Annotated in this window: 50 protein-coding genes (2 of these 50 running past the window's edge); 24 read left to right on the top strand and 26 right to left on the bottom strand. The window is 63.0% G+C overall.

Features of this window, described 5'->3' with window-relative positions:
• The 3 genes from AACH87_RS02275 to creC all read left to right on the top strand — a co-directional run.
• Positions 1-21, top strand: partial view of a MarC family protein gene (locus tag AACH87_RS02275; protein ID WP_338797110.1) — the 3' portion only. The gene continues 615 nt to the left of window position 1, outside the view; only the last 21 of its 636 coding nucleotides appear in the window; its start codon lies beyond the left edge, outside the window; its stop codon occupies positions 19-21.
• 149 nt (positions 22-170) lie between these two features.
• Positions 171-878, top strand: a complete 708-nt coding sequence (locus AACH87_RS02270; protein WP_338797109.1) for a winged helix-turn-helix domain-containing protein — start codon at positions 171-173, stop codon at positions 876-878.
• Between the two features lie 73 nt (positions 879-951).
• Positions 952-2412: a two-component system sensor histidine kinase CreC gene (creC, locus tag AACH87_RS02265; RefSeq protein WP_338797108.1), complete on the top strand. Its 1461-nt coding sequence runs from the start codon at positions 952-954 to the stop codon at positions 2410-2412.
• A gap of 68 nt (positions 2413-2480) precedes the next feature.
• Here the strand turns inward: creC and AACH87_RS02260 are convergent, their stop codons facing one another.
• Positions 2481-2624, bottom strand: coding sequence for a hypothetical protein (locus AACH87_RS02260; RefSeq protein ID WP_338797107.1), 144 nt, complete (start codon positions 2622-2624; stop codon positions 2481-2483).
• A 231-nt stretch (positions 2625-2855) separates the two neighbouring features.
• Here AACH87_RS02260 and creD point away from each other — a divergent pair, with 231 nt between their 5' ends.
• On the top strand, positions 2856-4316 hold the full coding sequence (creD, locus tag AACH87_RS02255) for a cell envelope integrity protein CreD (protein ID WP_338797106.1): 1461 nt from the start codon (positions 2856-2858) through the stop codon (positions 4314-4316).
• The gene (locus tag AACH87_RS02250) at positions 4313-4657 is read left to right on the top strand and encodes a hypothetical protein (RefSeq protein ID WP_338797105.1); all 345 of its coding nucleotides are present in this window, start codon (positions 4313-4315) and stop codon (positions 4655-4657) included. Before creD ends, AACH87_RS02250 begins: the two co-directional genes overlap by 4 nt.
• 33 nt (positions 4658-4690) lie before the next feature.
• Here AACH87_RS02250 and AACH87_RS02245 read toward each other — a convergent pair whose 3' ends face one another.
• The 3 genes from AACH87_RS02245 to AACH87_RS02235 all read right to left on the bottom strand — a co-directional run bounded on the left by AACH87_RS02245 (position 4691) and on the right by AACH87_RS02235 (position 6327).
• On the bottom strand, positions 4691-5215 hold the full coding sequence (locus AACH87_RS02245) for a hemerythrin domain-containing protein (RefSeq protein ID WP_338797104.1): 525 nt from the start codon (positions 5213-5215) through the stop codon (positions 4691-4693).
• A 157-nt stretch (positions 5216-5372) separates the two neighbouring features.
• The gene (locus AACH87_RS02240; protein WP_338797103.1) at positions 5373-5966 is read right to left on the bottom strand and encodes a hypothetical protein; all 594 of its coding nucleotides are present in this window, start codon (positions 5964-5966) and stop codon (positions 5373-5375) included.
• A gap of 142 nt (positions 5967-6108) precedes the next feature.
• Positions 6109-6327, bottom strand: a complete 219-nt coding sequence (locus tag AACH87_RS02235; RefSeq protein WP_338797102.1) for a CsbD family protein — start codon at positions 6325-6327, stop codon at positions 6109-6111.
• Between the two features lie 375 nt (positions 6328-6702).
• Here AACH87_RS02235 and AACH87_RS02230 point away from each other — a divergent pair, with 375 nt between their 5' ends.
• Together AACH87_RS02230 and AACH87_RS02225 are read left to right on the top strand one after the other, a co-directional pair.
• Entirely contained in the window at positions 6703-8778 is a 2076-nt protein-coding gene (locus AACH87_RS02230; protein WP_338797101.1) for a DUF1800 domain-containing protein, read from the top strand.
• A gap of 23 nt (positions 8779-8801) precedes the next feature.
• Positions 8802-10247 carry a DUF1501 domain-containing protein gene (locus AACH87_RS02225; protein WP_338797100.1) on the top strand — a complete coding sequence of 482 codons (1446 nt, stop codon included), beginning with the start codon at positions 8802-8804 and terminating at the stop codon, positions 10245-10247.
• A gap of 119 nt (positions 10248-10366) precedes the next feature.
• Here AACH87_RS02225 and AACH87_RS02220 read toward each other — a convergent pair whose 3' ends face one another.
• Both AACH87_RS02220 and AACH87_RS02215 read right to left on the bottom strand, forming a co-directional pair.
• Positions 10367-11137: a hypothetical protein gene (locus AACH87_RS02220; protein ID WP_338797099.1), complete on the bottom strand. Its 771-nt coding sequence runs from the start codon at positions 11135-11137 to the stop codon at positions 10367-10369.
• Between the two features lie 101 nt (positions 11138-11238).
• Positions 11239-12249, bottom strand: coding sequence for a zinc-binding alcohol dehydrogenase family protein (locus tag AACH87_RS02215; RefSeq protein ID WP_338797098.1), 1011 nt, complete (start codon positions 12247-12249; stop codon positions 11239-11241).
• Between the two features lie 307 nt (positions 12250-12556).
• Here AACH87_RS02215 and AACH87_RS02210 point away from each other — a divergent pair, with 307 nt between their 5' ends.
• A complete protein-coding gene (locus AACH87_RS02210; RefSeq protein WP_338797097.1) occupies positions 12557-13462 on the top strand; it encodes a LysR family transcriptional regulator in 906 nt (301 codons plus the stop codon).
• A gap of 587 nt (positions 13463-14049) precedes the next feature.
• On the opposite strand, the gene AACH87_RS02205 is transcribed toward AACH87_RS02210, so the two are convergent.
• The 6 genes from AACH87_RS02205 to AACH87_RS02180 all read right to left on the bottom strand — a co-directional run bounded on the left by AACH87_RS02205 (position 14050) and on the right by AACH87_RS02180 (position 23552).
• Positions 14050-14466, bottom strand: coding sequence for a hypothetical protein (locus AACH87_RS02205; RefSeq protein ID WP_338797096.1), 417 nt, complete (start codon positions 14464-14466; stop codon positions 14050-14052).
• Positions 14457-17672 (bottom strand): RHS repeat-associated core domain-containing protein, encoded by a 3216-nt coding sequence (locus AACH87_RS02200; protein ID WP_338797095.1) that lies wholly within the window; start codon positions 17670-17672, stop codon positions 14457-14459. Before AACH87_RS02200 ends, AACH87_RS02205 begins: the two co-directional genes overlap by 10 nt.
• A gap of 2054 nt (positions 17673-19726) precedes the next feature.
• The gene (locus tag AACH87_RS02195; RefSeq protein WP_338797094.1) at positions 19727-20431 is read right to left on the bottom strand and encodes an ABC-type transport auxiliary lipoprotein family protein; all 705 of its coding nucleotides are present in this window, start codon (positions 20429-20431) and stop codon (positions 19727-19729) included.
• Between the two features lie 98 nt (positions 20432-20529).
• Entirely contained in the window at positions 20530-21507 is a 978-nt protein-coding gene (locus tag AACH87_RS02190) for an MlaD family protein (RefSeq protein ID WP_338797093.1), read from the bottom strand.
• Complete coding sequence (locus tag AACH87_RS02185; protein WP_338798826.1) at positions 21507-22379, bottom strand: ATP-binding cassette domain-containing protein; 873 nt, start codon at positions 22377-22379, stop codon at positions 21507-21509. The genes AACH87_RS02190 and AACH87_RS02185 overlap by 1 nt, the downstream gene beginning before the upstream one ends.
• A gap of 39 nt (positions 22380-22418) precedes the next feature.
• On the bottom strand, positions 22419-23552 hold the full coding sequence (locus AACH87_RS02180; RefSeq protein WP_338797092.1) for an ABC transporter permease: 1134 nt from the start codon (positions 23550-23552) through the stop codon (positions 22419-22421).
• A 277-nt stretch (positions 23553-23829) separates the two neighbouring features.
• Between AACH87_RS02180 and AACH87_RS02175 the strand changes: the two genes are divergently transcribed.
• Positions 23830-25524, top strand: a complete 1695-nt coding sequence (locus AACH87_RS02175) for a GMC family oxidoreductase N-terminal domain-containing protein (RefSeq protein WP_338797091.1) — start codon at positions 23830-23832, stop codon at positions 25522-25524.
• A gap of 113 nt (positions 25525-25637) precedes the next feature.
• On the opposite strand, the gene AACH87_RS02170 is transcribed toward AACH87_RS02175, so the two are convergent.
• Entirely contained in the window at positions 25638-26000 is a 363-nt protein-coding gene (locus tag AACH87_RS02170) for a hypothetical protein (RefSeq protein WP_338797090.1), read from the bottom strand.
• Between the two features lie 505 nt (positions 26001-26505).
• Between AACH87_RS02170 and AACH87_RS02165 the strand changes: the two genes are divergently transcribed.
• The 5 genes from AACH87_RS02165 to AACH87_RS02145 all read left to right on the top strand — a co-directional run bounded on the left by AACH87_RS02165 (position 26506) and on the right by AACH87_RS02145 (position 30998).
• On the top strand, positions 26506-27264 hold the full coding sequence (locus AACH87_RS02165; RefSeq protein ID WP_338797089.1) for a TSUP family transporter: 759 nt from the start codon (positions 26506-26508) through the stop codon (positions 27262-27264).
• A 259-nt stretch (positions 27265-27523) separates the two neighbouring features.
• Positions 27524-28285: an ABC transporter substrate-binding protein gene (locus AACH87_RS02160; protein ID WP_338797088.1), complete on the top strand. Its 762-nt coding sequence runs from the start codon at positions 27524-27526 to the stop codon at positions 28283-28285.
• Positions 28286-28472: 187 nt separating this feature from the next.
• Complete coding sequence (locus AACH87_RS02155) at positions 28473-29255, top strand: amino acid ABC transporter permease (RefSeq protein ID WP_338797087.1); 783 nt, start codon at positions 28473-28475, stop codon at positions 29253-29255.
• Positions 29252-30004, top strand: a complete 753-nt coding sequence (locus AACH87_RS02150; RefSeq protein WP_338797086.1) for an amino acid ABC transporter ATP-binding protein — start codon at positions 29252-29254, stop codon at positions 30002-30004. Before AACH87_RS02155 ends, AACH87_RS02150 begins: the two co-directional genes overlap by 4 nt.
• A gap of 100 nt (positions 30005-30104) precedes the next feature.
• Positions 30105-30998 carry a DMT family transporter gene (locus AACH87_RS02145; protein WP_338797085.1) on the top strand — a complete coding sequence of 298 codons (894 nt, stop codon included), beginning with the start codon at positions 30105-30107 and terminating at the stop codon, positions 30996-30998.
• A gap of 77 nt (positions 30999-31075) precedes the next feature.
• Here the strand turns inward: AACH87_RS02145 and AACH87_RS02140 are convergent, their stop codons facing one another.
• From AACH87_RS02140 to AACH87_RS02120, 5 genes are all read right to left on the bottom strand, one after another.
• On the bottom strand, positions 31076-32179 hold the full coding sequence (locus tag AACH87_RS02140; RefSeq protein ID WP_338797084.1) for a hypothetical protein: 1104 nt from the start codon (positions 32177-32179) through the stop codon (positions 31076-31078).
• Positions 32180-32504: 325 nt separating this feature from the next.
• Positions 32505-34445: a penicillin-binding protein 2 gene (mrdA, locus tag AACH87_RS02135; RefSeq protein WP_338797083.1), complete on the bottom strand. Its 1941-nt coding sequence runs from the start codon at positions 34443-34445 to the stop codon at positions 32505-32507.
• 82 nt (positions 34446-34527) lie between these two features.
• Complete coding sequence (mreD, locus tag AACH87_RS02130; protein WP_338797082.1) at positions 34528-35046, bottom strand: rod shape-determining protein MreD; 519 nt, start codon at positions 35044-35046, stop codon at positions 34528-34530.
• Positions 35043-35960 carry a rod shape-determining protein MreC gene (mreC, locus tag AACH87_RS02125; protein WP_338797081.1) on the bottom strand — a complete coding sequence of 306 codons (918 nt, stop codon included), beginning with the start codon at positions 35958-35960 and terminating at the stop codon, positions 35043-35045. Before mreC ends, mreD begins: the two co-directional genes overlap by 4 nt.
• Positions 35961-36082: 122 nt before the next feature.
• Entirely contained in the window at positions 36083-37126 is a 1044-nt protein-coding gene (locus AACH87_RS02120; protein WP_099657536.1) for a rod shape-determining protein, read from the bottom strand.
• Positions 37127-37344: 218 nt separating this feature from the next.
• Here AACH87_RS02120 and gatC point away from each other — a divergent pair, with 218 nt between their 5' ends.
• The 3 genes from gatC to gatB all read left to right on the top strand — a co-directional run bounded on the left by gatC (position 37345) and on the right by gatB (position 40699).
• Positions 37345-37644 (top strand): Asp-tRNA(Asn)/Glu-tRNA(Gln) amidotransferase subunit GatC, encoded by a 300-nt coding sequence (gene gatC / locus AACH87_RS02115; protein WP_338797080.1) that lies wholly within the window; start codon positions 37345-37347, stop codon positions 37642-37644.
• A gap of 4 nt (positions 37645-37648) precedes the next feature.
• Positions 37649-39142: an Asp-tRNA(Asn)/Glu-tRNA(Gln) amidotransferase subunit GatA gene (gatA, locus tag AACH87_RS02110; protein ID WP_338797078.1), complete on the top strand. Its 1494-nt coding sequence runs from the start codon at positions 37649-37651 to the stop codon at positions 39140-39142.
• Between the two features lie 108 nt (positions 39143-39250).
• On the top strand, positions 39251-40699 hold the full coding sequence (gene gatB, locus AACH87_RS02105) for an Asp-tRNA(Asn)/Glu-tRNA(Gln) amidotransferase subunit GatB (RefSeq protein ID WP_338797076.1): 1449 nt from the start codon (positions 39251-39253) through the stop codon (positions 40697-40699).
• Between the two features lie 157 nt (positions 40700-40856).
• Here the strand turns inward: gatB and AACH87_RS02100 are convergent, their stop codons facing one another.
• Together AACH87_RS02100 and pyrE are read right to left on the bottom strand one after the other, a co-directional pair.
• Positions 40857-41504 (bottom strand): DUF4124 domain-containing protein, encoded by a 648-nt coding sequence (locus AACH87_RS02100; RefSeq protein ID WP_338798825.1) that lies wholly within the window; start codon positions 41502-41504, stop codon positions 40857-40859.
• Between the two features lie 29 nt (positions 41505-41533).
• The gene (gene pyrE, locus AACH87_RS02095; RefSeq protein ID WP_338797075.1) at positions 41534-42232 is read right to left on the bottom strand and encodes an orotate phosphoribosyltransferase; all 699 of its coding nucleotides are present in this window, start codon (positions 42230-42232) and stop codon (positions 41534-41536) included.
• 10 nt (positions 42233-42242) lie between these two features.
• Between pyrE and AACH87_RS02090 the strand changes: the two genes are divergently transcribed.
• Positions 42243-43046, top strand: a complete 804-nt coding sequence (locus AACH87_RS02090) for an exodeoxyribonuclease III (RefSeq protein WP_338797074.1) — start codon at positions 42243-42245, stop codon at positions 43044-43046.
• 14 nt (positions 43047-43060) lie between these two features.
• Here AACH87_RS02090 and AACH87_RS02085 read toward each other — a convergent pair whose 3' ends face one another.
• The 6 genes from AACH87_RS02085 to AACH87_RS02060 all read right to left on the bottom strand — a co-directional run bounded on the left by AACH87_RS02085 (position 43061) and on the right by AACH87_RS02060 (position 49239).
• Complete coding sequence (locus tag AACH87_RS02085; protein ID WP_338797073.1) at positions 43061-44371, bottom strand: iron-containing redox enzyme family protein; 1311 nt, start codon at positions 44369-44371, stop codon at positions 43061-43063.
• Between the two features lie 226 nt (positions 44372-44597).
• A complete protein-coding gene (locus AACH87_RS02080; RefSeq protein ID WP_338797072.1) occupies positions 44598-45923 on the bottom strand; it encodes a phosphoribosylglycinamide synthetase C domain-containing protein in 1326 nt (441 codons plus the stop codon).
• Complete coding sequence (locus AACH87_RS02075) at positions 45920-46894, bottom strand: class I SAM-dependent methyltransferase (protein WP_338797071.1); 975 nt, start codon at positions 46892-46894, stop codon at positions 45920-45922. Before AACH87_RS02075 ends, AACH87_RS02080 begins: the two co-directional genes overlap by 4 nt.
• 182 nt (positions 46895-47076) lie before the next feature.
• The gene (locus AACH87_RS02070; protein WP_338797070.1) at positions 47077-47355 is read right to left on the bottom strand and encodes a hypothetical protein; all 279 of its coding nucleotides are present in this window, start codon (positions 47353-47355) and stop codon (positions 47077-47079) included.
• A 73-nt stretch (positions 47356-47428) separates the two neighbouring features.
• On the bottom strand, positions 47429-47956 hold the full coding sequence (locus AACH87_RS02065; protein ID WP_338797069.1) for a DUF4142 domain-containing protein: 528 nt from the start codon (positions 47954-47956) through the stop codon (positions 47429-47431).
• 116 nt (positions 47957-48072) lie between these two features.
• On the bottom strand, positions 48073-49239 hold the full coding sequence (locus AACH87_RS02060) for a zinc-dependent alcohol dehydrogenase (RefSeq protein WP_338797068.1): 1167 nt from the start codon (positions 49237-49239) through the stop codon (positions 48073-48075).
• A 296-nt stretch (positions 49240-49535) separates the two neighbouring features.
• Here AACH87_RS02060 and AACH87_RS02055 point away from each other — a divergent pair, with 296 nt between their 5' ends.
• From AACH87_RS02055 to ligD, 6 genes are all read left to right on the top strand, one after another.
• The gene (locus AACH87_RS02055; RefSeq protein WP_338798824.1) at positions 49536-51863 is read left to right on the top strand and encodes a catalase; all 2328 of its coding nucleotides are present in this window, start codon (positions 49536-49538) and stop codon (positions 51861-51863) included.
• 77 nt (positions 51864-51940) lie between these two features.
• Entirely contained in the window at positions 51941-52558 is a 618-nt protein-coding gene (locus AACH87_RS02050; RefSeq protein ID WP_338797067.1) for an isochorismatase family cysteine hydrolase, read from the top strand.
• 160 nt (positions 52559-52718) lie between these two features.
• Positions 52719-53753: an SDR family oxidoreductase gene (locus AACH87_RS02045; protein ID WP_338797066.1), complete on the top strand. Its 1035-nt coding sequence runs from the start codon at positions 52719-52721 to the stop codon at positions 53751-53753.
• A gap of 96 nt (positions 53754-53849) precedes the next feature.
• Entirely contained in the window at positions 53850-54308 is a 459-nt protein-coding gene (locus AACH87_RS02040) for a hypothetical protein (RefSeq protein WP_338797064.1), read from the top strand.
• A gap of 10 nt (positions 54309-54318) precedes the next feature.
• Positions 54319-55341 (top strand): Ku protein, encoded by a 1023-nt coding sequence (locus tag AACH87_RS02035; protein WP_338797063.1) that lies wholly within the window; start codon positions 54319-54321, stop codon positions 55339-55341.
• 20 nt (positions 55342-55361) lie between these two features.
• A protein-coding gene (ligD, locus tag AACH87_RS02030; RefSeq protein ID WP_338797062.1) for a DNA ligase D crosses the window boundary here: on the top strand, positions 55362-57391 show its 5' portion. The gene runs 517 nt beyond the window's last position; the window shows 2030 of its 2547 coding nt (coding positions 1-2030); the start codon lies at positions 55362-55364; the stop codon falls past the right edge of the window.

Genomic DNA, 57391 nt, shown 5'->3' with positions numbered 1-57391 from the left:
CCGGTACTGGTTGCTCGCTGATATGGGAGCCCCCCTGAGTCGCCTTCGGCGCCTTCCCCCCAAGGGGACAACGCCCTCGCTGCGGGACGGCCCTTGCTTGGCGTTTCGGGCTGGGGGCGCGCCAGTGTCATGCGCCACTGCTCTCGCCCAACGCAACGGATGATCGAGGCATGCACGCCAAGCTGCTACTGCTGGAAGACGACCCCGCCATCGCCCGCACCGTGGCCTACACGCTGGAGCGCGACGGCCTGCAGGTAACGCATTGCCTGCTGGTGCAGGACGCGCGCCAGCAGATGCAGCGCCACCCGTTTGACCTGCTCGTGCTGGATGTGGGCCTGCCCGATGGCAATGGGCTGGACCTGCTGCGCGACGTGCGCCATGGACAAGCCGCTGCGGCCCTGCGGCTGCGCCAGGCCACGCCGGTGCTGATGCTCAGCGCTCGGGGCGAGGAGCTGGACCGCGTGCTGGGCCTGGAGCTGGGTGCGGACGATTACCTGGCCAAACCCTTCAGCCCCCGCGAGTTGGCTGCCCGCATCAAGGCCCTGCTGCGCCGCGCTGCCATGCCTGCGCCTGCCCCCGCCGCGGTGGCAGCCACACCCTTTGTGGACGACGAGGCAGGCCAGCGCATCACCCTGCATGGGCAGGCGCTGCCGCTCACGCGGCGCGAATACCGGCTGCTGTCGCACCTGCTGCGGGGGGCGGGCCGTATCCATTCACGCGATGCGCTGTTGGCCGCCGCCTGGGGAGACGACAGCGAGAGCACCGACCGCACGGTGGACACCCACATCAAAACCCTGCGAGCCAAGCTGCGCGAGCTGGATGCCAGCTGCGAGTACATCAGCACGCACCGGGGCATGGGCTACTGCCTTGACATTTAAAGCCAAATCAGCCGCTAGCGCTTATCCTACAAGCGCAGGCAGCTATCATTTTTATAGAAAGGCTGCATAACCCATGCGCCTGGGCATCCGGCTGCTGTTCGCCTTCTTCCTCATCAACGGCATTGCCGCGTTCTTTGTGCTGCGCGTGTTCATGGCCGAGATCAAGCCCAGCGTGCGTGAGGTGATGGAAGACATGATGGTGGACACGGCCAACATCCTGGCCGAACTGGCCAGCGATGACCTTGCCAGCGGGCAACTGGCGCGCGATGCCAGCCACAGCCGCTTTGCCCAGCGCGTGCGGCACTACGCCACGCGGCCGATTGATGCGGGCATCTGGGGGTTTTCCAAGCAGTCGCTCGACTACCGCATCTATGTCACCGACCACCAGGGCCGGGTGCTGTTTGACTCTGAAAACCACGCCGTGGGGGCCGACTATTCGCAGTGGCGCGACGTGGCCCGCACCCTGCGCGGCGAGTACGGAGCCCGCTCCACCCGCGAGGTGGAGAGCGATGACACCAGCGGTGTGATGCATGTGGCCGCGCCCATTTATGTGGACGAGCGCATTGCCGGGGTGCTGACGGTGGCCAAGCCCACGCGCACGGTGCAGCGCTTTATCGACCGGGCCGAGCGCAAGGTGTTCATGGGCGGGCTGTTGCTGCTGGCCCTGTCTGCCGCCGTGGGTGTGGGCGTGACGCTGTGGATGGTGTGGAACGTGCGCCGCCTGCGCGACTACGCCCTAAGCGTGCAAGGCCCTGCAGATGCCGAGGGCTCCATCGGCAAGAGCGCCACCCAGCCCCTGGCGGTGCCCGAGGTGCCGGGCGAACTGGGCGACCTGGCCCGCGCCATGGACCGCATGCGCGCCCGGCTGGAAGGGCGCGACTACATCGAGGGCTATGTGCGCGCCCTCACGCACGAACTCAAGAGCCCCGTGGCCGCCATACGCGGCGCGGGCGAGTTGCTGCAAGACGAGCTGCCCGCCGCAGACCGCACCGAATTTGCCCTGCAGGTGGTGCAGCAAAGCGAACGCCTGCAGCGGCTGATTGACCGGCTGCTGGAGCTGAGCAAACTGGAACAGCGCCAGCACGCCGAAGGCCGTGCCCCCGTGGCGCTGCACGACTGTGCCGCTGCCGCCATCACCCACACGCAGGGCCGTGCGGCGCAGCGCGGCCTGGCCCTGGTGCTCAGGGGCAAGGGCCACAGCGGCCCGTGGGAGGCAGAACTGATCACCCTGGCCATTGGCAACCTGCTGGACAACGCGATTGACTTTGCGCCCCCCGGCAGCACGGTGCGGGTGGAGCTGGACGGCGCGGTAGTGGCCGTGCAGGACGAAGGCCCCGGCGTGCCCGGCTTTGCGCTACCGCGCCTGGGTGAAAGGTTCTTTACCACCGCCAGACCGGGCGGCGAACGCAGCGGATCGGGCCTGGGGCTGGCGATCGTGCAGCGGGTGATGGTGCTGCACGGTGGGCGCATGCAGGTGCGCAATACCCAGCCGGGGTTGCGGGTGGAGCTGGATTTGCAGCCCGACCACGCTTAAGAGCTTGCCGAAGCTCTGCACGGCGCTGCACGCGGTATTGCAGCGAGCCGCGCATTACCTTTTGAAGGTCAGTCCTGAGCCGCCAGTGCAAGCCACTCATCAGTGCACAGGCAGTCCTGCCCGGGCAGATCCAGGCCCCATCGCTGTTCGTCAAACAGGTCATCCAGCAGCGCATCCAACAGATTCGTCCAGCCAAACAGTTTTGAAAACATGGCTTGCCTCTGAGCGGGGTTGTAACAGTAACAGTTAGAGCCTGTTGACGATCTCCCAAGGGCTCGTCAACAGGCTCCAAGGCTATCTCGGCTGTGTGACGGTTTGGCGTCAGTCAACAGCGCGTTTTCATGACAGCCGCTCAACACTTCACACCCGCTTCACAAACTTCATCGCTGCATCACGCCCCGCTCCAAAACTCCCTCCCTATGTTCACCCCAAGGAGGAGTCTTTTGAAACACCCGTTGATCACCAAACTGGCAGCCCTGTGCGTTGTGCTGGTGCTGCTGCTGATAGGCCTGGGCCAGATTGAAGATGTGGTGCGCGACCGCCAGCGCTATCGCACGCTCACCGCCCAAAGCGTGGCCGATAGCCTGGCGGGCCAGCAGACGCTGATGGGCCCCATGATCCACAGCGCTTGCGTGGAAACCTGGGACGTGGAATCAGGCAAGGGCGAGGAGCGCCGCACCACCGAGCAGCGACGCGAATTTCTGCTTACCGCCATGCCAGACCAGCTGCAGGTGCGCTCCAGCGTGGGCATGGCAGAGCGCTCGCGCGGCCTGCACAAGGTCAACACCTACAACCTCAAGGCCCACCTCACGGCCCAGTGGGCAGGGCTGCCAGGCCTCACGGCGCAAAGCACTGTGAAGGGCTCACGCCTGCAGTGCGGCGCCCCCATCGTGATGGTGGCGGTGGGCGATGCGCGCGGTATTCGCACCGCGCAGATGGTGCTGGACGAGCAGGCCCTCACGCTCAAGCCGGGCACCTTCCACCCCACCTACAGCCGCGGCCTGCACGCCGTATTGCCAGAGGCCGTGCGCGGCCGTACCGAGCCCCTGACGCTGGCCATGGACCTGGAGTTGGTGGGCACCGAGCGCCTGGCCATCGTGCCGCTGGGCGGCAACACCGAGGTGAAGATGGCGGGCGGCTGGCCGCACCCCTCCTTCACCGGCCGCTTCCTGCCCTCCGAGCGCACCTGGGGGCCTGAAGGTTTTACGGCCCAGTGGCGGCTCTCGTCGCTGGCCACCACCGCCCAGCAGGATGTGCAGGGCGGCAAACGCATCTGCACCGCCGGTTACGACGACAGCCCTGCGGAATACACCCCTGCAGGCACCATGCCGCGTGACTGCGCCGACAGCTTCAGCGTGGCGTTTGTAGACCCGGTGAATCCCTACACACTGGCGGACCGGGCGACCAAGTATGGGTTGCTGTTCATCGGCCTCACCTTTGTGGCGGTGGGCCTGTTCGAACTGATGAAGCGGCTGCGGGTGCACCCGGTGCAATACCTGCTGGTGGGGGCCGCCCTGTGCAGCTTCTTCCTGCTGCTGGTGAGCCTGTCTGAACACCTGCCGTTTGGCTGGTCGTACCTGGCGGCAGCGACCGCCTGCGTGCTGCTGCTGGGCTACTACGCCAGCCACATGCTGGGCGGGCTGGCACGTGGGTTGCCCATGGGCCTGGGCATTGGGCTGCTGTATGGCCTGCTGTATGTGCTGCTGCAACTGGAGCAGACTGCGCTGGCCGTGGGGTCGATTGCGCTGTTCCTGGTGCTGGCTACGGTGATGGTGCTGACGCGCAAGGTGAACTGGTACGGGCTGAGTGCAACCCCACAACGCCCGGTCCCGCCAACCGCAGCGCACCGCAGAACGGTCGCACCTGCGCAGGATGCCTCCCCATCGCCCAAGGATGCGCCATGAGCCCCACCATGACCCCCGCCCTGCACTGTGAGCCAATTGACACCAGCACCGGCGCAACATGCTCACCCCACAGCGACTTGCCCGCCACACCGCCCTGGTGCGCAGGTTTGGCGGGGGTCGAGCAGCTTCAGCTCAACCGGCATCGCCGGGCGCTGTGGCAGGCCTTGGCCCAGCAGGATCGACAGGCCCTGCGCACCGCCAAGCAGGCGGTGCTGACGGCTGCCTATGGTTGCGCAGCGCCTGCGCCCCTGCGGCGTGCGCTGCGGGAATTGGCCTGGCGCATGGTGGCGCTGCACGCAGGCATACCCAAATCAGGCTCATTTTGGCCTGCAGGGCTTTAAAAATAAGCGCAGACAGCTATTCTTTCAATAGCATCAAGCCACTGCAGCGGCTTCGGCGGTGTCAGTGGCTTGCGTCGCTGTGGCTTGGTCGGAGCAACTGCTGCCCCCGCAGCCGTGGATCAGCTCGCCGGGCAGCGCATCGGGTGCATGCACCTGGCCGGTGGCGGGGTCAAAGCCCACGCGGCGCAGGTGCAGCGCCAGGGCGGCATCCATGGTTTGTGCATGCTGTGGAAACCACAGCGCCAGTTCGCCCGTCATGATGCGGATGGGCTGGAGATCGCCCTGCTGGGCGCGCACGATGCCTTCGCGCATCACCTGCAGCACCACCTTGTGCTGGGTACTGTGGCAGTTGCCCGATGCAAAGCGGGTGGCGGCCATCCAGTCGTCTTCCTGGCCGAAGTGGTGCTCGGTATGCGTGATGAGCGCCTGCCACTGCTGCACCACGGTGGCATCGTCTGCCTGCTCTACCTGGGCAAGCAGCTCCACAAATTCGCGGTGCGTGTCGTCCATGAGCGGCAGATCCAGCGCGAGCGCGTCCGACCATTCGAGTGCAGCCATTTTTGTTCCTTGGTGATGACAAAAAATGGCAGCTTAGGCACAAAGCCGCCCGCCGCCTTGATGCAGGTCAGCAAGGCGGCGGGCAAGCTTTCGTTTGGTAACAAATTACCGGCGCGGCAGTGCTGCGTCAGCCCTGCACGCGTTGCGGCAATCTGCCTCAGTTCTTCATGTGCGCGCGCTTGGCGTCGTCCACACACTTGGACTTGGCGTCACCCGAGAGGGCGTCACAGCGCTCCTTGGCGGCGGCGTAGCTGGCATCGTTCTTCTCGGCGGCGGCATCCTTGCGGGCTTCGGCCACGTTGGCTGCGTGCTCTGTGGGGTTCGGTTCAGACTTGTTCGCAGCACGGGCAACCTTGGCGTTTTCCTTGGCAGCCACATGGGCGGCCTTGGCGTCCTTCACGCACACGTCCTTGGCATTGCCGGTCTGGTCATCGCACTTTTCCTTGGCAACGGCATAGTCAGCATCTGCGCGGGCTACACGGGCTTTATAGGAAGCGCGGTCGCTGGGCTTGTACTTGGCATCCAGCTCGGCCTTGGCCACGTCCTCATTGCCCTTGGCTTCCTTCATGCAGATGTCCTTGGCATTTCCTTGCATGCCATCGCATTTTTGCTTGTTGGCCTTGTAGTCGGCGCTGATCTGGTCCTTGGCAGCCTTGTACTCGGCCTGGGTCATGGCCAGGGCCGAGGTGCCCAGCAGAGCGGTGACAGACAGGGCGATGAGATTGCGGCTGATGTGGTGACGAAATTGCATGGTTTTTCTCCTCAAAAGTGTTGTGAATGGCCGGTCGCAAGTGCGCCGACATGTCTGAAGGGACGTACGAAAGGAATGTGGAGCCCATGGCTGGGTTAACCCGTTTTGGGTAATGTTTTGGTAGCCATGGGCCATGTGGACGTCAGTCCGTAAACCGGAAAGACGGGTTGCGGGTTTCCCAATCCTTGAGTTGCCGCTCAGCCGCTTCACGGGCCAGGCCCATGCGCTCTTGGAGCTTGCCGACAAACTGCTCGCGACGGCCAGCCATCTGGTCAAAGTCGTCGTCGGTCAGCTTGCCCCATTGCTCGAGCATCTTGCCCTTGAATTGCTTCCAGTTGCCTTCGATGCGTTGTTCGTTCATGGCGTGCATCCTTTTCTTCGTCACTGCAGCCATCCACCCGGTGTGTGCGGAACCTCTGCGTGCAGCGATGGAAGTGACTGTAGAAAGCAACGCGGCCGCAGGGCGTAGGCCGGTCCAGGGTTGCATCGTCAGTGCCGGACTACTGGCGTGCCGGACAAAGCGCACGCGATGGAATGCTTTTTGCGGCCTTCAAAGGAGCTGAGCATTAATGTCAGCCGCGCTTTGCGGGGTTCACAAACGTTTAACGATGCGTGGACCAAGTCCTATTCGAACAAACGCCTAAGCAACAAAAGTAGCGATTGCTCACACATTGGCAATGCTGCACATGGTCTTGTTTTTTACACTTCGCTGCATCACTCCACGATGAGTCACACCATGACAACAACTTATGAGGAGCCTCTGCTTTGTGCAGCGGCAGAGGAAGCTGAGGGCCCCCATCCATCCACACCTGTTGCGCTTGGAGCGGAGGAAAGCGCGAGTCACATTGTTCGCCCGTCGCTCGCCGCATTGATGGCCAGCGTAGCCTTGGCCGCCTGCGGTGGCGGGGGGAGCGACAGCCCCACGGCCATACCTGCAACACCCAGTCCCACCCCGGTCCCTACACCTACCCCAGCACCACCGGCGGGCAATCCGGCTGCGCCTTCACCCTCACCAAGTCCCACGCCTGCGCCGACACCATCTCCGAGCCCTTCACCATCTCCCGCCCCTAGCCCAGCGCCGACACCAACACAATCCCCTAGCCCCTCGCCAGCACCCAGCCCAAGCCCAAGCCCAAGCCCTTCGCCATCTCCTGCCCCCAGCAACTACACCTACAAAACCGCGGCAACGGACCAGGAAGCGGCCCGCTTTCTGCTGCAGGCCCAGTTCCATGCATCCCCTGGCGACATCGCCAGCGTACGCAACCAGGGGTACGAGGCCTGGATCAATGCGCAGTTTGCGCAGCCCATTGGCACCACCGGGTGGGACTGGCTCAACCAGCGCGGCTACTCTGCCGTCTCAGACACCACCAACTTCTACGACAACACCTACCCCGGCGACTGCATGATCTGGTCGCAGCTCATGACTTCGTCTGACGGGCTGCGCAAGCGCGTGGCCCTGGCGCTGTCCGAGATCTGCGTGGTATCGCTCAGCGGACTGGACCTGAGCTGGCGCAGCCATGCCATCGCCCACTACTGGGATCAGCTCGTGGCCAACGCCTTTGGCAACTACCGCCAGGTGCTGCAGGACGTGACCCTGAACCCCGCCATGGGCTACTACCTGAACACGCGCGGTAACCAGAAAGAAAACGCCGCTACCGGCCGCCAGCCCGACGAGAACTACGCCCGCGAAATTCTGCAGCTGATGTCCATTGGTCTGGTGGAGCTGAACCAGGATGGCACGCCCAAAACCGACGGCTCGGGCAAGCCCATCGACAGCTACACGCAGTCCGACATCACCAACCTGGCCCGGGTATTCACGGGGTACGACTACGACATGTCGCAGAACGTACCCGCCACGGTCCCCAACAGCACCCGCACGGTGCCCAGCATCCACTTCACCCGCCTGCCCATGGTGCTGAAGGAATCACTGCACTCCACGCTGGCCGCCACGTTTCTGGGCACCACCATTGCAGCCAGCACCCCAGGTGCCGCTGCACTGAAGACAGCGCTGGACACGATCTTCAACCACCCCAACGTGGGCCCGTTCATCGGCAAGCAGCTCATCCAGCGACTGGTCACCAGCAACCCGTCGCCCGCCTACGTGAGTCGCGTTGCCGCACGTTTCAACAACAACGGCGCTGGCGTGCGGGGCGACATGAAGGCCGTCATCATGGCCATCCTGATGGACGACGAGGCCCGCGAGCCTGCAGGCTTGACCAAGCCCAGCTTCGGCAAGCTGCGCGAGCCCATGCTGCGCCTGGTGCAATGGGCGCGCACCTTCGGGGTCACATCGCAGTACGGCAGCTGGAAGATTGGCGACACCAGCAGCGCGGGCTCGCGCCTGTCGCAAAGCCCGCTGCGCTCACCCTCGGTGTTCAACTTCTTCCGCCCCGGCTATGTGCCGCCTTCCACTGCGCTGGCGAGCACCGGGCAGGTGGCGCCAGAGTTCCAGCTCGTCAACGAAAGCAGCGTGGGTGGCTACCTCAATTACATGCAGAGCGTGACCCGCAACGGCATCTATGTGAACGCCCCCAACTTGCCCGAGAACGGCAGCAACACCAACAACGGCTACGACATCAAGACGCTGTACCCCAACGAGATGGCCATCGTGACCGATGCCGATGCGCTGGTGGCACGCATCAACCTGCTGATGTGTGCGGGCCAACTCTCTGCGGCCACCGTGAAGCTGATTGCCGACGCGCTCAAGGCCACCGCCGTCACTGCCACCAGTACCGATGCCGTCAAGCTCAACCGCATCGCTTCTGCGGTGCTGCTGGTCATGGCTTCGGCCGAGTACCTCATCCAGAAATAACGAGGCAAAGAGAGAAGGCCACCATGCACCTCATCCAACCCGAACTCCACAGCCGTCGTGCCTTTCTGCGCCGCTCTGCCCAGCTGGGCATGGCGGGCACCGCCCTGCCTTTTGCGCTGAACCTTGCCGCCATGGGCGAAGCCGCTGCCTTCACCGCCACCGACTACAAGGCGCTGGTGTGCGTGTTCCTGTACGGCGGCAACGACTACGCCAACACCGTCATCACCTACGACGATGACAGCTACAACAAGTACGCCACCATCCGCGGCGGATCGGGCCAGAACGGCGGGGGCATCGCCATTGCCAAGACCGACCTGGCCGCCACGCTGCTGAACCCCACCACAGCCCTGGCCGGAGGCCGCCAGTACGCGCTGCACCCCGCCATGACCGGCATGGCGGGCCTCTTCAACGCAGGCAAGGCCGCCGTGCAGCTCAACGTGGGCCCACTGGTGGTGCCCCTGACCCGCGCGCAATACAACAGCAGCAATCGCACGCTGTACCCCCTGCCGCCCAAGCTGTTCTCGCACAACGACCAGCAGTCCATCTGGCAATCCTCATCGCCTGAAGGCTCCACCGTGGGCTGGGGTGGCAACCTGGGCGATCTGGCGCTGTCCTCCAACACCAACTCGCTGTTCACCTGCGTATCGGTCACGGGCAACGCCGTGTTCCTGTCGGGCGACTCGGCGCTGTCCTATCAGGTCAGCACGGGCGGGGCCATCGCCATCAATGGCGTCAAGGGCAACGTCAACGGTTCGGCCGCCGTGCGCAGCGCGCTCACCTCGCTCATCCAGCAGACCAGCACGCAGGTGCTGGAGAACGAATACAACCGCGTCACCGCCCGCGCCGTCACGGCCGAATCGCAAATCACCGCCGGGCTGGCAGGCGTGACCCTGGCCACCGCCTTCCCCGCCAACAACTCGCTGGCCGACCAGCTCAAGATGGTGGCCCGCCTGATTGGCGCGCGCAGCACGCTGGGCACCAAGCGGCAGGTGTTCATGGTGTCGCTGGGCGGGTTTGACCTGCATGACAACCTCATCTCGCAGCAACCCACCCTGATGAAGCGCGTGAGCGAAGCCATGAGCGCCTTCTATGACGCCACGGTGGAGCTGGGGGTGGCCAACCAGGTCACCGCCTTCACCGCATCCGACTTTGGCCGCACCCTCAGCTCCAACGGCGACGGGTCAGACCACGGCTGGGGCAGCCACCACCTGATGGTGGGCGGCGCAGTCAAAGGCAAGGCCTTCTACGGCAAGGCACCGCCCGTGAGCGTGGGCAACACCACCGATGCCAACGACCAGTGGCACGTGGGCCAGGGCCGCCTGCTGCCCAGCACCTCGGTAGACCAATACGCAGCCACCCTGGCCAAGTGGTTTGGCGTGAGCAACACCGAACTGGCGGGCGTGCTGCCCAACCTGCGCAACTTTGGCAGTGCCGACTACCCTACCGACCTCGGGTTCATGACCGCATAACCCTGCTGGCATGGGCTCTGAGCCCGGCTGCGCCACCGGTGCAGCCGGGCTTTTTTGTCTGCGGCATTCCGATACAAAAAGCCATGGGGGCAGGGCGCAGACCGAGAAGAACCGCTACCTCAGGCGGCCGTCTTGCGCTGCTTCATCTGCGCATACAGGTCAGGCAGGTGAAGCTTCGAGCCCATCTTGTGCCGCAACGACTTCAACTCCGACACCACCGCCTGCAATTCGCCTGGGGTGGGTTTCAACGGCATGAGGCTGCGGGCCAGCACGGGCAATATTTGTCTGCGCATGAAGCGCCTGCTGGACTGGTAGATTTGCCACCCCACCAAGGCACCCCCTGCCAGCAAAGCAACCAGCAAACCTCTCTCTGGTGCATCCGACATGAACTTGCCAGCCACAGGTGGCACCGTCATCAACAACACAATGGCGCCGATCAGGGCAAAGACCACCTCTTTGTCCAGATGCGTAGACGCAAACCGTTGCTCTACCTTGGGGGAGAGCAGCAGGAACGGGCTGCGTATCAGGGCATGGCGGTCTTGTGCAGACAGGCTGTGCGGGTTGCTGAGCACCTGCTGCTCCAGCGCCAACCGGTCAGCCCACGCCTCATGCAGCGTCGGAAACGTCTGGCGCACCAGATCGTTCCAGGGCAACAACTTTGGAGCCACCTTGGCGTAATGGGTGGGCTCGGCATTGAAGGTGGTGTTGCATTTGAGGCAAGTGCGCTCAAACCCCACCAAAGCGCCCTCACCGACCGAGATGTAGTACACGTGCCCGGCAGACCCGATGCGCTGCAGCACAAAAGGCCGCGGCTTGCGGCAAATGGGACAGAAATCGGCCACGTGGCCCAGCTTGCGATGGACGAGTTTCCGCCCCCAGACGATGAACATGGGTTCCCTCTCTCATGTAGTAGTGGTTTTCGAGTGGGGCAATGTTAACGGCCTGCCAACGACAGCGCAGGCAGGCCCGTCGCGGGGTAGAGACAAATGACTCAGAACCCCGCCAGCACCACCTTGCCATGGGCTTTACCGGACTCGATCAACGCATGCGCCTTGCGCAGGTTCTGCGCGTTGATAGTGCCAAAGCTGGTACTCGCCGTTGAGCGGATACGCCCCGCATCCACCAGAGCAGCCACCTCTGCCAGCAAAGCGCCCTGCTCAGCCATGTCGGGGGTTTCGTACATGGGGCGGGTGAACATCATCTCCCAGTGAAGGGACAAGGCCTTGCTCTTGAGTGGCATCGCGTCCAGTCCTTGCATGTCATCAATCACGCCCAGGCGTCCTTGAGGCTTCAAGGCTTCGATGAGCTGTGGATAGTGCTGCTGCGTCTGCGTCAGGCTCGCCACCAGCTCCACACCCTCCACACCCGCAGCCTTCAGCTCCGCAGCCAGGGGCCTCGAGTGGTCGACCACCACATGCGCCCCCAGGTCCAGGCACCACTGCCGCGTTTCGGGGCGAGAGGCCGTCGCCACCACGCGCAGCTGCGTCAGTTGCCGCGCCAGCTGGATCAGGATGGAGCCCACCCCGCCCGCACCACCCACCACCAGCAGGGTCTGCCCCGCACCGCCGCCCTTGCTTACACCCAGACGGTCAAACAACAACTCATAGGCCGTGATGGTGGTCAGCGGCAAGGCCGCAGCCTGCTCGTCAGAAAGTGACTGGGGGGCCAGCGCCACGATGCGCTCGTCCACCGCATGCAGTTCGCTGTTGGCCCCGGGGCGGGTGATGGAGCCCGCGTAGTACACCCGGTCACCCACCTTGAAGCGCGACACCTGCGCCCCCACCGCCTCCACCGTGCCCACGGCATCCCAGCCCAGCACCTTGACCTGCCCCTCGGGCGGCAGCGAGCCCTTGCGCACCTTGGTGTCCACCGGGTTCACCGACACGGCCTTCACCCGCACCAGCACATCGCGCGCGCCCGGCACCGGCGCAGGCAGCTCCACATCCAACAACGCCTCGGCATGGTCCACAGGCCAGTTTGCACGGTATCCAACGGCTTTCATCACAGTCCTTTCGTTGCATCGCAAGCACGCGCACCAGGCGCCTTGCGCATTCATCACTAGCCTGGGCCCATCCCAAGCCATGCAGGCACTGTAAATACGCAACTCACAATTGATAAGACAGCTTTTATTGCATTCAATTTCAAATCAAAATTGAAAATATCCCACAATCATTTTGGTCGCGAAACATCCCTTCGGGCTGAGCCTGCCGACACCCTGCGCAGCGCCTGGGCAGACTCAGCGTGAACAGCTCCATGGGCTGGGCGTCGAATCCACCCAGCCAAAACCCGCTTCAAACCACAGCCCGCCCATGAAAATCGAAAACCTGGCCGACCTGCATGTGCTCACCCACACCGCACGCACCGGCACACTCAGCGCTGCAGCCCGTGCCCTGGGCATGACACCCGCCGCCGCCAGCGCCGCCCTCAAGCGGCTGGAAGGGCAGCTGGGCTCGCGCCTGTTCGAACGCTCCACCCGCGCCATGCGCCTTACCGCCCAGGGGCAAATCCTGCTCGACTACGCCCAGCGCGCGTTTGACCTGCTGGCCGAAGGCGAGAGCATGGCCACCGCCCACCACGGCACCCTGGTGGGCGCACTGCGCGTGGCCGCACCATCCGACTTGGCGCGCAACATGCTGCTGCCCTGGTTTGATGAGTTTTTGGCAATGCACCCCGGTGTAGAGCTGGCCCTGAGCGTGAGCGACAGGCCCCTGGACGTGACGCGCGATGAAGTGGACGTGGCCCTGCGCTATGGTCCCTTGGCAGACTCGCGCCTCATCGCCCGCCCCCTTACCACCACCCGCCCCATGCTGTGGGCTGCCCCGGCCTACCTGAAGCGCCACGGCACGCCCACCACGCCGCAAGACCTGCTGCAGCACAACTGCATCGCCTTCCACATTGCAGGCCGCCCCGCTCGCACCTGGCGCTTTGGCCGCGACGGGCAATGGACCGAAGTGCGCGTCAAAGGCAACCGCACCGCCGACGACGCCGCCCTGGCCCGCGACTGGGCCATCGCAGGCCACGGCATCATCTACAAATCCGTGCCCTACCTGCACCACGAGCTAAAGCACAGCCCCCTGGTGCGCCTGCTGCCCGAATGGGACACCCCACCTTACCCCCTGCAAGCCCTGCTACCCAGCGGCCGCTTTGTGCCTGCGCGGGTACGGGCGCTGGTGGATTTTTTGGTAGGGAAGTTTGATGGGCTGCCGCAAGAGTGAGGCTGGCAAACTCGTGCGGACTTTGAATCAAATATGGCTCTAGCGCTCTTTCAGCAAGCGCTGGCAGCTACCAATTTGAGAGCAAACTGAGTTTGCTAGAGAGGTTGCCTCTTCGACTCCCGTAATGAGCCATTGCCACACCACTTGCCCTTGCGCGTTGGTCAGGCTAGGCGGGGGTTTCTGTGTGGCTGTGGCTTTGCAGGCGGTTTGTGCCGCTGGCGGTTTGCTCGGTGCGCTGCTTTGTAGCGGTGCCTGCCAGGGTTTGGAGGGTGCAGTGGGCCTGGGTGCTGGTGGCTACCGTAGATGCGAGCCCGGCAAAGACAAAGGCAAGCAGGGGGTAGAGCCTGCTTGCCTTGGTAGGGGTTGAGCCAAATGGGCTAATAGCGCTTGATAAATAAGCGCTGAAAGCTATCAATTTAGGAGTTTTCGATAACTACAAGCTGGCGTGTGAGGGGCGTTTGGGACTTCACCTGTCAATCTGCCGTCGAGAGGTGCCAGGTTTTGTGCGATTCAGGCAAAAGGCAAGACCTGACCCCATTTCTTCCGCTACGGCGTGGATAGTTAGACGCCACACCGTGAGGACACACTCACTGCTTACCAGCGACGATCGGCGGAAGGTTGCACCATTTCGAGTCGACGTCGGGATAAATCACTCTGCATGTCAGTCGGTCAGATTGACGCTGCACGGCGATCACTACTGAACCTCTCTCTGCCACGATCAGCGCATTCCCAAGCGCATCCGTCATGTAGGCTTCAACAGTGGGTGGACGTGAGTTGAGATCAGCTTTTGGCTTCGGAAGAGTTTGCGGAGACACTTCAAGACTGCCGCTCGCTTGTCCCCGCCGAAGAATGTCGGAAACAGCAGATGAATTGGCAAACCGAGCAACTTTGCATGAGGCTGAACAGCCCTCGGGTATCAATGCGCCCGCGAGGATGCCGATCAACATCAAGGTAGCCAGGACACCAATCAGGGATGGTTTTTTCCAGAAGCCAATTATTTGCATTGCTGATTCCTCATCTTGCGGCCCATGCAATCCAAGAGCTCCTTGCCCTTCCACTTCATTAGGTTATCTGCATAGCCGTTGTAGAGGGGATCATGTCCGTCTCCGACGTCCATACGGGCGGCAAGGTCCATCAAGCCCCGAGCGATGAACCCGAGTACTCCCTCGCGAGTATGCAGACCTTCGTGGATCAAGGTGTGCGCGAAATTCGCGGCGGTCGCGTTGTTCATTGAGCCATCGGCATTGAAGAGTGAAGCGTCGTTGTAGAGAGTGGAATCTAGCGTGATTTGTCTAGTAAACCGATTCGCCCTCCCCGACCCAGCAAGGTTGTCATCAAATTGCACTGGAGGACCAAACCTCGGACGATCGAGGCCGACTTCGGCCATGCACTCGTAGAACGTCCTAGCCAGTTCACCGCTCTTCGTGGTGCTCGGTGCCAGGCCGGTGGAATCGAAATACAACAACGGATTCCCCCCCACATAGGCAAACCGATTCCACCCCCCATCCAGCCCAATCGGGTCGCTTTGGACATACCTCCCCGCCTGCCCGTCATAGTACCGATTCAGGTTGTAGCTCAACCCCGTCTCTTCGTCCCACACTTGCCCCGGATAGCGCAGCTTGAAGTTCACTTCTTCGCTGTACACGTTGCCTGAGGTGTTGCTGCTGCCTCCGAGCTGCGGCGCTTCAAACGCGTAGCCTGTGGCCCCGGTGGTGGGGGCGACTTCTCCATAGCTCGTAATCAGCCATTGCCACACCACTTGCCCTTGCGCATTGGTCAGGCGGCGCGGGGTGTTGAGGTGGTCGCTGTCTATGGCGTACAGGCGGCCATTGATTTGTGCCCCAATGGGCATGGGGCCGCTGGCGGTGGGTAGCCATAGCACTTCGGTGCTGTCTGTCTCTCCTGCGGGGGCTGCGCTGTTTGTGCTGCGTTGGTTGCTGTATTGGCCCAGCACGGTGGAGCCGGTGGCGTCGTCTGCGTACAGGGTGGCTTCTGTGGCCGGGGTTGCTGTGTTGGCTGCAGTACCTGTGCGGTGGTCTGTTTTGAGCAGGCGCTGGGCGCTGCTGTTGTATTGGTAGCTGTAGGTGGGTGCGGTGTTGCTGCTGCCCCCTGCCGTGGCAATGGCGGCTATGCGCCCTTGGGCGTTGTATTGCAGGGTCTGGCTGCCCAGGCGGGTGAGTGAACCGCTGGCGTCTCGGGGGTAGTCTTGTGTGGTGGTCTGGCTGGCGTTGCTGCCTGCGGGTGTGTAGGTGTGGCTGTGGCTTTGCAGGCGGTTGGTGCCGCTGGCGGTTTGCTCGGTGCGCTGCTCTGTGGCAGTGCCTGCCAGGGTTTGGAGGGTGTAGCTGGCCTGGGTGCGGTTGCCGTTGGTGTCGTAGGCGTAGCCCATGCTGTTGGCACCGATGGTGTCAGACAGGCTCCAGCCGCTGGGCAGGGCCAGCGTGGCGGGGGCGCTGTGGGCGCTGGTGATGAGGCGGCCTGCGTTGTCGTAGCTGTAGGTGCTGCTGAGGGTGACGGCCTGGGGCTGGGCCGTGCCGCCTGCATTGCCTGCGCTTTGGGTGCCGGGCAGCATGTGCTGTTGGGCGATGGAGCTGACGCGGCCTGCGCTGTCCCAGCCCAGTTGCAGCAGGGCGCTGCTGGCGAGTTGGCCTGCGTCGGTGTAGGTGCGGCGCTCTGTCAGGGGGGTGGCGTTAGTGGCGTTGGTGCCGTCGCCAGTGCCTTGGTTGGCGTTGTTGCGCCCTGCGGTGTTGGCAAAGCCGCTCCATTGCCAGCCTGTGGGTTGGCCCAGGGGGGTCCAGCCGATGTTGCTGAGCAGGGGTTGCCCGGCCCACTGCACGGCGTTGATCTGGCCGGTGGCATCGTAGCTGTACTGTAGGGTTTTGCCGCTGGGGTAGGTGATGCTTTGCAGCTGCCCTGCCCCGGCGCTGCCTGCGCTGGCGTAGCTATAGCCCACGCTTTGCAGGTTGCCACCCGCCAGGGTTTGGGTTTTGCGCACGATGCGGCCGAGCAGGTCGCGCTGGTAGCTGGTGGTGGCGCTGGGGTCACGCACTTCGCTCAAATAGCCCACGCTGGCCTGCGGTGCGCCGCTGGCGTTGTAGGTGGCTCCGCCCAGGTCGTAGTGCAGTGTGGTGGCGGTGCCGTCGGCGTATTCCAGCCGGGTGGGTCGGCCCAGGGCGTCGCGGGTGATGGTGGTGGCCCGGCCCATGGCGTCTGTCACTTGCTGGGGCAGGCCCAGGCTGTCGTAGGTGGCGCTTTGGCTGCCGCTGTCGGGGCTGGTTTCTGCCTTGGCGTTGCCCAGGGCGTCGCGGGTGTAGCTTGTGGCGACTTGTTTGAAGTCGGTGGCTTGGGTGATGTCGTCCAAGGCGTTGTAGGCCACGCTGGCGGTGGCGCCTTCGGTGGACGTGGTGGCGGCCACGCGGCGCAGGGCGTCTAGCTGCCACTGGGTGGTGCGCGCTGCGCTGTTGAAGGTTTGCGTGGCGCTGATCAGGTCGCCGTTGGCGTCGTAGCCGTAGGTGACGGGTGCACCTGCGCTGCCCACGGTGGTGCTGGCCACGCGGTTGAGGCTGTTGATGGTGCGCGCCAGCTTCCAGGCAGTTTGGCCTTGGGCGTCGCGGATTTCTTCGCTCAGCCGGTTGCCCATGGGGTCGAGCACGTAGCTGCCGCTGTGGCCGCGGTTGTCGCTCCAGCCGGTCAGGCGCTGGGCGGCGTCGTAGCTGTAGCTGGTGGTGTGCCCGTAGGGGGTGGTGACGGTGGCCACTTGCCCGCTAGGGCGGTAGGTGAGCGTGGTAGTCAAGCCACCCGCGCTGGTGGTGAGCAGACGGCCACGGGGGTCGTAGGTGTAGGTGGTGACGAGCCCGGTGGGCGCAGTGTGGGTGAGCACCCGGCCTGCGCCGTCGTGGGTGTAGGTGTCAACTTGGCCCAGGGCGTTGGTGGCCTGGGTGAGGTTGCCGTAGCTGTCGTATTGGTAGCTGGTGACTGCGCCGTTGGGGGCAGTCTCGGTGGCGACCAGGCCGTTGGCGTGGTAGGTCCAGCGCTTGGTGCGGGAGATGCCGGATGCGCTGTCAGTGATGGTTTGCGAGAGGGGGTTGCCTACGCTGTCGTAGGTGTAGGCGGTTTCTCGGCCGGGCTCTGTGACCTTGACTGGTAGGCGGAACTGGGGGTGCCAGTCTGTGGTGGTGGTGCGGGACACACTGCGGTTCGAAGATTCAGTCACGGAGACCGGCAACAACCTACTGACATCCCACTGAGCGAAGTCAGCAGCCCCCAACATATCACGGCCATATTGTTTAAGGCCTATATTGTTATAGGAGACGTACGATTGCGGTCTTTCCGCGCCAAATGCGGGCGGTAATGAAGTGCCAACGTATTTCAACTCGCTATTAAAGTATTGGTGATTGAACACCCGGGTAGTTCCAAGCGGATCAGTAACTACTGCTGCCAAATTGTTGCCATAGACAGTAGGAGGTTGAGATATTGCATAGCGATTAACACCACCTGCGTTTTCTGTACTAACAGCCCACCCTTCAGCGTCGTACACATAGGTTGCAACCCGTGTGCCAAGTTCGTCCACAACTCCAGTCAAATGATTCGGCCACCGAACATCGTCATAGACATATTGCTTTATATGTCCATCACTGTGTCTGATTGTGCTCAACCTTCCTCCAGAGTAGCCATAACCAACAGCCTTGTTGCCAGATGATTTGACAGAAGCGATTCGACCAAGGTCATCGTAAGAAAACTCCAAATAATTACCAAAAGAGTTTCTAACGAAGCTAAGAACCCCGGAATCGCCATACTCATAAGTCAAGAACCATCCATTCCTAAAGATTATTTTGGCAATTCGCCCTTGAGCATCAAATAGAAATTTCTCCTCATTTTCCCCATCCCAAAAGACCCAACCACTATTGTCACTATTTTTACTCAACTCGTGCAGCTTGTGACGGGGGATGTACACCCCAGCACGGCGATCAAAATAGTGAAATGCACCATCCGGCATCTGAATCCTGACCTGATCAAATATTCCTGAATCATCATTAGGCACGCGCACGTAAACTAATTGAATTTCGTGGTTATGTATCCAACCTGCACTCAACGAATTGTCTCTTAATTTTTTTGGATTGGATCGAAGCCAAATTTTGGAATCTCTCACCCGATGACTTCTGTAAGTTCTTATGAATTCAAGAGGCATAGCCCCTTGACTGCTCAGATCAACTGATATTTCAACCTTCTCTCTGGTTGGAGCGAAGATTGGATTCCCATGACAACCATTTAGGCATTTCAAACTTGCAGCAACGGGATATTTTTCTACCCTTGCCCCACATCCATAAGACCTAATGTCGCTAAAATAATACTCTTCGTATGGAGCACATGTGGGTTGACGATCCCCAAAAATTTGAACCACCAGTCGAAGCTCGACGCCAGTGCATTCTTTCTTCTCGTTCAAAATCCCCCAAGTTATAGCCATATCGTTGGCTGTGCGCGTAGGCTCTGCAGAATGAATAAAGTAATCTCTATAAATTACTTTGGCTGGACCTATCGTATACCCGACAGAACATGCCGCCGATTCCGGATTTCCAAAGAAATAATCATAGGTATTTCGTGCAGCATCACCCACAGAGGATGCGGAAGCGCCATATCCGGTTTGATACGACCATGGCGAAAAATCTGAGGGCTTTAGTATGCAGTGATAAAATCCCTCAGAAGTAGATTCCACACACGCTGTCTTATAATTGGAATCATAGGCCCACACTCCTTCCGGAGAAAGAGAAAGAAAGATAAATACGAATACACCACCTAAAACACTGAAAATTTTCAACTTCAAAAAAGACATTTAAACTCCCAAATATTTTTATTTAGCGATGATGCATTTTTAGCACCATCGCTCAGCCAACTTGGCAATCGTACCTTTTACGGGTATGCAGCGCACGTCAAACACGAGACCTGAATGACAAAAGCTCACAGTACTCACCTAAAAGTCCGCCAATTCTGTATGACGAAGGTATATAAAGACTGAGCCCCCTAGAAAGAGCAAAGACTTACTATCATTTAATTTTCAACTGTCGCTCCAAAGTGTTAATCCGTCGAAAATTTGCTATATCACCTTGTTTACAGGACCATTGGCGCGTTCGATTTGCGCAATGCATAAAGATTCACCGAAATCAATAGACGTACTTGAACCGCATTCCTCCTTTGTGCTGGGTAATTCAAAGGAGAACTCATCGGACGAGAGCCGTTGGTCGCCGCCCGCGGTATTCGCCAGAGCAACGCTCACCGCACCACCGCCCCCACCCACTCATCCACCTCCTCCGCCACCTGCCGCGCAGCCGCAGCCAGTGCCCGCGTTCCCCCCGCTGCGTCGGGCGTGGGTGCAGGCTTTTGCACGATGAAGACGCGCTGGCCCAGCAGGGTTTCGCCTGCGGGGGTGGGGTCTACCAGGGTGGCGCGCAGGCGCAGCAGGCCGGTGCTGTCGGTGGGGGCGGTGAAGACGTGGCTGAATTCCTCCAGCTCGATGCGCAGGACGGCGGGCAGCTTGCCGCCGCGGGCGGTGTCGCGGGCCTGGGCGGCGGCGTCGGCGTCTTGCAGCACGGGGCGGCGCTGGCCCAGTTGGGTGCGCAGGGCTTGCTGCACCAGTTGCACGGGGGGTTGCGTCCAGCGGGCCAGGGTGTAGGGGCGCAGTTGCTGGGCGTCGGCGTAGGCCAGGCGGTATTGCACGGCGGTGCTGCCTTCCACCAGGCCGGTGGCTTCTACATCGGCCAGGGCGATGGGGGGCAGGGGCGCGCGGCGGTCTGTGGCGGTGTAGCTGGTGGGGCCGGGGCCAAAGTCATACGACACGGGGCGGTTGGGGGCGGCGGGCAGTGCGCCACAGCCTGACAGGAGCATGGCCACCAAAACACCCGCAGAGCCCGCTGCATAAGCGCGAGCAGCTACGCTTTTGGTAGCAATGTGGCGTTGGCGGGCAGAGGGTGTGTGCATGGTGTGCGCCTTGGGTGAGGTCGTTTGGAGGGGCCTGTGAGTGGTACGGGGCGGTGCGGTGTGCAGGGATTCAAAAATGCCATGCGGCTCAGCGCTGGTCAGCGCTGGTCCGTGGGCAGCACGAAGCCGGGCTCGCCGGGGCCGGGGGGCAGGCGGCCGCTGCCGTAGATGAAGAGCTGGGGGTTGTCGCTGACGGCGCTGGCGGCCAGGCCCATCTGGCGCACGGCGCGGGCCGTTTCGTCGGCGGCGCGGTTGATGCTGGGCAGGGTGGATCGGCTGAAGTTGTCGGCCGCGGTGGCCAGCACCTGGGTGCCGTGGGATAGCTGGTCGATGGCGCCGCCCTCTTCGCTCAGGCGGCGGGCGGTGACGCCCAGGTCTTGCGCCAGGGTGGTCACGCTGTTGCCCGCGTTTTGCAGGGATTGCATGGTTTTGCGTGCGTCTGCAGCCAGGGGCGGCAGCGATGCCAGGGCGGGGTCGAGCCGGTTCTGCACCACGGCATCCACGCGCTGGGTCAGCATATTGACGCTGCTGGCGGCCTGGCCGATCTGCCCCAGCGCCTGGGTGATGCGCTGCTGGTTTTCGTCGCCCAGCAGCTGGTTGATACGGCGCGTGGCTTCTTCCACCTGGGCGAGGATGTTGGGGGCCTGCTCAGCCAGGCGGCCAAAGGGCGAGGGCTTGAGCGTGAGGCGTGGCAGGCCGCTGGGGCCCTCGGGTAGCGGCGGCAGGGGCTGGGGGGCGTCGTCCAGCAGCACATGGGCCAGGCCGGTCACGCCCTGGTAGCCCAGGGTGGCAAAGGTGGTGGGGCTGACGGGGGCGTTGTGGTTGACGGCAATGCGCACCAGCACGTTGCCGGGCACCTGCGGGTCAAACCCGATGCGCTGCACCTTGCCCACGGCCACGCCTTTGTAGCGCACGGCGGCCTGGGGTTGCAGGCCGCTCACGCCGTCGCGGGTGGTGAGTTCGTACAGGTCGTAGTTGGCGTTGTCGCGAGTGAGCCAGATGGCCAGCCCGGCCAGCAATGCGGCCACGATGATGACAAAGGTGCCTGCAGCCAGGGCGTGTGATTTGTTTTCCATCAGGTTTCCTTGAAGGGCGCGGCGGCGCTGGGCGTGTTGCCCGGTGCAGGGGGCTGCAGCGGGGCCATGGCGCGCTGGCCGCGTTCGCCCATGAAGAAGTGTTCGATGAACGGGTGCTTGAAGTGGGCCACCTCGTGCGGCGGGCCGGTGACGATGACTTTTTTATCGGCCAGCACGGCCACGCGGGTGCTCAGGGCAAACAGGGTATCGAGGTCGTGCGTGACCATGATGACGGTGAGCCCCAGGGCCGAGCGCAGCTCGCGCACCAGAGCGCAGAAGTCGTCCGAGCTGCTGGGGTCGAGCCCCGCAGTGGGCTCGTCGAGCAGCAGCAGGGGCGGGTCCATGATGAGGGCGCGGGCCAGGGCCACACGCTTGACCATGCCGCCCGACAGATCGGCAGGCATGCGGGTGGCGTGCTCGGGCTTGAGGCCCACCATCTGCAGTTTGACCAGGGCTGCGGCGCGTACCAGGTCTTCGGGCAGGGTGCCTTGCTCGCGCAGGGCAAAGGCCACGTTGTCGAGCACGTTGAAGGCCGAGAACAGCGCACCGTGCTGGAACAGCATGCCCACGCGACTGGCCGCGCCTTCGCGCCCCATTTCTGATGCAGGACGACCCAGCACGGTGACGCTGCCGCGCGTGGGCTGGGCCAGGCCCAGAATCTGCCGCAGCAGCACGGTTTTGCCGGTGCCCGAGCCGCCGACGAGCGAGAGCATCTCGCCGCGCTGCACGGTGAATTCCAGGTCCTGGTGCACGGCAAAGGCTTCGGTGCCTTTGCCGAACACGGTCCACAGGCCTTTGGTTTCGACAATGGGCGGCTCTTGGGTGGGGGCGTGGACAGGGGCGCGGTTGGGCACGGCGACAGGTTGCGGCATGGATGCGGACGAAGGGGCGCGCTGAACATCGGTCATGGCTCAGATCCCCACGTTGCGGAAGGCCACGGCAAACACCGCGTCCACGATGATGACCATGGTGATGGAGGTGACCACCGATGCCGTGGTGCCCTCACCCAGGCTCTGGGTGTTGGGCTTGACGCGCAGGCCCCAGTGGCAGCCGATGAGGGCAATGAACGCCCCAAACACCACCGACTTGGCGACGGCCAGCCCCAGGTTGCCGATCTTGACCGCAGCAGGCAGGGCCTGCACAAAGTAAGAGGGAGAAATGCCCAGCGTGATGTCTGCCGCCAGCATGCCCCCGGCCAGCGCGGCCAGCGTGGTCCACACGCTGATGAGCGGCATGGCCAGAGCCAGCGCCAGGGTGCGCGGCATGACGAGCCGAAAGCCGTGCGGTATGCCCATGACGCGCATGGCGTCCAGCTCTTCGGTCACGCGCATCACGCCAATTTGCGCGGTGATGGACGAGCCCGAGCGCCCCGCCACCAGAATGGCGGCCAGCATGGGCCCCAGCTCGCGGATGAGCGAGATGCCCAGGATGTTGACGATGAAGGATTCGGCCCCGAACTGGCGCAGCTGCAGGCTCATCAGGTAGGCCAGCACCACGCCAATCAAAAAGCCCACCAGCGCAGTGATGGGCAGCGCCGTGGCCCCCATGCGGTACAGGTGGCCCGACACATCGCGCCACGGGGCACGGCGCGGGTTGCGCAGCAAGCGGCCCAGGTCCAGCATGAGCTGGCCCAGCATCTGCACGCCGTGGCGGGCATGGTCCAGCCCATGCAGCACCAGCACGCCCAGGTGATCTATCTGGTCAAACAGGCGCCAGGGCGCGGGCGCAGGTGGGTCTGCCACGGTGAGCTGGGCCACGCGCTCCAGCAGGGTGCGCTGCAGGTCGGTCAGGGCCAGCCGCGCAGGCCAGGCACGGCCCCAGTGGTTCCACAGCAGTTGCGCGCCCACATGGTCCAGCCACTGCACCTCGCGCAGGTCCCAGCCCAGCTGGGGGGTGGGGGCGCTGTCCTGCAGCTGGCTGCGCAGCAGCTTCCATTGCCTGCGCGTGCCCAGCTCTGCAGCCCCCCAGCGGCCCTGCAGCTGCGCGCACGGCCCTTCGGGCGTGTGGGTGCGGACGATGCAGGGGGCAACGCTGTCAGAGGTCATGGTAGGGGCGGCATCAGCCACCGGGCTGGGCAATGGAGAGAAAGGATGTCCTGAACGACAGAGCCAAGCATGGTAGCGGAGCCGGGCGCGGCCCTTGACACATTCTTGCCACGATTGCATGCAATTTTTATCAAACAGGCCTCCAGCGCTTGATGAATAAGCGCAGGCAGCTATTTTTTTAATAGCACTTGGCAATTACCCCATCGACAGAAGGCTGCCGCTCAGCACAATGCGCCGAGACAGTTTCCGTTGATCTTCCGTTGATTTCGGGCCACCCATGAGCGACACCCAGTTTGACTACATCATCATCGGCGGCGGCACCGCAGGCGCGTTGCTGTGCAACCGCCTGAGTGCCGACAGCCGCCACCGCGTGCTGCTGATCGAGGCGGGCCGCAAGGACGACTACCACTGGATTCACATCCCCGTGGGTTATCTGTATTGCATTGGCAACCCGCGCACCGACTGGCTCTATCACACCGAACCCGACGCAGGCCTGAACGGACGCACCCTGCGCTACCCCCGAGGCAAGACGCTGGGGGGGTGCAGCAGCATCAACGGCATGATCTACATGCGCGGCCAGGCCCGCGACTACGACCGCTGGGCCGAGCTGACCGGGGACGCATCATGGCGATGGGAGAACACCCTGCCCTTTTTTCGCCGCCACGAGGACCACTGGCGACTGGACCAGCCAGACGGCGTGAATGAAAACTTCAAACGCCTGCACGGCAACAAGAGCACGGGCAGCACGGGCGAGTGGCGCGTGGAAAAACAGCGCCTGCGCTGGGACATTCTGGACGCCTTTGCCCAGGCCGCCCAGCAGGCGGGCATCCCAGCCACCGAAGACTTCAACAGCGGCACCAACGAAGGCGTGGGCTACTTCGAAGTCAACCAGAAAAGCGGCTGGCGCTGGAACACGGCCAAGGCCTTTTTGCGGCCCACCTGCTACGGGCGGCCCAACTTTGAGATGTGGACCAGTGCGCAGGCGGCGCAGCTCATCATCGAAACCCAGCCCGATGGCAGCCGCCGCTGCACAGGCGTGAAGGTGTGGGACGGCCAGCAGATGGTGACCGCGCAGGCCAGCCGCGAAGTGGTGCTGAGTGCGGGGGCCATCAACTCGCCCCAGTTGCTGCAGCTCTCGGGCATCGGCCCTGCGGCGCTGCTGCGCCAGCATGGGCTGGATGTGGTGGCAGACTTGCCGGGCGTGGGGGCCAACCTGCAAGACCATTTGCAGATCCGCTCGGTGTTCAAGGTGCGCGGGGCGCAGACCCTCAACACCATGGCCAGCTCGCTGCTGGGCAAGGCCAAGATCGGGCTGGAATATGCCTTCAAGCGCAGCGGCCCCATGAGCATGGCCCCCTCGCAACTGGGTGCCTTCACACGCAGCAGCGACGACCAGCCCTACCCCAACATCCAGTACCACGTACAGCCGCTGTCACTCGATGCGTTTGGTGAGCCTTTGCACAGCTTTCCGGCCTTCACCGCCAGTGTGTGCAACCTGAACCCCACCAGCCGCGGCACGGTGCAGATCAAAGGCCCGGACTTCCGCACCGCGCCCGCCATTGCACCCAACTACCTCAGCACGCCAGAAGACCGCAAGGTGGCGGCCGACAGCCTGCGCGTGACACGCCGCATCGTGGCCCAGCCCGCCCTCGACAAGTACCGCCCCGAAGAGTGGAAGCCCGGCGTGCAATACCAGACGGATGCGGACCTGGCCCGGCTGGCAGGCGACATTGCCACCACCATCTTCCACCCCGTGGGCACCACCAAAATGGGACACGACCACGACCCCACCGCCGTGCTGGACAGCCAGCTGCGCGTGCGCGACGGGCGCGGTGGCGTGGTGGCAGGCCTGCGCGTGGTGGATGCAGGGGCCATGCCCACCATCACCAGCGGCAACACCAACTCACCCACGCTGATGCTGGCCGAGCGCGCTGCAGCGTGGATGCTGGAGGCGCAAAAGGCGGGGCGCTAAGAGCGGTTCACACACCCCTGCGAAGCGGCCCTGGTCAGGTGTTCCGTAGCAGGCAGTACATCGGGTACGACAAGACGGAACAACGACGCCAGGGGGAGGTGTGTTGGCCGCGCTCAGCGAATGCCGCCCACGTAGCGCCGGGCCTGCGGGTGCAGTGAGGCCAGGGCCTCAGCCACCACCGCGGGGGTTCGCTCTGCCGTCCTGGCGGCGGCTGATGCTGCTGCGGCAGCCACCTCGCGCGCGGTGCGGCGGGCCTCTGCGGCAAACACATCCTGCATGCAGGCCTCCAATTTGTCGGCCCAGTCGGCCAGTTCGGGGGCCTGGTCCTGCTGTGCGCGCTCGCGGGCAAAGCGGATGACTTCACGCGCATAGGCGCCGTTGCTGGCCATCCATTCCGTGTCTGTCACCCGGCCGGTCTTGCGTCTGAGCAGCACATGCAGATGCGCGGCAATGGCAAGTTTCTCGCTCTGGCTCATATGTCTCAATCTCCTCGCCTTGGGACTTGCCCCACACGGGGGCAGACAGGGGATGGATTGCACAACACGTGCCAGCGCAGCCTTGCGCAAACGTTTGCCCCAACTTGGTTGGCCACGCGGCCGAGCAGGATCGAAACTGGTGCAGCCCGCACCCTCCGGGAAACCCCCAATGCACCAGGGGTGGGCGGGAGTTACATTGTGGTTACTCAACGGGGTGCTGAGGCATCTCAGATGAGGGGACCGAGGAGACAAACCCTTTACACCAACTACCAAACAAGCACCCAACGAGGTGCGCAAAAGTTTTCGAAGCGCTGGCGATCCCAGCGCTTTTTTTTGTGCTTTTGCAGGCGTGAAGGAAGTGGGAGAGACCTCGCAGCCCTCGGTTTTGCCTCGGCAAAGCGCGCCTGCCCAGCACTGACCCAGGCGCTTCCCCAGGCTCTTGCGCAGACGTCCGGCGCTACAAAAACCATAACAGCCATAACAGGCAGCATGCCAAAATCCGGCGATGGAATGGATTTTTATCACCTTCGCCTCGCTGCTGGCAGGCTTCATTGACGCCATCGTGGGCGGTGGCGGCCTGATCTTGACGCCCGCCCTGTTTGCCGCTTTTCCGGGCGCAGCCCCCGCCACGCTGTTTGGCACCAACAAGGGGGGATCGGTGTGGGGCACCGCCATGGCCACCTGGCAATACAGCCGCCGCGTAGAGATGCGCTGGAGCGCCCTGCTGCCCGCCGCCCTGGCAGGGTTTGCCGGCGCGTTTGCCGGTGCCTGGACGGTAACTGCCATCTCGCCCGACTTCTTGCGCAAGGTGCTGCCCCTGGTGCTGCTGGCCGTGCTCGGCTACACGCTGGCGCGCAAAGACCTGGGCAGGCACCATGCCCCGCGCTTTGCGGGCCGCACCGAAGTGGTGGTGGCCTGCCTGGTGGGGTTGTGCATAGGCTTTTACGACGGCTTTTTCGGGCCGGGCACCGGCAGCTTCTTCGTCTTCCTGTTCGTGCGGCTGCTGGGATACGACTTTCTGAACGCATCGGCTTCCGCCAAGCTGCTCAACTGCGCCACCAACATTGCAGCCATCACCCTCTTCGCCTTCAAGGGCCACGTGTGGTGGCACTACGCAGCCACCCTGGCCATTGCCAACGTGGTGGGCAGCATGGCAGGCACGCACATGGCACTCAAGCACGGCACCGGCTTTGTGCGGGGCATTTTCATTGTGGTGGTGAGCAGCCTGATCCTGAAAACGGGGTACGACGCCTTTCTTCGCTGAAGTCAGCAAGGGAGTCAACGCGGGGGCGCACTGGCATTGGCTTTGCTTGGAAGGTTGTGGTGGGTCAAAAAAAGCTTGACCCGAATGCGACACTAGGGTTGTCCTGCGTGCCGATAAAAAGCACGGTCATCCTATAATTTGTTGCCATTTGATGACGAGCCCCATCGCTGACCGCGATGCCTCGTGATCCCACGTTCCGGCTTGCCTACCTGCATGCCGGATTTTTTTGTACCTGAAACACCCCTAGCAGGATCTCGCCATGAAACTGTTGAAGACCGTTGTTACCGCCGTGGCGCTGTGCGCTGCCTTTGTTGCCCAAGCCCGCACGCTGGACGAAATCAAGAAAGACGGCAAGATCATCATGGCCACCGAAGGCCAGTTTGCCCCCTTCAACTACTTCAAGGGCACCCAGCTGACGGGCTTCGAAGTCGAAGTGGCCGAACTGGTCATCAAGAAGATGGGCCTGAAAGTGGAGTGGAAGACCCTGGGCTTTGACGCCCTGCTGACCGGCCTGGCCCAGAACCGCTGGGATGCCGTGATCGCCTCGCACGGCGTGACGGAAGAGCGTGCCAAGGCCGTGACGTTTGCCAACCCCCACTACTGCTCGGGCGGCATGATCGTGGCGATGGACGAAAAGATCCGCACCGCCAAGGACCTGACGGGCAAGGTGGTGGCTGTGCAGACCGGCACCAGCTACCTCACCAACGTGCAAAAGCTCGCTGGCGTGAAGGAAGTGAAGAACTTCCCCCAGGACACTGACGCCCAGCGCGCCCTGATCTCCAAGCGCGTGGACGCCTGGGTGAGCGACAAATTCGTGGCCAAGGAAGCCGCAGCCAAGAATGCCAAGGCAGGCTTCAAGCTGGGTGACATGCTGTTCATCGAGCGCATCGCCCCCGCCATGGCCCTGGGCAACACAGGCCTGGCCGATGCATGGAATAAGGCCTTTGCCGAAGTGCTGGCCGATGGCAGCTACGCCGCCGTGTCCAAGAAGTACTTCAACGAAGACGTGCGCTGCAACTGATCTGTAGCGACAAGGGGGGCCAGCAGAGCAAGGCGTGACAGCGCCATGGCACTGGCCGACCCTCAGGTGCGCAGGGGGCAAGCCCTCTGCGCACCTTTTGTTTTTGCTGGCACACTCCGCACCTCGAATTGCGCGCCGTTGTGCCGCTGAACTGATTCAGAACTGAGACCGGACGGTCATTCCATTCATGCTTATCGCCCTTTGGCCCCAAACCTGGAGCCGCCAGCAGCGCAGCAATGCCACACTTGTCGCCGCGCTGGTGGTGATGGTGCTGGCGCTGTCCCTGCTGGGCCAGCTGCTCTCGTTTTTCCCTGAGCCCATTGGCTCCAACGCGCAAGCTTTCTCGGAAGGCGCACGCACCACGCTGTGGCTGACGCTCATCAGCGGTGCAGTGGGCCTGGTGCTGGGCACCGTGGCAGCGCTGGCACGCACCGCGCGCTGGGCTGCCGTGCGGTGGGTGGCCAGCTTCTACATCTGGGTCATCCGTGGCACCCCGCTGCTGGTGCAGATTCTGTTTGTGTACTTTGCCCTGCCCGTGCTGGTGCCGGGGCTGAACCTGCCTGACTTTGCCGCTGCCGTGGTGGCGCTGGGCCTGAACGTAGGGGCCTACAACGCCGAGGCGCTGCGCGCCGGGCTGCTGGCCGTGCCGCGGGGGCAGACCGAAGCCGCCAAGGCGCTGGGCCTGGGTCGCATGCATGTGTTTCTGGATGTGGTGTTCCCCCAGGCGTTCAAAATTTCGCTGCCCCCGCTGGTAAGCAACTTTGTGGCGCTGCTCAAGGATTCATCGCTGGCCTATGCCATTGGCGTGGTGGAGCTGACCAACGTGGGCAACCGCATCCAGTCGGCCACGTTTCAGCCGATTGCCACACTGACCACGGTGGCCGTCACCTACCTGCTGCTCACCACGCTGGTCACGCAGATTTCCAACGCGGTGGAGTACCGGTTTGACGTGGAGGGCCGCAACAAATGAACCCCAACGTTTCACCCAAGCCCTACATCGTTGCCGAAGGCGTGTGCAAGTCGTTCGGCTCGCACCAGGTGCTCAAGAATGTCTCCACCGTGTTCCACACGGGGGAAGTGACGGTGATCATCGGTGCCTCGGGCTCGGGCAAGAGCACCCTGCTGCGCGCCATCAACCGGCTGGAGCCCCACGACAGCGGGCGCATCACCATCGACGGCGTAGACGTGTGTGACGACCACGACACACTGCAGCGCCAGCGCTGCGAAGTGGGTATGGTGTTCCAGCAGTTCAACCTGTTCGGCCACATGAGCGTGCTGGACAACGTGACGCTGGCCCCCCGCCGCATTCGCCACACGCCCCGTGCGCAGGCCAATGAAGAGGCCATGCAGCTGCTGCGCCGCGTGGGCATGCAGGACCACGCGCACAAATACCCCTGGCAGCTTTCAGGCGGGCAGCAGCAGCGGGTGGCCATTGCGCGCGCCCTGGCCATGCAACCCAAGGTGATGTTGTTCGACGAGCCCACCTCGGCGCTGGACCCCGAGATGGTCAAAGAGGTGCTGGACGTGATGCGCAGCCTGGCGCGCGGGGGCATGACCATGATCGTGGTCACCCACGAAATGGGTTTTGCCCGCGAAGTGGCCGACCGCGTGATGTTCTTTGACCAGGGCCGCATCGCCCACGATGCGCCGCCCAAGGAGTTCTTCAGCAACCCGGCCAACGACCGCATCCGGGCGTTCCTCGGGCAGGTCAGCCACTGAGCCGAAAACACCAGGCACAGCGGCAACGCACCACACCGAGGGCCGCCGGGCAACTGGCGGCCCTCTTCGTTTTTGGAAACTGAATGGGAGGCGCATCGCAATGCGTACTGAACGTGGGGGCCTGATAGCCCTGCTGGTGGTCACCATGGTGTGGGGCACCACCTTTCCGGCCATGAAGCTGCTGTCGGCTCAGCTCGATGCGCTGCAGATCATCTGGCTGCGCTTTGCCATTGCTCTGCTGGTGCTCGCCCCGCTGTGGCGCGGCATGCGTCGGCATGAGCGCACCTGGGGCTGCGCGTTGGGACTGCTGCTGTTTCTGGCGTTCTGGCTGCAGATTGAAGGCCTGGCCCGCACCAGCAGCAACCGCAACGCCTTCGTCACCGGGCTGAACGTGCTGGTGGTGCCGCTGATTGCGATGCTGGCACTGGGCCGCCGCTACGGCTGGCAGCTGTGGGCAGCCTGCGCCATGGCTTTTGGCGGCATGGCGCTGATGTTCCACGAAAACGAGCCCTGGAACCTGGGCGATACGCTGACCCTGGCCAGCACAGTGTTCTATGCGCTGTACATCCTGGCTTTGGAAGAATGTGCGCGCCGCACCAGCGCCACCCCGCTGCGGGCCACGCGCATGGCGGCCGCGCAGGCACTGGTGATGTGCGCCGCCGCCACCGTGCTGCTGTGGGGCCGCGATGGGCACATGGACTGGCTCCCCGCCTTGGGCCGCCTGGATGCCAGTGCCTGGATGGCCTTGGTGTACCTGGGCCTGCTGGCCAGCGTGGTGGTCGTGACGCTGCAAGCCTGGGGCCAGCAGCGGGTGGACGCCATGCGCAGCGCCATCGTCTTTGGGCTCGAACCTGTCTTTGCGGCGCTGACCGCGTGGTTCCTGCTGGGTGAAAGCCTGGGCTGGTCGGGCATGGCCGGAGCGGCACTGATTGTGAGCGCACTGGTGGTGAGCCAGCTGCAGCCCCCTGTCCCGAGTGCAGCTGATGGTTCTTAGCCCAAATAGCTGCCAGCACTTGATAATCAAGCGCTGGCAGCTATCAATAATATAGCGATTACCTTCAATGAGCCTCGTTAAACCTGGGTGACCAGGCCCGTCATCTTGATCACCTCCATGTCGCGACCTTTGACGGAGGCCAGTTCGGAGCGCAGGCGGTCGTTATTCCAGCGATCATCGGGCGCACCGCTGATGTACCAGTTCGATCCGTTGTCGGCCAGGAACATGCCGTAGGTTTTGAGCGCCGTGAGAATGGCCTTGGCTTCGGCGCTGAAGGTGGCAGGGATGGCAAAGCTGGCCTTCAGCCGCACACGCATGCCCATGGGCGGCAGATTGGCATCTGTGCTGGAAGATGCGTAATGCGTAGCGGGCGGCACGAACGCCCGGCGGGTGCGCGCTGCGGTGAAGCGCAAGGCGTGGCGAATGCCACCCGCCCCCAGCGCGGCTTCGTCATACCGCACCAGCCCCGGAAAAATGGGCAGCCCAGCGGCATCGGCACTGGTCCAGCCGCTTTTGGCGGTGGGGCGCACCGTGTTGCTGTCCAGATGAAACACGGCCCCCACGTCCGCCTGCCAGCGGTCCCCGCGCGCAAATGCCCGGCCCAGCTCATAAAGGCGCTGGTTGTCCCGGTCAATGACCAGCACGTGCCGGTCGCCATCCTGCCAGGGAGCACCCTCGACCGGGGCATCCAGGGGGATGGGGAACGGGCCAGGGTCGCTTTCGTCACCATAGGCCAGATACTCCACCGCCACCTTGGCCTGCTGACCTGAGACCACGCGGTACGGAATCCCGATGGGAGCCCCGTCCCACAGCCCCGATCCAAAGTCGCGGTACAGCCCCGTATCCGCGCCGATGCTTGCAATCAGGCGATCGGAGTTGGGGTCTACCTCGGCAGCGCTGATGTCGGTGTTCCAGGGGTTGTCGGCAGGAAACGGAAGCGCTCCGTTCAATGCGGCACCTGCCCCCAGGCTGGCGCGTGAAAGGTTGCCGTAGACCACACCTCCAGAGGGCGGCGCAGTGGGCGTGCCTGGGTTGGTGGGGTTGGTGGGGTTGGTGGGGTTGGTGGGGTTGGTGGGGTTGGTGGGGTTGGCCGGATTGTCTGTTCCGCCGCCTCCCCCGCCGCAGGCGGACAGCAAAAGAACAGGAAGGGCCTCTAGGACCCGGCGGCGTTGGCGTTGCATGTTTTTCTCCGGAGTGGGTACAACCGCCCCGACAAATCAACCTCTGATGGAAGCCGCGCGTGACTCAAAACAGTGGAGCGATGCGTGGCCAGACAAGGGCTACAGGGGCAGGACCGGGCGGATTGTCCAGGGAACGGCACGCAAAACCTGTGAGCAGGTGTTAGCGCACACCTACAAGCAACACTGAAGAAAACTGACTTTTGGGGGAAGTTCAGATACCCCTGGGAAGGCGTCATGGCGTCGACTGATCAACGCTTCGCACTCGCCAGGCACCTGTTCAAGGGAAGACTGCTGAGCCAGCCTTGCTTGCCAGCAGCCCAGGGATTCAAGGCGCCGTCAGGGTGATCTCGTCCACCCGGCGCGGTTTGCCGATGGGCGCTGAGGCGACCCCTTTGCGCACCGCGGCAATGTCCTCTTCGCTGGGGTATTCGCCCTGCAGCCAATAGTCGAACACGCGGCGGGCAATGGGTGCGGCATTGGCAGCACCAAAACCGGCGTTTTCCACAATCACGGCCACAACGATCTGCGGATTTTCAGCCGGGGCAAATGCTGCGTACAGAGAATGGTCACGCTGGTGCTCTTCCAGCAGCTTGGCGTTGTATTTGACGTTCTGCCCCAGGCTCACGGCCTGCGCCGTTCCGGTCTTACCCGCCGATGTGTAGGCAGCGCCCGCAAACACGCGGGTGCCGGTGCCGCCCTTGTTCACGGCCACCAGCGCATTGCGCACGATTTCCACATTCTTGGGCTTGAAACCCAGGTTCACCCCCGGCTGCTGCGGCACGGGCGTGAGCTCACCCGTCACCGTGTCCTTGACGGCCTTGATGAGGTGCGGGGTGTAGCGCGTGCCGCCATTGGCCAGCGTGGCCTCGGCCACCGCCAGTTGCAGCATGGTGAAGTTGTTGTAACCCTGTCCAATGCCCAGCGAAACGGTCTCTCCAGGGAACCAGCGCTTGAGTTCAGGCCGCTTGTAGGTGTTGCGCTTCCACTCAGTACTCGGCAAGGTGCCACGCACTTCGCCACCCAGATCAATGCCGGTGAGCTGCCCGAACGTGAGGGGCTTCATGAAGTCGTGGATGGTGTCCACGCCCATCTCCACGGCCAGCGAATAGAAGTAGGTGTTGCTCGAAAACTGGATGGCGCGGTGCATGTCCAGCGCGCCCAGACCCCCCTCGTGGCTGCGGAAGGTGCGGCCGCCGAAGGTGTAAAAGCCAGGGTCGTTGATGATCATGCTGGGCGAGCGTTTGTTCAGCTCCAGCGCGGCCATCGCCATGAAGGGCTTGTAGGTGGAGCCCGGTGGATACAGCCCGCGCAAGGCCCGGTTGAGCAGCGGCTTGTCAATGGATTCATTGAGTGCCGTCCAGTTCTCGACATCAATCCCCTCTACAAACAGGTTGGGGTCGAACGTGGGCTTGCTCACCAGGGCGAGCACTTCGCCATTGCGCGGGTCGATGGCCACCAGCGCGCCCCGCCGGTCACCAAACAGGTCTTCCACCATTTTCTGCAGCTTGATGTCCAGCGAGAGCATCACGCTATGGCCGGGCGTGGCCGGGCGGCTGGCCAGCTTGCGCACCGCCCGCCCGCCCGCAGATGTCTCCATCTGCTCCACGCCGGTGACGCCATGCAGGGCTTTCTCAAAACTCTGCTCCACGCCCAGCTTGCCGATGTATTCGGTGCCGCGGTAGTTGCCCTCGTCGTCGGCATCCTGAATGCGCTGCTTCTCGTTCTGGTTGATCCGTCCGATGTAGCCGATGGCATGGCTGCCTGTCTCGCCCAAAGGGTAGTTGCGAAACAGCCGTGCCTTGATCTCCACGCCTGGAAAGCGGTACTGCTGCGCTGCAAAGCGCGCCACCTCATCATCACTCAGGCGGGTGCGAATGGGCAGGGATTCAAAGTTGCGCGACTCTTCCATCAGCCGCTTGAAACGACGCCGGTCGCGCGCGTGGATGTCCACCACCTTGGCCAGCTCATCGATGGTTTCGTCCAGAGGGGCAGCGCGCGAAGGGGTGATCTCCAGCGTGTAGGCCGCGTAATTGGTGGCCAGCACGACGCCGTTGCGGTCCAGAATCAACCCCCGGTTGGGCACGATGGGCACCACCGCCGTGCGGTTGCTCTCCGCCTGGGCCGCCAAGTCTTCATGGCGCACCACCTGCAACACCAGCAAGCGCGCAACGATGAGGCAAAAAGCCAGAAACACCACGATAGCCAGCACCAGCACGCGCAGGCGCAGGCGCCGCGCATCGACCACTACGTTGCGAATCTCGGTCATGGGCAACCCCTAGCGGCTCCAAGCCACAAAAGGGCGGCCTGCGGTGCGGCAGGCCATGGCGTCTGTCCTGCACATGCCATGGTCACAGGGGGCGGTTCTCGTCACGGTCAGGCGGGCGGCGCTGGGGTGCCAGCAACACCCAGCTGGCCAGGGGCCAGAGTGCAGCTTCCAGCAGCGGAGCGAGCAACATCCACGCCCCTGGAAACACCCCGCCCGTCGCCATGCGCAGCACGGTTTCAATGCCATGAGCCAAGGCGAACAGCGGCAACACCTGCAGTGCCTGCGAAGGCACGCTGAACCACAGCAAGCGGCGGTGCATGGCGATGGCCCCGTAGGAGAGCACGGTGTAGGCCAGCGCATGCTGCCCCAGCAGTGCCGAATGGCCCACATCCATGCACAGGCCCAGCGCGAAGGCGACGCCCATGCCCACACGCAGCGGCTGGTGCACGCTCCAGAAGACGATGAGCACCATCAGCACATCGGGCTGCCAGGACCAGCGGCCCAGCGGCAGCAGATTGACGGCCAGCCCCACCAGCAGGCTCACCACGATGAACACGGGATTGGCTGGCAGCAGCAACTGCTGCCCACGCGGCATGATCATTTGCGCCCCCGCTTGTTCTGCACCACAGGAGCAGGTTCGGGGCGGGGCGGAAGGTTTTCGCCCAGCGGTTTGAGGACCATGACATGGCGCACGCCCTGCACCTGGGCCAGGGGCTTGCAATAGATGCGGGCAAAGGCGGAGTCGGCGCGCCGCTCCACATGCGCCACGCGTGCGACTGGCAGACCGGGAGGGTACACACCGTCCACACCGCTGGTGGTCAGCAGGTCGTCTTCCCGGATATCGGCGTTGGCCTGGATAAAGCGCAACTCGATTCCGCCGCCATGCTCGGCTGTCGGGTCGCCGTAGGCCACGGCACGGGCACCCGTGCGCACATTCAGCACCGGAATCGCCTGCTCGCGGTCAACCAGCAAGGTCACCTCGCTCACCAGCGGGAACACCCGCGTCACCTGGCCCAGCACGCCAGACTCATCCATGACCGGAACGCCCTGCTCTACACCGTGCATCTGGCCCTGGTCGATGACGACCCGGCGAGTGTAGGGATCCGGCGTGTCGTAAATCACCTGCGCAGCCTGGGCGGGTGTCTGCAGCCGGTCGCGCAGCGACAGCAGCTTGCGCAGCCGGATGTTTTCCTGGGCCAACTGCTCGGCTTGGTGGGCTTGCTGGGCCACGGCGACCAGCTTCTGGCTGGCGGCATCGGCGGCCGCCTGCGCGTCTTGCAGAGACTGGAAGTAACCCGAGCCTTGGCGAGCGAACTCCACCGGTTTGAACATCACCCACTGCAGCGGGTACAACGCGGCCCCCAGTGCCTGACGCACGGGGCCGGTAATCTGGAAGCGGGTGTCCGCCACCATCAGGAACAGCGCAAGCGCGCTGAACGCAGCCAAGCGCGACAAGGCCGAAGGGCCTTGTTTGAAGAAAGGTGGAGCGCTGCGCTCCAGGGTACCCAGCGGCATGTCAGTGATTCATAGCGCTCGGCGCTAGCCCCCAGGCCACCGGTCGCGTCCTTTCGACTGCCGCAGCATGCCATGCGGCGAGAACGGAAGGAAGCGGCGCAGCCGCGCAGGGGATAGATGCATTACTCGCTGGTAAAGATGCTGCCCAGGCGGTCCATGCGCTCCAGCGCAATACCGCAGCCACGCACCACGCAGGTCAGCGGGTCTTCGGCCACCAGCACGGGCAGACCGGTTTCTTCAGCCAGCAGGCGGTCCAGATCACGCAACAGTGCGCCGCCACCCGTCAGCATCATGCCGCGGTCAGAAATGTCGGCACCCAGCTCGGGAGGCGTCTGCTCCAGCGCGTTCTTGACGGCCGAGACAATCTGGTTGAGCGGATCGGTCAGGGCTTCCAGCACTTCGTTGCTGGAGATGGTGAAGCTGCGTGGCACACCTTCAGACAGGTTGCGCCCCTTGACTTCCATCTCGCGAACTTCAGAGCCGGGGAAGGCGGAACCGATGTTCTTCTTGATGGCTTCTGCCGTAGGCTCACCAATCAGCATGCCGTAGTTGCGACGGATGTAGTTGATGATGGCTTCGTCAAACTTGTCGCCACCCACGCGCACACTGCCCTTGTAGACCATGCCGCCCAGCGAGATCACGCCCACTTCCGTGGTACCGCCGCCGATGTCGACCACCATGGAGCCGGAGGCCTCAGAGACGGGCAAGCCAGCGCCGATACCGGCGGCCATGGGCTCTTCGATCAGGTAGACAGCGGTGGCACCTGCGGCTTCGGCGGCGTCCTTGATGGCGCGGCGCTCCACCTGGGTCGAGCCGCAAGGCACGCAGATGATGATGCGCGGGCTGGGGGTGAACAGCGTGCGGGGGTGCACCATCTTGATGAACTGCTTGATCATCTGCTCGGTGATCACGAAGTCGGCAATCACGCCGTCTTTCATGGGCCGGATGGCTTCGATGTTGCCGGGCACCTTGCCCAGCATGGCCTTGGCTTCGTGGCCTACGGCCTGGATGACCTTCTTGCCGTGGGGACCACCCTCGTGGCGGATGGCGACCACCGAGGGCTCGTCCAGCACGATGCCCTTGTCGCGGGCGAAGATGAGGGTGTTGGCTGTGCCAAGGTCAATGGCAAGGTCGGTGGAGAAGTACCGACGGAAAGCTCCGAACATTCAAGAATCCTCTCAGGCACGGCATGCACGTCGGCCTGCCATCGCCGGGTGTATCTGGGAGTGGTGGGGGGTCAAACTACGCTTTTTTCGCACAATGACCGGCTGAAAAGAGGGTATTGCGGCAAAGCCGGGATAATACTCCATCCCCTGTGAATAACTCCCTCCGGCATGACCTGGATCACAGGTTTACATCTGGTATCCCGACAAATATTTTCCTTATGGCACTGACCCCTCAGGACATCGGTCGCATCGCTAATTTGGCGCGACTGGAGCTCACACCCTCAGAAAGTGAGCGCATGCTCTCTCAATTGAACGGTTTTTTCGATGTTGTGGAGCAGATGCGGGCTGTGGATACCCAAGGGATCGAGCCCCTGGCACACCCCGTTGCAGCCATCCAGGACGTGGCTTTGCGTTTGCGCGAAGACATTGCCAGCGAGCCCAACCAGCGCGAAGCCAACCAGAAGAGCGCACCCGCTGTCGAGCGCGGCCTGTTCCTGGTGCCCAAAGTGATCGAGTAAGTCCATGACCCACCCATCCACTGCATTGCACGACCTGAGCGTGACCGAGCTGGCACGCCAACTGCGCGAGCGCCAGGTTTCCGCCGTCGAGGCCGCCCAGCATTTCTTGGCGCGCGCCAAGGAACACACCTCTCTGGGCGCGTTTGTTGCCCTGAATGAAGAAGCCACGCTGGCGCAGGCCCAAGCGGCCGACGCACGTATCGCCGCCGGAACCGCGGGTACCCTGGAAGGCGTGCCTATCGCGCACAAAGACATCTTTGTGACTAAAGATTTTCCCAGCACTGCCGGCTCCAGGATGCTGGCAGGCTACCAGTCGCCTTTTGATGCCACCGTGGTCACCAAGCTGGCCGACGCGGGTGCCGTCACCTTGGGGAAGCTCAACTGCGACGAGTTCGCCATGGGCTCGGCCAACGAGAACTCTGCCGTAGCCCCCGTCGGCTTTGATACCCCCGCACCCGTGCGCAACCCCTGGGCCACCGACCGCATTCCTGGCGGCTCATCCGGCGGCAGCGCCGTGGCCGTGGCTGCGCGCCTGGCCCCTGCCGTCACCGGCACCGATACCGGCGGTTCGATTCGCCAGCCCGCATCGTTCTGCGGCATCACCGGCATCAAGCCCACCTATGGCCGCGCCAGCCGCTACGGCATGATCGCGTTTGCCTCCAGCCTGGACCAGGCTGGCCCCATGGCACGCTCGGCAGAAGACTGCGCGCTGCTGCTGTCCGCCATGTGCGGTCCCGACCCGGACCGCGACTCCACCAGCCTGGATGTGCCCGCCGAAAACTTCAGCGCCAAGCTCAATGACAGCATCGATGGCCTGCGCATCGGCATCCCTGCCGAGTTCTTCGGCGAAGGGCTTGCCCCCGATGTGCGCGCCGCTGTGGACAGTGCGCTCAAGGAATACGAGAAGCTCGGCGCCAAGCTCGTGCCCATCACGCTGCCTCGCACCGAACTGTCGATTCCCGTCTACTACATCATCGCGCCCGCCGAGGCCTCGTCCAACCTCAGCCGCTTTGACGGTGTGAAGTTCGGCCACCGCGCCAAGGATTACACCGACCTGGTGGACATGTACAAGAAGACCCGCGCCGAAGGCTTTGGCGACGAGGTCAAGCGCCGCATCATGATCGGTGCCTACGTGCTCTCCCACGGCTACTACGACGCCTACTACCTGCAGGCCCAGAAGATTCGTCGCATGATTGCCGACGACTTCCAGAACGCCTTCAAGGAATGCGATGTGATCGCTGGCCCCGTAGCCCCCACCGTGGCCTGGAAGCTGGGCGAGCATGGCAACGACCCGCTGGCCGACTACCTGGCCGACATCTTCACCCTGCCCGCATCGCTGGCAGGCCTGCCCGGCATGAGCGTGCCTGCTGGCTTTGGTGAAGGCGGCATGCCCGTGGGCCTCCAGCTGATCGGCAACTACTTCCAGGAAAGCCGACTGCTCAACGCCGCGCACCGCCTGCAGCAAGCCACCGACTTCCACCTGCGCAGCCCGCTCTGAAAACCATAGCAGCTTGCGCTCTATCGGCGTCACTTGTGCAGCCAATGCATTGGAAACCGCCGCACAACCAGCGCAAGCAGCTCACTTATTGATAGCAAGGACAGATCCATGTCTGCCAAACTGATCCAGGGTTACGAAGTCGTCATCGGCTTTGAAACCCACGCCCAGCTCGCCACAAAGAGCAAGATTTTCAGCCGCGCCAGCACCGCGTTCGGTGCTGAGCCCAACACCCAGGCCTGCCCCGTGGACCTGGCCCTGCCCGGCACGCTGCCTGTGATGAACCGCGAGGCGGTGGCCTGCGCCATTCGCCTGGGCCTGGCCCTGGGCTCGCACGTTGCGCCGCGCAGCATCTTTGCCCGCAAGAACTACTTCTACCCCGACCTGCCCAAGGGCTACCAGATCAGCCAGTTTGAAATCCCGGTGGTGCAGGGCGGCGAGGTGTCGTTCTTCCTGGGCGACGAGAAGAAGACTGTGCGGCTAGTGCGCGCCCACCTCGAAGAAGACGCGGGCAAATCGCTGCACGAAGACTTCATCGGCCAGAGCGGCATCGACCTCAACCGCGCGGGCACGCCGCTGCTGGAGATCGTGACCGAGCCCGACATCCGCAGCAGTGAAGAAGCCGTGGCCTATGCCAAGGAGCTGCACAAGATCGTGACCTGGATCGGCATCTGCGACGGCAACATGCAGGAGGGCTCGTTCCGCTGCGACGCCAACGTCTCCGTGCGCAAGCCCGGCGCGCCGCTGGGCACCCGCCGAGAGATCAAGAACCTGAACTCGTTCAAGTTCATGCAGCAGGCGATTGACTACGAGATCCGCTGGCAGATCGAGCAGATTGAAGACGGCCACGCCATCCAGCAGGCCACCGTGCTGTTCGACCCCGACACGGGCGAAACCCGCGCCATGCGCACCAAGGAAGACGCGGCGGACTACCGCTACTTCCCCGACCCCGACCTGCCGCCGCTCGTTATCGCACCCGAATGGATCGAGCGCGAACGTGCGCAGATGCCTGAGCTGCCACGCGCCATGGCCGCGCGCTTTGTGGCCGACTATGGTCTGCCCGAGTACGACGCCACCACGCTCACCCAGAGCAAGGCCATGGGTGCCTACTTTGAAGCCGCCGCCAAGGTATGCGGCCAGCCCAAGCTGGCCAGCAACTGGGTGATGGGCGAACTGTCACGCCGCCTGAACATGGAAGAGATTGCCATCGAGCAGGCCAAGGTCAGCAGCACGCAGCTGGGCGCGCTGATCCAGCGCATCAACGACGGCACGATCAGCAACAACGCGGCCAAGCAGGTGTTTGATGTGTTGTGGAGCGGCGAAGGCAGCGACGTGGACGCCGTCATCGAAGCCAAGGGCCTCAAGCAGATGAACGACTCCGGCGCGCTGGAGAAGATCATCGATGAAGTGATTGCCGCCAACCCCGACAACGTGGCGCAGTACAAGGCAGGCAAGGACAAGGCGTTCAACGCCCTGGTGGGTCAGGCCATGAAGGCCTCCAAGGGCAAGGCCAACCCCGCGCAGGTCAACGAGATGCTCAAGGCCAAGCTGGCAGGCTGATCGGATGTGAGGTTGAAGGGTTCGCTGCCCTTCTTCCGTCCTCCCATGACAAAAGCCCCTCGTGCTCGCACGGAGGGGCTTTTTTGTTGCGCACTGCACAGTGATCGCAGGAGTGCAGGCGGATGAATGTTGCGAAAAAAGCGGGATGCCAGAAGGTTCAGCGAGCGGCTGGAGTGACTGCGGACGCAGCGCCCGGCAGCTGCACAGGTTTGTAGGTCTCCCACAGCACCTTCAGGCGGGCCAGTTCCGTATCGAACTTCTGGTTCACCTTGCGCTTTTCCTGCTCCTGCCCGGCCACAAAGCGCTGCTGCTCGGCAATGCTGTCTTCGTTCTCGGCAATCTTGCGGCGCAAGGTCATGGGGGCTTTGTTGGGGTCCTTTTTGTAGAACTCCATTTCCTGGTCCAGCTTCTTGCGCTCGTCACGCAAGTCCAGGATGCGCTTTTCAGCCGTGGCCGTAACGTCGTCCACCATCTGCAGGGCTGCGTTGCGCTCAACATCGTGCGCGGCCTTGTCGGGGTAGCGTGCGACCAGCGCGCGCTCGCGGCGACGCTCTTCCAGCACACGGGTGCGTTCTTCAGCTTCCCTGCGTTGCTGGGCTTCCAGCTGGGCCCGCTCCACGTCGGAGAGCGAGGGGCCGATCTGGCGACGGGTGACACCCGAAGGACTGAGTTCGCGTTGCTCGCGGTCCAGACATTCGGGAATGGGACGGTCTGCCGTCAGGCGGCGGCCGTTCTTGTCAACGCAGGTGTAAATCCCCTGGGCAGAGGCAAGCGCAGGGATGCTCGCCCACAGCGCTACACCCACCACACTCGCCGCCCATTTTTTCAAGTTCCTTATCCTTCATTGACGCCATATTTCTGGCGATATGCAGAGACCCGTTCGTGATGGACGCGCATCTCCGCCCCCCCATTTTTGGAGAGATAAAGCAATAAATCTGCCAGCTTGGCAATGGCACACACCTGCATGCCCAATTGGTGGCGAACGTACTGCACCGCGCTGTAGTCCACGTCCACGCCATTTTCAGTGGCTTTTTCCTGGCGGTCCAGCGCGATGGCTACGGCATAAGGAGTCGCACCAGCGGCCTTGATGATGGCAATCGATTCACGCGCTGCGGTGCCGGCAGACATCACGTCGTCCACGATCAGCACACGGCCCTTGAGGGGTGCGCCGACCAGCGTGCCACCCTCGCCGTGGTCCTTGGCCTCCTTGCGGTTATAGGCAAAGGGCACGTTGCGCCCCAGGCGAGCCAGCTCCACGGCCACGGTGGCGGCCAGGGGAATGCCCTTGTAGGCGGGGCCAAAAATCATGTCGAATTCGATGCCGCTGGCCAGCAGGGCTTTTGCATAGAATTCCGCCAGACGGCCCAGCTTGGCTCCGTCGTCAAACAAGCCTGCGTTGAAGAAATAGGGGCTGATCCGCCCTGCCTTGGTCTTGAATTCACCGAACCGCAAGACCCCTGCTTCCACGGCCAAACGTACAAAATCCTGCGCCAAAGCGCCTTCGTCCACAGCCTGCGCGCCAACATCCACCATGGGAAATTCCTTGTTCAAATTAACCAGCCTCAACCTCAATGGCATCCGTTCGGCTACCAGCAAAGGCGTGGAGAGCTGGATAGCCACCACGCGGCCGGATTGTATTTGCGTGCAGGAAGTGAAGGCCCAGGCGGCCGATGTGGCCACGCGCTTTGAAGAGCTGGCAGGCCTCAAGGGCCACTTCCACTTTGCGCAGAAGAAGGGCTATTCGGGCGTGGGCGTTTACACCCGCCACGAGCCTTCAGACGTGGTGGTGGGCTACAACTCGCCCGAGTTCGACCCGGAAGGCCGCTACGTGGAACTGCGCTTTGACACCCCTGCGCGCAAGCTGTCCATCATCAGCGCCTACTTCCCCAGCGGCTCCTCGGGCGAAGACCGCCAGCAAGCCAAGTTTCGGTTTCTGGCAGAGTTTTATCCGCACCTCATGCAACTCAAGGCGGAGCGCGACTTCATCCTGTGCGGCGACATCAATATTGCCCACCAGAACATTGACCTGAAAAACTGGCGCAGCAACCAGAAGAACAGCGGTTTCCTGCCCGAAGAACGGGCCTGGATGACAAAATTGTTAGACACAAGTGGCGAAGGAGGCGGGCTGGTGGACGTTTACCGTCAGTTACAACCTGCCACCACGGAGACTGCCTACACATGGTGGAGCAACCGGGGCCAGGCGTATGCCAACAACGTGGGCTGGCGTCTGGACTACCACCTGGCGACGCCCGCCATGGCCACGCTGGCGCGCACAGAGTCCATCTACAAGGGTGAGAAATTCTCTGACCACGCGCCCATCACGATGGAGTATGAATTGCAGCTGTGATTCGCGCGCGTCGCTCACAGCGCGTTCACAAACATCCGCGTCGCCTCCAACCCGGCAGGCGTCCAGTGCAGGGCGGGTGACATTGCCTTGATCAGCAACTCCTGCCGTTCCACACCTTTCGCGGACCGGATGCGCTCGCGAAAAGCAACCAGGTCGAGGTCAGCCAATGGCGTGGAAGGCGCTGCAGTGTGGCCCTTGCCTGGGGCGGACCGTGCATGGCCTGCCAGATGCCGCACCCGGCCTTTCACCGCTTGCCCTGCGTCCTGCGGCCGATCCCCTTCAATCCAGTCGCGCAGGACTTGAAGCTCATAGGCTGAAAACACGCCCCACATCGGAGCCCGGTCCCCCTGCAGCAGGCTCCAGAATCGGCTCCGCTCTGCGGGCTTGTGGCGCTCAATCCAACCCGTGCCTTGCAGCGCCTGCAGAAAAGCAGGCATTTCTGCGGGAGCGGCCAACCAGTCGTTGATGAGCCGCCCGTCAATCCGGCACAGATGGGAATGCGCTCCCTGCCCTGCCACCGCCTTGCGGGCCAGAATGCGCTGCACCTCGTGGTCCAGATCAAAGGACGCGATCACATCCAGCGTTCCCCACCCGCAGTTGCCCAGCCGCGCCCCTGCCCTTACCCGCGCCCAGTAATCCCTGCCTTGCCCAAAGCGGGGCGCCAGCTCGGCGGCGGCCTGGCAGGCCCGCCAAGCGTGGCCGGTGTCAGAGTTGTCGACCGTGACATGCAAGGTGAAGTAATACGGGTCCAGACCCAGCTCCTTCAACTCATAGGCCGTGATGAGCAGGTGCAAAGGCAGCTGCTCGTAGCCCAGATTGAAGCCCACGATTTCCGGCAGGAAGCGCTCCGCATTCCACCCCAGCGCACACTGCACCAGGCCTTGCTCGTAGAGGTGATCGTCCAGATCTCCTTGCGCATCCAGCCCGTAGCGGGCCAGCAGGTGGCGGTACAGCAAGACATGGTTCTTGGCCGGGTCGCCCTCGCCCAGTTCCTCCACATAGGTCGTCACCAGGCCTCGCAGGCGGGGGTTGGCGACCCCTTCACACAGGCCGTACAGCCAAGCCCCGTCCACCAGCTTGGTGGGCGCCACTTGGCGCAGGAAGAACAGCGCGTGAGACCGGTTCCTGAAATAGCGGCGCGAGGCGCCCTCACGCCGTTCCTGCAGGTACTGTTGGTACGCCGCCAGCACCCGCTTCGCGCTGGTCTGCATCCATTTCACACACGCTGCAGGATCGTCCGGAATCTCGTCTGCCTCGCCTGCATACGCGTCCAGCTTGTCCGCCAGCCAGTCCGCAGCGGTTTCACGGTCCTTGGCAGATGGCATGCCATCCGCCAGTCGTTGATACAAAGGTTTCCAACGCCCGCCCGTATCGGCTGTGCGACGTTCCGGCTCACACGCGTGTTCGGGCACAAGGTAGAGATGCGAGGGGTGCGGGGCAGAGGGCATGGAAGAGTGAGGTGATGACAGGAGCCCAGCATCGCGCACGGTCACCACGCTCTGCATCGGCCTGCGCCGGTGCTGGCTGTGCGGGCTCTCCTACGCAAGCTGGCTACGCCAGGTAACCCCAGCGTCGCAACTGCTGCCACTGCCCACCGCGCCCCACCCGTTCGCCAATGTCGTGCCGATAGCGCAGGTTGGGCACCACCACAGCCTGCGCTGCACGCAAGGCTTTTGCATTGGCGGCAGCGGGTGTCGGCCCCACACCCGTGGCAACGCCTACATAGCCAGAGACACCACTGGTCACCAGCTGCCCGTCGGTCATCTCCACCTCCGCAAAGTGCAGATGGGCTTGAGCCTGCACATCGTTGTCCAGCACGCACACCGGAAGGCCTTTGGAGAGGGTTTCGTACCCATACGAATAGGGGAACGGTGGCACCGTGAGCACCACGCCCGCAGCAAACCCCGCACGGGTGGCCACCTGCAGGCGGCTTTGGTGGACCATGCTGGCAAAGATGCGCTCCCAGGGCTCCGTGTGCAAAGCCTCGCAGATCGCATAGCCCGGGTAACCGAACCGGCTGGTGAACTCCAGGGGCCACAAGCCGTGTTCATTGGCAATGAGGTTGACGTTGATGTAGCCGCAGTACCCACCGTCTCGCAACACCTCGGTCAGCGGTTGCAGCACCGTGCGGAACAAGCTCTGCGAAAAGCGATACGAAACAATGGTGCCCATCTCGCCGGTCAACTCGCCCAGGTCGCCGGGGAAGAACCGCTTGTGCTCAAAATCCACGCAGGCCGGTTGCAGAAACGCCTGACCGTTGAAGTACGCCCCCACGCCCACTTCAATCCCTTCCAAGTAGTCCATCAACACAAAGTCAACGCTGCGCGCCGCAAGGGCTGAGGGGTGATCTTGTGCCTGAAGCTGCCCGTGTAGGTGCCGCAGTAGAGCCACCACATCCAGCCCCTGCCCGTGCACGCCCACATAGTTGCGTGTGCGCAAGGCATGGGCACCGTTGAACTTGAGCACATAGCGCCCAGGGCGACGGGCCACAAAATCAGCCGCGGCTTCGCAATCCTGAAAGTGATGGCTGGCAGCCGTTTTCAAGCCCGCCTGGCGCAGAATCGACTGGCCAAACTCGCGGTCCGCCTCCAGGCGATCACCCAGCGCACTGCCTCCCACCACCTGGAAACCTTCGCGGCGCAAGGCGTCCTGTGCAGCGCCCTGGTCAGCCGTCTCAAAAAGAACCATGCCCTCGTCAGGGGCAGCCCGCAGCCAGCCCAGCTCCCGCTGCCAGTCATCAGTGAACTGGAGCATGCCTGCAAACACATCGCGGCAGGCCGGATCGCGCACATGCACGCGCACCTCATGCCCGCGCTGCACCAAGCCGTGGTACATCGCGGCCAGGTCGTTGCTCTCGCCAACGCCCAGAAACCTCACGGCTTGCGCACCACCAGGCCTACCGCGGCAATCCGGTCCACATCGGCGTAGACACTGCCCAGCAGCTCTTCACCGAACACGTCCGGGTCCAGCTCTTCATAACTCCAGCGGACCTCCTGGGTCTGCAAAAAGTCCCGCGCCTCGTCTTTCAGGGCGTCCACGCCGTTCTGGATGGCGCTGCCGGTGTACAGGATGAGACGCCCACCGGGTGCAAGGTGCTGCAGCCCTTCGCGCAGGATGCGCAGCGACAACTGCTCGCCCCAGCGGCCACCGCCGTGGCGGTACAGACGGCCTGCCAAGTCATTCAGGTAAGGCGGGTTCGCCAGAATCACGTCCATCTCGCCCTGCACCCCGCCAAACAGATCGCCGAGCTGCAACGTCACCGGCGTTGCGCCTGCCAGCTCGCAACTGACATGGGCAAAGTCCAGGGCCACGGGGTTGATGTCTGCCAGCGTGAGCTGCGGGGCGTCCCACAACACGCCCCCTGAGCCAGCCACCAGCCCCCCGGCCCCGGTGCCGCAGCACACATCCAGAATGCGCGGCGGCGCGCGCCACAGCACCGATTTCAGCTCGCGCTGGATCAGGGCCGCAAAGCGGTAGGTATCGGGCCCAAAAAACACCGACTGGTTCCCCACCGTGGGGAAGGAAGAGTGCGGAAACAGAAACTGCCCCAGCGTGGCAAAGCGCACCCGGCTGTGCCAGAGGCCCTCCTCATCGGCCGTCAACAGCCCCGCGTCCGCCATCTCTTGCACCACGGCTTCAGGCAACACGCCCGCCTCACGCTGGAAGGGCAAGTTCCAGCCAAACACATCACGCACCGAGCGCGCCACCTGCCCCGCACGGTGACTCAGAACGATTTCATGGGTTGCCGGGGTGACGGTGACGAACTCATAGCCCGTAGCCTGCAGCCACTGGCCTGTGTGCAACAAGGCACTGCGAAGAAGCGAAGAATCCTGCGCGGCTACCGTCATGAAAGGCCCAATTTGCTAAAGCCCTCATGCTGCACAGCTCTACCGCACGCCGATGTAGGACGCGAGCGCTTGGCGGCGTGGTGGACACCGCCATCACCGCAAACTGCGCCGACTCGCTTGAAACGTATGATTTAGGGCTCTGGCGCTCATATTCATTGCGCAAGCAGCTATTATTTTTATAGCTATTGCTTCTGGCGCTGACCCGCAGCCGTACTCCCTTCAGGCCGGATCTTGTCGTCTTTCTCATGGATGACGTCCCGCCCCACGCGTGACGAAGGCTTGCGAAAAGCGTGTTCCTCCACCGCGCCCTGCCGGTGGCCTGAGGAGTCCACCGCATCGATGGGGCCTACACCCGGCACTTCGCCCCCTGGGCGGTTGGCATAGACATCCGACACCGTCGCGTTTTCGTACTTCAGGCCGTAATGGTTGTAATCGGGCTTGGCCTTGGGTTGCTGGCTCATGGGATTTTTCCTTTCTCTGCATGCCGATCAATGCAGAGCGGATTCCACCGCCCTGCACCGCAGGCCTGATGTCTTATCGCTTGCTGGAGTCCAGCTTTTGCGCCATCTCCAGGTGGTGGCGCAAGGTGGAGAGCTTTTCAGCGGCAAACGCCTTGATGTCCTTGTCCTGCGCGTTGGCGGCGGCCTTTTCAAACAAGGCCACGGTCTGCTTGTGCGCCTTGACGCCCATTTCCTGCACGTAGCGTCGCTCAAACTCCGCATCCTTCATCGCGCCCAGCTTGCGGATGGTCTCGGCCTGCTGCCTGGATGGCTCGGTGGGAGCCTCCATGCCTTTGGATCGGGCCAGAGTGGCCAACTCCTGACCGGTGCGGGTGTGGTCTTCGATCATTTGCGTGGCAAAGTCCTTGACCTCCTTGCGCTGTGCCTTTTGCAGCGCCAGTTGCGAGCTGGCGATTTCCGCCTGCCCGCCTTGGGCAGCCTCGGTCACGAAGCGCTGGTCCATGGAGGCACCCTTGCCTTCACGCGGCTGCGCCAGGGCGTGCACACAGGCGGCAGACACAGCGGCCAGGGCCAGGAATCGGAAGCAGGTTTTGAGTTTCATGAGGCAGGCTCCTTTCAATAGAAGCCTTGAGGGTGCGGCCCGCCTCCAGCGCAAAGGGTAGGACGAAGGCCAGCCAGCGCTGCGCACGCTCCTACACACACCCGCGTGCAGTAGGCCTACGGTGTCAGCACCACCTTGCGGCACTCTTCTTCCTTGCCTTCGAATACCTCGTACCCCCGCACGGCATCAGCCAGCGACATGCGGTGCGAAATGATCAGCTCAGGCCGCATCAGCCCCTGTGCGATGTACTCCAGCAGCTCCGGCATGTACCTCTGCACATGGGTCTGGCCCATCTTGAAAGTCAGCCCCTTTTCAAAAGCATCACCAAACAGAAAACCGTGGATGAAGCCTGCGTACACGCCCGGCACGCTAACGACGCCGCCTCTGCGGGTGGCCGCAATGCACTGGCGCAAGGCCTTGCCGCTGGAGCCTTCGAGCTTGACGGCCGTGAGCACCGTCTCCAGCGCACTGCCCTTGGCCTCAAAGCCTACGGCTTCAATGGTGGCGTCCACGCCGCGCCCCTGGGTGGCCTCGAGAATCACCTCGGCGGGGTCTTCCTCGCGGTCAAAGTTGATGGGGATGACGCCATAGGTCTCACCCGCAAAGCGCAGACGGTAGTCGTTGTGGTCCACCATGAAGATGGTTTCTGCGCCCAGAAAGCGCGCACACATGGCACTCATCAGGCCTACTGGTCCCGCGCCAAAGATGGCGACTGAAGACCCGCGGCCCACCTGGGCGTTCACCACCGCCTGGTAGCCCGTGGGCAGAATATCTGAGAGGAAGAGCACCTGCTCATCGCTGAGTGCCCCCGCCGGTATCTTGAGCGGCCCGACATTGGCCTTGGGCACCCGCACCAGCTCTGCCTGCCCGCCGCTGTAGCCGCCGTACAGGTGGCTGTAGCCAAACATGCCCGCGCCCGATGTAGCGCTCTTCTTGTTCAGAATCGCGCCCCGACCGGGGTTGGTGGTTTCACAGGCCGAGAACAAGGTTTTGGCGCAGAAAAAGCAGGTGCCGCAGGCAATGACAAAAGGCACCACCACACGGTCCCCGGGACGCAGGGCCTGCACGCCGGGGCCGACCTCTTCCACGATGCCCATGAACTCGTGCCCCAGCACATCGCCATCTTTCATGCCGGGAATCTTTCCGCGGTAGATGTGCAGGTCCGAGCCACAGATGGCCGTGGCCGTCACCCGCAGCACCACATCATCGGGTGCAGCAAGAATGGGGTCGGGCACAGTCTCTACCCGAACATCGCGGACACCTTGGTACGTCAGAGCCTTCATGGGATTTTCCTTGTGCTGTTGGGGATCTCATCAAGACAAGGCGGGCGCCCTGCTGGGCGGAATGTGCGCTGGCGCTGTAGCGGCCTGCGTAGGACAGCATCCCCTGCACGGGCCACCCTGCTTTTGCCGCATCACATCGCTGCCAAGATGGGGCTTCGTCCTACCTGCGGTGCGGGCGGTACTTCTTAGCCTCGGCGTCTCCTTTCCCTCACCTGCCGGAGACACCCATGACCCAGCCCAAGGACCCGCGTCCTGCCTCGCCCCACGATGACCCGAACACCGATGCCGCATTGACCATGGGAGCCCATCCCATGGACCGCGTAGCGGCCAAGCACCACCAGACGGACGAAGTGGCCTCTGCCATGCCCTTCAACCCCACCAAGCCGCTGGAGCATGGGTTTGAGCAAGGCGTCGCGCCCGTGGCGGGCAGCACGCAGCCCCTCACATCACGGCTGGTTTCAGGCAGCACGGTGTCGGAGATCAACACCAGCGCCAAGACGGGCGGGATCGCCCCCAGCGGAGCCACCAATCGCGTCGCCGCACTGGACCCGGTGCGCGCAGATTCCGAAGAGCGCGTTCTGACCACCAACCAGGGCGTGAAGGTGGCGGACAACCAGAACTCCCTCAAGTACGGGGTGCGTGGCCCGGCGCTGCTGGAAGACTTCATCCTGCGCGAGAAGATCACCCACTTTGACCACGAGCGCATTCCCGAGCGCATCGTGCACGCCCGGGGGTCGGCTGCGCACGGCTTTTTTGAATGCTATGAGCCGCTTACGGACCTCACGCGCGCCGCGCCCTTCCAGGCCGCCAAGAAGACCACGCCGGTGTTCGTGCGCTTTTCCACAGTGCAGGGTGAACGCGGCTCCAAGGACACTGCGCGCGATGTGCGCGGCTTTGCCGTCAAGTTCTACACCGACGAAGGCAACTGGGATCTGGTGGGCAACAACATCCCGGTGTTTTTCATCCAGGATGCGATGAAGTTCCCCGACCTGGTCCACGCCGTCAAGCCCGAGCCACACAACCAGATGCCCCAGGCGGCCAGCGCACACGACACGTTCTGGGATTTTGTCTCGCTGATGCCGGAGTCTGCCCACATGCTGACCTGGGTGATGTCCGACCGTGCCATCCCCCGCAGCTACGCCACGATGCAGGGTTTTGGTGTGCATACCTTCCGCCTGGTGAACGCGGCCGGGGAGTCGGTGTTCGTCAAGTTCCACTGGAGCCCCAAGGCCGGAACGCATTCACTGGTGTGGGACGAAGCCGTCAAGATCTCGGGGGCTGACCCCGACTACCACCGGCGCGATCTGTGGGAGCGTATCGAATCCGGTGCCTACCCCGAGTTTGAGCTGGGCATTCAGGTGTTCACAGAGGAGCAGGCCGAGCAGTTCAGCTTTGACATTCTGGACGCCACCAAGCTCATCCCTGAAGAGTTGATCCCAGTGCGCCCAGTGGGCCGCATGGTGCTCAACCGCAACCCCGACAACTTTTTTGCAGAAACCGAGCAGGTAGCGTTCTGCGCGGCGCACGTCATTCCGGGCATTGATTTTTCCAACGACCCCTTGCTGGCCGGGCGTATCCACTCGTATGTGGACACGCAAATCTCGCGGCTTGGGGGGCCCAACTTTCACGAGATACCGATCAATGCGCCGATTGCGCCGGTGCACAACAACCAGCGTGACGGCTTGCATCGGCAAACCATTCATCGGGGCAAGGTGTCTTACGAGCCCAACTCGCTTGCCGGGGGCTGCCCCTTTCAGGCTGGAGCTGCACAAGGGTTTGTGTCGGTTCCAGCGCGCATCCAGGCCCAGGAAGCGCAGGGCAAAGTGCGGGCCAAGCCTGAGAAATTTGCAGACCATTACACCCAGGCCAAGCTGTTCTTTGACAGCCAGACCCCTGTGGAAAAAGCCCACATTGCCAACGCCTTCCGGTTTGAGTTGAGCAAGGTGAGCGTGCCCGCTATCCGCACACGCATGGTGTCCATGCTGCGCAATGTGTCGGAAGACCTGGCGGTAGAGGTGGCAGCGGGCCTGGGAATCACGTCCATGCCAGAGCCCATGCCGCCCGCGCTGCCCAACCCCGCAGAACCAGAAGTGCGCCTGTCTCCAGCGCTTTCGCTGCTTTCACGGCCCGGAGAGGGCGGCATTGAAGGGCGCAAGATTGCCCTCATGGTGGCCGATGGCGTGGACGGACGCAGCGCCCTAGCCCTGCAGGCCGCTCTGTTCAGCGAAGGGGCGATGGCCCGCTTTGTTGCGCCCCGGGTGGGAGAGGTTGCCACGGCCGACGGCACAGCGCTGATGGCAGACGCATCGCTGGAAAGCGAGCCCGGCTTTCTGTTCGATGCAGTGGCCCTGCTGGCCGACAGCGACGCCAGTGTGGACGCACTCGTCAATGACGGTCGCGCGGTGGAGTTCATTCAGAACCAGTACCGCCATTGCAAGCCCATCCTGGTGATGCCCGGTTCTTCGGCACTGATGCTCAAGGCCCAGACCCCGGCCACCTTGCTCTCGGGTGAGCCCGACAGCGGAATCATCTATGGATCGGAAGATGGGTACACGGAGATGTTCATCGCCGCCATTGCCGCCCACCGCAACTTTGCCCGGGAAACCGATCCACCCCTGGTGTAACGCTGGCACTCGGCCGCCCGCCCTGCAGCACAACGCTGCGGGCGGTCTCTGACCCACTGGCTGCATGAGGTAACGCTTTGCCCACCGAAGGCTTTTCACTCGACGAAGCCCATACGCTGGAGCCCAGCCCCACCGTGCTGGTGCTGGTGGACTTCATCAACCCCATGCACTTCCCGGGCGCAGAGAATCTGGTGGACAATGCACTGCGGGCCGCGCAAGCCACTGCGCGCCTCAAGCGCAGGCTCTCGCGCCATGGCATCACCACCGTGTATGCCAACGACAACTATGGGGGCTGGCGCTCCGAGTTTCGCGAGCTGGTGGCCTACTGCCGCGACTTGCCGGGCGCGCGGGGTGAAATGGCACGGCTGCTGACGCCTGCGCCAGAGGACATCACCGTGCTCAAGCCCCGCCACTCGGCCTTTCACTCCACGCCACTGGAATATCTGCTGCGCCAGCTCCAAGCCCAGGAGCTGATCATTGCGGGGCTGGTCACCGACATGTGTGTGCACCTGACGGCCATGGATGCATACATGCGCGACTTTCAAGTCATCGTTCCCCGTGACTGCACCGCCGCTGAAAAGAATGCTTCCAAAGAAGCGGTGCTCGTCCAGCTGGCCGACGTGTTCCGCTGCAAAGTCCCACAAAGCTCCCGCATTTCAGTCCGCACGTTGGCTGCAGTGCAGGCCACCCGCTGATAGGCACAGCCGCCGCTGTCTTACAGGCGGGAGCAAAGGCGGGGGCGGTAATGGCAGCTTGCACGCAGTCCACGGGCTACCCACTGGTGCGCACGTACTCGTTGGCTCAGGGTGCCGCGGCGCTATCGCAGGTGCCCCTATCTGATTTTGGAGATCGTCCATGGAACATTCCACCCCCGGCGCAGGCTCTTCCACCAACCCTCAAGCGACCCAAGCCACCGCAGAGAAGCAGCAACGCATTCAGGCGGAACAACTGGAAAAAGACCAACAGCGCAGCCAGGAGTCTTCTGACAAATCGTCTCAAGATCAGCACAAAGCCCAGACACAGCCAGGCAACGAACAGCCCACACCTCCCCTGCCATCGCAGTCACTGCAGAAGCCAGGACACGAAAGCGAGATGCAACTGAAGCCGCGCTTTGAGGCGCCCCATTACCAGGGCAGCGGCAAGCTCGACGGGTTTGTGGTGCTCATCACGGGCGGCGACTCAGGTATTGGGCGCGCGGTGGCCGTGTTGTGCGCCCGTGAAGGCGCAGATGTGGCCATTGCCTACCTCAACGAACATGACGATGCCCGCCGCACTTGTGAGCTGATCGAAGCCGAAGGCCACCGCAGCATCGCCATTGCAGGTGACGTGAAGAATGCGGACTTCTGCCGCAAGACGGTGGAACAGGTGGTGGAGACTTTTGGCAAGCTCAATGTGCTGGTAAACAACGCTGCGTTTCAGGAGCATGCCGCGTCGCTGGAGGAGCTGTCGGAAGAGCGGTTTGAAGAGACGTTTCGCACCAACATCTTTGGCTACTTCCACATGACCAAGGCTGCCTTGCCTCATCTGAAGAAGGGAGACAGCATCATCAACACAGGCTCGGTCACCGGCATACGCGGCAGCAAGGAATTGCTGGACTACTCGGCCACCAAAGGTGCCATTCATGCCTTCACCAAGGCCATGGCCCAGAACGTAGCGGACAAGGGCATTCGCGTGAATGCCGTGGCGCCGGGGCCGGTGTGGACACCGCTGAACCCTGCAGACCGCCCTGCTGAAAAGATTGCCGAGTTCGGCAAGAGCACGGTTTTTGGGCGCCCCGCCCAGCCGGAAGAAATTTCCCCGGCCTACATCTTCCTGGCCTCTCCCTGCTGCTCCAGCTACATCACCGGCATGGTGCTGGGCATTACAGGGCAGGTTGGCGAGGGAGGTTGAGCCCCCGTCCTACAGCTATTGCAGTTGCGAAGGCGAACAATCGTGCGCGCCCCGACCCGGGGCTTTGCGCAATGGCATCAACACTGAGGTATGTACATGCATGACACGGCTCCCAAAAACTGGGGAACCAATCTCCAAAAAGCCCAGACCTTTGTGCCCGACTGGGACCAGTATGTGACGTCGAAAGTGAAGAACTTCCGGGCTGCGCTTCTGTCGGGCATGGAGACCTTTACCGAAGGCTCCTTCACCGTCCCTATGGCCATTGGCTTCATCGAACTGCTGGGCATGCGGGTGGGTGCGTTCCGCACCGTGCTGATGATCGGCTTTACCGACTCCTCCAAGGTGATGCGGCCCAGCTTTGAACTGCTGGACAACCGGGCCGTGGGCACCATCGTGCTGCCGTCCCAGTCCTTCGGGGCGGCGCTGCAGTTTGCGAGCAGCCCCACGGCGCATTTCCGCATTGGGGGCGATGGCCGGGGCAACGCGCTGGCCAACGATGTGACCTTGCTGGAGAGGGTGATCTCGTCCGTTGAAGAGCCTCAAACGGCCCGCTAGGCACCGCACCATGAGCGACGACCACGGCAAAGCCCCCACCTCTACGCGCACCCTCTGGAAAGGGGCCATCAGTTTCGGGTTGGTGCATATCCCTGTGGGCTTGTACTCAGCCACGGCCAACACGGGCATTGACTTTGACTGGCTGGACAAGCGCACCATGCAGCCTGTGGGCTACAAGCGCGTCAACAAGGCCACGGGCAAGGAGATTGCCGCAGCAGACATCGTCAAGGGTGTGGAGTATGAAGAGGGGCGCTACGTTGTGCTCTCGCCCGAAGAGATCGCGGCCGCGTTTCCTAAGGTCACACAGACCATTGAGATCGATGCCTTTCTGGACGCCGATGAAATCCCTTTCGTCTATCTGGAGCGCCCCTACTACACGGCACCGCTGCAACGCGGCGAGAAGGTCTATGCCCTGCTGCGCGAGGCGCTGCGCAAGAGCAACAAAGTGGGCGTGGCGAAGGTGGTGATCCAGTCCAAGCAGCATCTGGCGGTGCTCATACCGTGCGGGCGCGCATTGATCCTGAACCTGCTGCGCTGGGGCGGAGAAATCCGCTCCTTCGAGCAGCTCAACCTGCCCCCGCTGGACGCAAAGGCCGTTGGCATCAAGGATGCCGAGTTGACCATGGCCCTGCAGTTGATCGACGACATGACGCAAAGCTGGGATGCGGACAGTTTCCGCAACTCGTTTGCCGAAGAGATTCACCAACTGGTAGAGACCAAGGTGGCCGCGGGCGACGTGGCCGAGGTGCCAAGCATTGCCAAAGCTGGCGCGCTGCCCGAGGGGGCCGATGTGCTGGACCTGACGGCGCTGCTCAAACGCAGCCTGGAGGGCAAGCCCGGCCACAGCGGAGCCGGCCGCAGCAGCGGCAGCAGTAGCAAGAGCAAAAAGAACAACGGCTCGGCCTCCGTCACTCCCATCAAGACACGCGCAGCCTCTGCCACCCGCCGAGCCTCCAGCAAGGCAGGTAGCGGGCCCACCCAAAAGAAACCTGCCACCAAAGCTGTCAGCAAGAGATCTGCACGGACAGCGTGAGGCAACCCACCAGGCCACCCATGCCCGATAAAGACCCGCTGGCCCCTTACCGCAGCAAACGCAACTTCGAAGTGACGCCTGAGCCCTCAGACCCAGGGCAGCCCAGTGCGGCGGGGGCCTTGCGATACGTCATCCAGAAGCATTGGGCCACCCGGTTGCACTATGACCTGCGCCTGGAAATCAACGGCACCATGAAGAGCTGGGCGGTGCCCAAAGGCCCCAGCTACGACCCCGCAGACAAGCGTATGGCCGTGCAGGTGGAAGACCATCCCATCTCCTACAACCGGTTCGAAGGGCAGATACCCGCCCGGCAATATGGGGCGGGCAAAGTCATCATCTGGGACAAGGGCTACTGGAAACCTGTGGGTGACCCTGCGGAGGGCTACCGCAAGGGCAAGCTCAAGTTTGAAATCCATGGGCACAAGCTGCGTGGCCACTGGGCCCTGGTGCGCATGCACTCTCAGGCAGATGACAAGCAGCCCGCCTGGCTGCTCATCAAGGAACATGACGGGCTGGAACGCCCGGCCAGCGAATTCAGCGTGGTGGACGCCATGCCGGACAGCGTGGCGCACGCGCCGGATATCTCACCGCCCTCACATCCCTCATATTCCTCACTACCCTTGGCTGACGGCATGACCGCCAAACCGTCCCGCCCAGCCAAGGCACCTACAAGGCAGCGCAAAGCGCCCGAGGCGCTTCCGGCATTCGTCACTCCTCAGCTCGCCACCCTGGTCGATAGCCCCCCGCAAGATGCTGCCCACTGGATCTGGGAGCTGAAGTTTGACGGCTACCGCATTCTGGCAAGGCTGGACCGTGGCACAGCCCAGCTGTTCACCCGCAACGGCAACGACTGGACCGCCAAAATGCCCCATCTTGCCAAGGCGTTGGCCGCTCTACCGTTGGCCAATGGCTGGATGGACGGTGAGGTGTTGGTACTGAACGCGAAGGGTGTGCCGGACTTTCAGTCCCTGCAAAACGCGTTTGATGGCAGCAATACAAAAGCGCTGGTTTTCTATGCGTTTGATCTTCCCTACGCCAATGGACATGACCTGCGTGATCGCCCGTTGACGGAGCGTCGGCAACAACTGGCCGCCTTGCTTCAAGCATCGCAAGACAGCCATGTGAGATACAGCGAGGCTTTTGAGGCCCCTCCCACAGAACTGGTGACCTCTGCCTGCACCCTGGGTTTTGAAGGTGTGATTGGCAAGCGCAAGGACAGCCGCTACACCGGCAAGCGCAGCCCGGACTGGATCAAACTCAAGTGCAGCCACCGACAGGAGTTTGTGGTGGGCGGCTACACCGAACCGCAAGGCTCTCGGACCCATTTGGGGGCGCTGCTTTTAGGGGTGCACGATGCCCAAGGCCGTTTGCACTACGCAGGCAATGTGGGCACCGGTTTCAGCCAGAAAAGCCTGGCAGACCTGGGCAGGCAACTGCAGGCCTTGCGCAGCGACGAGAGCCCCTTTCACGACCTGCCGCATGCGCCACGCCACAGCCACTGGGTACGGCCCCAGCTTCTGGCCGAAGTGTCTTTTGCCGAATGGACGGCCGAGGGTAAGGTGCGCCACGCCGTCTTTCACGGCCTGCGCACTGACAAGCCCGCTCAGGCCATTGTTCAGGAAAGGCCCCAGTCCATGCCCTCATCTCCCGCTTCTTCCGCTTCTTCCGCCAGCCAATCTGCATCCGCACACCTGACCCACGCCGAGCGGGTCATCGACACCACGACCGGCATCACCAAAGGCGACCTCTTCAGCTACTACAGCCGCGTCGCAGCCCTGATGCTGCCGCACTTGAAGGGTAGACCCGTATCACTGGTGCGTGCGCCCGAAGGCATAGGGGGTGAACTCTTCTTTCAGAAGCACATGGACTTTGACCATCTGGAAGGCATGGCACATCTGCCCGCTGACCTGTACCCCGGGCATCCCCCCTTGCTGGAGGTGCACAGCGGCGAAGGCCTGGGCTCAGCGGCGCAGATGAACGTGGTGGAGTTCCATACCTGGAATGCCCGCAAGGACCGCATGGACAGGCCCGACCGCATGACGTTTGACCT

Source organism: Acidovorax sp. DW039, from assembly GCF_037101375.1.
Lineage (GTDB): Bacteria > Pseudomonadota > Gammaproteobacteria > Burkholderiales > Burkholderiaceae_C > Acidovorax.
This window is presented reverse-complemented; position numbering and strand designations above follow the sequence as displayed.

Bases quoted from the DNA above. Each gene is read 5' to 3' on its own strand.
- AACH87_RS02270 (WP_338797109.1), top strand. From the start codon at position 171: ATGCACGCCAAGCTGCTACTGCTGGAAGACGACCCCGCCATCGCCCGC.
- creC (WP_338797108.1), top strand. From the start codon at position 952: ATGCGCCTGGGCATCCGGCTGCTGTTCGCCTTCTTCCTCATCAACGGC.
- AACH87_RS02260 (WP_338797107.1), bottom strand. From the start codon at position 2,624: ATGTTTTCAAAACTGTTTGGCTGGACGAATCTGTTGGATGCGCTGCTG.
- AACH87_RS02250 (WP_338797105.1), top strand. From the start codon at position 4,313: ATGAGCCCCACCATGACCCCCGCCCTGCACTGTGAGCCAATTGACACC.
- AACH87_RS02245 (WP_338797104.1), bottom strand. From the start codon at position 5,215: ATGGCTGCACTCGAATGGTCGGACGCGCTCGCGCTGGATCTGCCGCTC.
- AACH87_RS02240 (WP_338797103.1), bottom strand. From the start codon at position 5,966: ATGCAATTTCGTCACCACATCAGCCGCAATCTCATCGCCCTGTCTGTC.
- AACH87_RS02235 (WP_338797102.1), bottom strand. From the start codon at position 6,327: ATGAACGAACAACGCATCGAAGGCAACTGGAAGCAATTCAAGGGCAAG.
- AACH87_RS02230 (WP_338797101.1), top strand. From the start codon at position 6,703: ATGACAACAACTTATGAGGAGCCTCTGCTTTGTGCAGCGGCAGAGGAA.
- AACH87_RS02225 (WP_338797100.1), top strand. From the start codon at position 8,802: ATGCACCTCATCCAACCCGAACTCCACAGCCGTCGTGCCTTTCTGCGC.
- AACH87_RS02220 (WP_338797099.1), bottom strand. From the start codon at position 11,137: ATGTTCATCGTCTGGGGGCGGAAACTCGTCCATCGCAAGCTGGGCCAC.
- AACH87_RS02215 (WP_338797098.1), bottom strand. From the start codon at position 12,249: ATGAAAGCCGTTGGATACCGTGCAAACTGGCCTGTGGACCATGCCGAG.
- AACH87_RS02210 (WP_338797097.1), top strand. From the start codon at position 12,557: ATGAAAATCGAAAACCTGGCCGACCTGCATGTGCTCACCCACACCGCA.
- AACH87_RS02205 (WP_338797096.1), bottom strand. From the start codon at position 14,466: ATGCAAATAATTGGCTTCTGGAAAAAACCATCCCTGATTGGTGTCCTG.
- AACH87_RS02195 (WP_338797094.1), bottom strand. From the start codon at position 20,431: ATGCACACACCCTCTGCCCGCCAACGCCACATTGCTACCAAAAGCGTA.
- AACH87_RS02190 (WP_338797093.1), bottom strand. From the start codon at position 21,507: ATGGAAAACAAATCACACGCCCTGGCTGCAGGCACCTTTGTCATCATC.
- AACH87_RS02185 (WP_338798826.1), bottom strand. From the start codon at position 22,379: ATGCCGCAACCTGTCGCCGTGCCCAACCGCGCCCCTGTCCACGCCCCC.
- AACH87_RS02180 (WP_338797092.1), bottom strand. From the start codon at position 23,552: ATGACCTCTGACAGCGTTGCCCCCTGCATCGTCCGCACCCACACGCCC.
- AACH87_RS02175 (WP_338797091.1), top strand. From the start codon at position 23,830: ATGAGCGACACCCAGTTTGACTACATCATCATCGGCGGCGGCACCGCA.
- AACH87_RS02170 (WP_338797090.1), bottom strand. From the start codon at position 26,000: ATGAGCCAGAGCGAGAAACTTGCCATTGCCGCGCATCTGCATGTGCTG.
- AACH87_RS02165 (WP_338797089.1), top strand. From the start codon at position 26,506: ATGGAATGGATTTTTATCACCTTCGCCTCGCTGCTGGCAGGCTTCATT.
- AACH87_RS02160 (WP_338797088.1), top strand. From the start codon at position 27,524: ATGAAACTGTTGAAGACCGTTGTTACCGCCGTGGCGCTGTGCGCTGCC.
- AACH87_RS02155 (WP_338797087.1), top strand. From the start codon at position 28,473: ATGCTTATCGCCCTTTGGCCCCAAACCTGGAGCCGCCAGCAGCGCAGC.
- AACH87_RS02150 (WP_338797086.1), top strand. From the start codon at position 29,252: ATGAACCCCAACGTTTCACCCAAGCCCTACATCGTTGCCGAAGGCGTG.
- AACH87_RS02145 (WP_338797085.1), top strand. From the start codon at position 30,105: ATGCGTACTGAACGTGGGGGCCTGATAGCCCTGCTGGTGGTCACCATG.
- AACH87_RS02140 (WP_338797084.1), bottom strand. From the start codon at position 32,179: ATGCAACGCCAACGCCGCCGGGTCCTAGAGGCCCTTCCTGTTCTTTTG.
- mrdA (WP_338797083.1), bottom strand. From the start codon at position 34,445: ATGACCGAGATTCGCAACGTAGTGGTCGATGCGCGGCGCCTGCGCCTG.
- mreD (WP_338797082.1), bottom strand. From the start codon at position 35,046: ATGATCATGCCGCGTGGGCAGCAGTTGCTGCTGCCAGCCAATCCCGTG.
- mreC (WP_338797081.1), bottom strand. From the start codon at position 35,960: ATGCCGCTGGGTACCCTGGAGCGCAGCGCTCCACCTTTCTTCAAACAA.
- AACH87_RS02120 (WP_099657536.1), bottom strand. From the start codon at position 37,126: ATGTTCGGAGCTTTCCGTCGGTACTTCTCCACCGACCTTGCCATTGAC.
- gatC (WP_338797080.1), top strand. From the start codon at position 37,345: ATGGCACTGACCCCTCAGGACATCGGTCGCATCGCTAATTTGGCGCGA.
- gatA (WP_338797078.1), top strand. From the start codon at position 37,649: ATGACCCACCCATCCACTGCATTGCACGACCTGAGCGTGACCGAGCTG.
- gatB (WP_338797076.1), top strand. From the start codon at position 39,251: ATGTCTGCCAAACTGATCCAGGGTTACGAAGTCGTCATCGGCTTTGAA.
- pyrE (WP_338797075.1), bottom strand. From the start codon at position 42,232: ATGGTGGATGTTGGCGCGCAGGCTGTGGACGAAGGCGCTTTGGCGCAG.
- AACH87_RS02085 (WP_338797073.1), bottom strand. From the start codon at position 44,371: ATGCCATCTGCCAAGGACCGTGAAACCGCTGCGGACTGGCTGGCGGAC.
- AACH87_RS02075 (WP_338797071.1), bottom strand. From the start codon at position 46,894: ATGACGGTAGCCGCGCAGGATTCTTCGCTTCTTCGCAGTGCCTTGTTG.
- AACH87_RS02070 (WP_338797070.1), bottom strand. From the start codon at position 47,355: ATGAGCCAGCAACCCAAGGCCAAGCCCGATTACAACCATTACGGCCTG.
- AACH87_RS02065 (WP_338797069.1), bottom strand. From the start codon at position 47,956: ATGAAACTCAAAACCTGCTTCCGATTCCTGGCCCTGGCCGCTGTGTCT.
- AACH87_RS02060 (WP_338797068.1), bottom strand. From the start codon at position 49,239: ATGAAGGCTCTGACGTACCAAGGTGTCCGCGATGTTCGGGTAGAGACT.
- AACH87_RS02055 (WP_338798824.1), top strand. From the start codon at position 49,536: ATGGGAGCCCATCCCATGGACCGCGTAGCGGCCAAGCACCACCAGACG.
- AACH87_RS02045 (WP_338797066.1), top strand. From the start codon at position 52,719: ATGGAACATTCCACCCCCGGCGCAGGCTCTTCCACCAACCCTCAAGCG.
- AACH87_RS02040 (WP_338797064.1), top strand. From the start codon at position 53,850: ATGCATGACACGGCTCCCAAAAACTGGGGAACCAATCTCCAAAAAGCC.
- AACH87_RS02035 (WP_338797063.1), top strand. From the start codon at position 54,319: ATGAGCGACGACCACGGCAAAGCCCCCACCTCTACGCGCACCCTCTGG.